The sequence below is a fragment of the Photobacterium sp. GB-50 genome (assembly GCF_003026755.1).
Lineage (GTDB): Bacteria > Pseudomonadota > Gammaproteobacteria > Enterobacterales > Vibrionaceae > Photobacterium.
This window is the reverse complement of the sequence record NZ_PYNX01000006.1, coordinates 57,672-115,342: the sequence shown is the minus strand read 5'-3', so window position 1 is coordinate 115,342 and position 57,671 is coordinate 57,672. Positions and strand designations below refer to the sequence as shown.

The 57,671-nt window shown below is 38.0% G+C and carries 43 protein-coding genes and 1 pseudogene (1 of these 44 only partly in view); 29 read left to right on the top strand and 15 right to left on the bottom strand.

Features of this window, described 5'->3' with window-relative positions:
- Positions 1–604: 604 nt before the first annotated feature.
- From C9J41_RS10455 to C9J41_RS10445, 3 genes are all read right to left on the bottom strand, one after another.
- Positions 605–961, bottom strand: a complete 357-nt coding sequence (locus C9J41_RS10455) for a hypothetical protein (RefSeq protein WP_107261386.1) — start codon at positions 959–961, stop codon at positions 605–607.
- A gap of 115 nt (positions 962–1,076) precedes the next feature.
- Positions 1,077–1,835: a hypothetical protein gene (locus C9J41_RS10450; protein WP_107206943.1), complete on the bottom strand. Its 759-nt coding sequence runs from the start codon at positions 1,833–1,835 to the stop codon at positions 1,077–1,079.
- Between the two features lie 465 nt (positions 1,836–2,300).
- Positions 2,301–2,828 carry an NADPH-dependent FMN reductase gene (locus C9J41_RS10445; RefSeq protein WP_107206944.1) on the bottom strand — a complete coding sequence of 176 codons (528 nt, stop codon included), beginning with the start codon at positions 2,826–2,828 and terminating at the stop codon, positions 2,301–2,303.
- Between the two features lie 115 nt (positions 2,829–2,943).
- Here C9J41_RS10445 and C9J41_RS10440 point away from each other — a divergent pair, with 115 nt between their 5' ends.
- Both C9J41_RS10440 and speG read left to right on the top strand, forming a co-directional pair.
- Positions 2,944–3,846: a LysR family transcriptional regulator gene (locus C9J41_RS10440; protein WP_107206945.1), complete on the top strand. Its 903-nt coding sequence runs from the start codon at positions 2,944–2,946 to the stop codon at positions 3,844–3,846.
- A gap of 139 nt (positions 3,847–3,985) precedes the next feature.
- Entirely contained in the window at positions 3,986–4,510 is a 525-nt protein-coding gene (gene speG, locus C9J41_RS10435; RefSeq protein WP_107206946.1) for a spermidine N1-acetyltransferase, read from the top strand.
- A 58-nt stretch (positions 4,511–4,568) separates the two neighbouring features.
- Here speG and C9J41_RS10430 read toward each other — a convergent pair whose 3' ends face one another.
- Together C9J41_RS10430 and C9J41_RS10425 are read right to left on the bottom strand one after the other, a co-directional pair.
- Positions 4,569–6,899, bottom strand: a complete 2,331-nt coding sequence (locus tag C9J41_RS10430; protein ID WP_107261388.1) for a phosphocholine-specific phospholipase C — start codon at positions 6,897–6,899, stop codon at positions 4,569–4,571.
- Between the two features lie 171 nt (positions 6,900–7,070).
- The gene (locus C9J41_RS10425; RefSeq protein WP_107206948.1) at positions 7,071–7,715 is read right to left on the bottom strand and encodes a glutathione S-transferase; all 645 of its coding nucleotides are present in this window, start codon (positions 7,713–7,715) and stop codon (positions 7,071–7,073) included.
- 203 nt (positions 7,716–7,918) lie between these two features.
- On the opposite strand from C9J41_RS10425, the gene C9J41_RS10420 reads away from it, so the two are divergent.
- Complete coding sequence (locus tag C9J41_RS10420) at positions 7,919–9,337, top strand: coniferyl aldehyde dehydrogenase (protein WP_107294535.1); 1,419 nt, start codon at positions 7,919–7,921, stop codon at positions 9,335–9,337.
- The gene (locus C9J41_RS10415; protein ID WP_107294534.1) at positions 9,330–9,758 is read left to right on the top strand and encodes an RDD family protein; all 429 of its coding nucleotides are present in this window, start codon (positions 9,330–9,332) and stop codon (positions 9,756–9,758) included. The genes C9J41_RS10420 and C9J41_RS10415 overlap by 8 nt, the downstream gene beginning before the upstream one ends.
- A gap of 97 nt (positions 9,759–9,855) precedes the next feature.
- On the opposite strand, the gene C9J41_RS10410 is transcribed toward C9J41_RS10415, so the two are convergent.
- Positions 9,856–10,428 carry an alkylphosphonate utilization protein gene (locus C9J41_RS10410; RefSeq protein ID WP_107206951.1) on the bottom strand — a complete coding sequence of 191 codons (573 nt, stop codon included), beginning with the start codon at positions 10,426–10,428 and terminating at the stop codon, positions 9,856–9,858.
- A gap of 377 nt (positions 10,429–10,805) precedes the next feature.
- Between C9J41_RS10410 and C9J41_RS10405 the strand changes: the two genes are divergently transcribed.
- Together C9J41_RS10405 and C9J41_RS10400 are read left to right on the top strand one after the other, a co-directional pair.
- The gene (locus tag C9J41_RS10405) at positions 10,806–11,813 is read left to right on the top strand and encodes a trypsin-like serine protease (RefSeq protein ID WP_107206952.1); all 1,008 of its coding nucleotides are present in this window, start codon (positions 10,806–10,808) and stop codon (positions 11,811–11,813) included.
- A gap of 162 nt (positions 11,814–11,975) precedes the next feature.
- Positions 11,976–13,217, top strand: coding sequence for a trypsin-like serine protease (locus tag C9J41_RS10400; RefSeq protein ID WP_233219119.1), 1,242 nt, complete (start codon positions 11,976–11,978; stop codon positions 13,215–13,217).
- 482 nt (positions 13,218–13,699) lie between these two features.
- On the opposite strand, the gene C9J41_RS10395 is transcribed toward C9J41_RS10400, so the two are convergent.
- A complete protein-coding gene (locus C9J41_RS10395) occupies positions 13,700–14,692 on the bottom strand; it encodes a lipoate protein ligase C-terminal domain-containing protein (protein WP_107206954.1) in 993 nt (330 codons plus the stop codon).
- Positions 14,693–15,032: 340 nt separating this feature from the next.
- Between C9J41_RS10395 and C9J41_RS10390 the strand changes: the two genes are divergently transcribed.
- The 3 genes from C9J41_RS10390 to C9J41_RS10380 all read left to right on the top strand — a co-directional run bounded on the left by C9J41_RS10390 (position 15,033) and on the right by C9J41_RS10380 (position 19,188).
- A complete protein-coding gene (locus C9J41_RS10390) occupies positions 15,033–17,012 on the top strand; it encodes a methyl-accepting chemotaxis protein (RefSeq protein ID WP_107206955.1) in 1,980 nt (659 codons plus the stop codon).
- 2 nt (positions 17,013–17,014) lie between these two features.
- Positions 17,015–18,361 carry an ABC transporter substrate-binding protein gene (locus tag C9J41_RS10385; RefSeq protein WP_107206956.1) on the top strand — a complete coding sequence of 449 codons (1,347 nt, stop codon included), beginning with the start codon at positions 17,015–17,017 and terminating at the stop codon, positions 18,359–18,361.
- Positions 18,362–18,522: 161 nt separating this feature from the next.
- Positions 18,523–19,188 (top strand): response regulator transcription factor, encoded by a 666-nt coding sequence (locus C9J41_RS10380; RefSeq protein ID WP_107206957.1) that lies wholly within the window; start codon positions 18,523–18,525, stop codon positions 19,186–19,188.
- A 75-nt stretch (positions 19,189–19,263) separates the two neighbouring features.
- Here C9J41_RS10380 and C9J41_RS10375 read toward each other — a convergent pair whose 3' ends face one another.
- Complete coding sequence (locus C9J41_RS10375) at positions 19,264–19,899, bottom strand: hypothetical protein (protein ID WP_233218493.1); 636 nt, start codon at positions 19,897–19,899, stop codon at positions 19,264–19,266.
- A 199-nt stretch (positions 19,900–20,098) separates the two neighbouring features.
- Here C9J41_RS10375 and C9J41_RS10370 point away from each other — a divergent pair, with 199 nt between their 5' ends.
- The 3 genes from C9J41_RS10370 to C9J41_RS10360 all read left to right on the top strand — a co-directional run bounded on the left by C9J41_RS10370 (position 20,099) and on the right by C9J41_RS10360 (position 25,111).
- Positions 20,099–21,502 carry a sensor histidine kinase gene (locus C9J41_RS10370; protein WP_107294533.1) on the top strand — a complete coding sequence of 468 codons (1,404 nt, stop codon included), beginning with the start codon at positions 20,099–20,101 and terminating at the stop codon, positions 21,500–21,502.
- Between the two features lie 473 nt (positions 21,503–21,975).
- Positions 21,976–24,159, top strand: a complete 2,184-nt coding sequence (gene katG, locus C9J41_RS10365; RefSeq protein ID WP_107294532.1) for a catalase/peroxidase HPI — start codon at positions 21,976–21,978, stop codon at positions 24,157–24,159.
- 148 nt (positions 24,160–24,307) lie between these two features.
- Positions 24,308–25,111, top strand: coding sequence for a RecX family transcriptional regulator (locus C9J41_RS10360; protein ID WP_107261403.1), 804 nt, complete (start codon positions 24,308–24,310; stop codon positions 25,109–25,111).
- 33 nt (positions 25,112–25,144) lie between these two features.
- Here C9J41_RS10360 and C9J41_RS10355 read toward each other — a convergent pair whose 3' ends face one another.
- From C9J41_RS10355 to C9J41_RS10340, 4 genes are read right to left on the bottom strand one after another with little or no spacing between them, the layout of a single operon-like run.
- Positions 25,145–27,175, bottom strand: coding sequence for an acetoacetate--CoA ligase (locus C9J41_RS10355; RefSeq protein WP_107206961.1), 2,031 nt, complete (start codon positions 27,173–27,175; stop codon positions 25,145–25,147).
- A 47-nt stretch (positions 27,176–27,222) separates the two neighbouring features.
- Positions 27,223–27,852, bottom strand: a complete 630-nt coding sequence (gene maiA / locus C9J41_RS10350) for a maleylacetoacetate isomerase (RefSeq protein ID WP_107247934.1) — start codon at positions 27,850–27,852, stop codon at positions 27,223–27,225.
- A 35-nt stretch (positions 27,853–27,887) separates the two neighbouring features.
- On the bottom strand, positions 27,888–28,874 hold the full coding sequence (locus tag C9J41_RS10345) for a fumarylacetoacetate hydrolase family protein (protein WP_107206963.1): 987 nt from the start codon (positions 28,872–28,874) through the stop codon (positions 27,888–27,890).
- Positions 28,875–28,897: 23 nt separating this feature from the next.
- The gene (locus tag C9J41_RS10340; protein ID WP_107206964.1) at positions 28,898–30,034 is read right to left on the bottom strand and encodes a homogentisate 1,2-dioxygenase; all 1,137 of its coding nucleotides are present in this window, start codon (positions 30,032–30,034) and stop codon (positions 28,898–28,900) included.
- Positions 30,035–30,305: 271 nt separating this feature from the next.
- On the opposite strand from C9J41_RS10340, the gene phhA reads away from it, so the two are divergent.
- The 10 genes from phhA (at position 30,306) to C9J41_RS10285 (ending at position 45,253) form a co-directional block, all read left to right on the top strand.
- Positions 30,306–31,106 carry a phenylalanine 4-monooxygenase gene (gene phhA / locus C9J41_RS10335; protein WP_107206965.1) on the top strand — a complete coding sequence of 267 codons (801 nt, stop codon included), beginning with the start codon at positions 30,306–30,308 and terminating at the stop codon, positions 31,104–31,106.
- Between the two features lie 13 nt (positions 31,107–31,119).
- A complete protein-coding gene (locus C9J41_RS10330; protein ID WP_107206966.1) occupies positions 31,120–31,461 on the top strand; it encodes a 4a-hydroxytetrahydrobiopterin dehydratase in 342 nt (113 codons plus the stop codon).
- Positions 31,462–31,741: 280 nt separating this feature from the next.
- Complete coding sequence (locus tag C9J41_RS10325) at positions 31,742–33,079, top strand: paraquat-inducible protein A (protein WP_107206967.1); 1,338 nt, start codon at positions 31,742–31,744, stop codon at positions 33,077–33,079.
- Positions 33,080–33,109: 30 nt separating this feature from the next.
- On the top strand, positions 33,110–34,753 hold the full coding sequence (pqiB, locus tag C9J41_RS10320; RefSeq protein WP_107247937.1) for an intermembrane transport protein PqiB: 1,644 nt from the start codon (positions 33,110–33,112) through the stop codon (positions 34,751–34,753).
- Complete coding sequence (locus tag C9J41_RS10315) at positions 34,753–35,325, top strand: membrane integrity-associated transporter subunit PqiC (protein ID WP_107206969.1); 573 nt, start codon at positions 34,753–34,755, stop codon at positions 35,323–35,325. Before pqiB ends, C9J41_RS10315 begins: the two co-directional genes overlap by 1 nt.
- Positions 35,326–35,462: 137 nt before the next feature.
- Entirely contained in the window at positions 35,463–35,867 is a 405-nt protein-coding gene (locus C9J41_RS10310) for a GFA family protein (protein WP_107294531.1), read from the top strand.
- 42 nt (positions 35,868–35,909) lie between these two features.
- Complete coding sequence (locus C9J41_RS10305) at positions 35,910–36,227, top strand: MerR family transcriptional regulator (protein ID WP_107294530.1); 318 nt, start codon at positions 35,910–35,912, stop codon at positions 36,225–36,227.
- A gap of 705 nt (positions 36,228–36,932) precedes the next feature.
- On the top strand, positions 36,933–43,970 hold the full coding sequence (locus C9J41_RS10300) for a glycosyl hydrolase family 18 protein (RefSeq protein ID WP_158259677.1): 7,038 nt from the start codon (positions 36,933–36,935) through the stop codon (positions 43,968–43,970).
- Between the two features lie 304 nt (positions 43,971–44,274).
- Positions 44,275–44,625: a MerR family transcriptional regulator gene (locus C9J41_RS10290; protein WP_107262223.1), complete on the top strand. Its 351-nt coding sequence runs from the start codon at positions 44,275–44,277 to the stop codon at positions 44,623–44,625.
- A gap of 52 nt (positions 44,626–44,677) precedes the next feature.
- Positions 44,678–45,253, top strand: a complete 576-nt coding sequence (locus tag C9J41_RS10285; RefSeq protein WP_107294528.1) for an NAD(P)H-dependent oxidoreductase — start codon at positions 44,678–44,680, stop codon at positions 45,251–45,253.
- Positions 45,254–45,412: 159 nt separating this feature from the next.
- Here the strand turns inward: C9J41_RS10285 and C9J41_RS10280 are convergent, their stop codons facing one another.
- Positions 45,413–46,156, bottom strand: coding sequence for a sporulation protein (locus C9J41_RS10280; RefSeq protein WP_107294527.1), 744 nt, complete (start codon positions 46,154–46,156; stop codon positions 45,413–45,415).
- A gap of 262 nt (positions 46,157–46,418) precedes the next feature.
- On the opposite strand from C9J41_RS10280, the gene C9J41_RS10275 reads away from it, so the two are divergent.
- Positions 46,419–47,408 (top strand): glutathione S-transferase family protein, encoded by a 990-nt coding sequence (locus C9J41_RS10275; protein ID WP_107294526.1) that lies wholly within the window; start codon positions 46,419–46,421, stop codon positions 47,406–47,408.
- 68 nt (positions 47,409–47,476) lie between these two features.
- Here the strand turns inward: C9J41_RS10275 and C9J41_RS10270 are convergent, their stop codons facing one another.
- The gene (locus C9J41_RS10270) at positions 47,477–48,127 is read right to left on the bottom strand and encodes an HAD family phosphatase (RefSeq protein WP_107294525.1); all 651 of its coding nucleotides are present in this window, start codon (positions 48,125–48,127) and stop codon (positions 47,477–47,479) included.
- Positions 48,128–48,337: 210 nt separating this feature from the next.
- Between C9J41_RS10270 and cqsA the strand changes: the two are divergent.
- Positions 48,338–49,508 (top strand): annotated as a pseudogene (gene cqsA / locus C9J41_RS10265) (alpha-hydroxyketone-type quorum-sensing autoinducer synthase).
- 62 nt (positions 49,509–49,570) lie between these two features.
- On the opposite strand, the gene C9J41_RS10260 reads toward cqsA, so the two are convergent.
- A complete protein-coding gene (locus C9J41_RS10260) occupies positions 49,571–51,598 on the bottom strand; it encodes a hybrid sensor histidine kinase/response regulator (RefSeq protein WP_107208500.1) in 2,028 nt (675 codons plus the stop codon).
- Positions 51,599–51,963: 365 nt separating this feature from the next.
- Here C9J41_RS10260 and betI point away from each other — a divergent pair, with 365 nt between their 5' ends.
- From betI to choW, 5 genes are all read left to right on the top strand, one after another.
- Positions 51,964–52,560 (top strand): transcriptional regulator BetI, encoded by a 597-nt coding sequence (gene betI, locus C9J41_RS10255; protein WP_107208501.1) that lies wholly within the window; start codon positions 51,964–51,966, stop codon positions 52,558–52,560.
- 16 nt (positions 52,561–52,576) lie between these two features.
- Positions 52,577–54,037 (top strand): betaine-aldehyde dehydrogenase, encoded by a 1,461-nt coding sequence (gene betB / locus C9J41_RS10250; RefSeq protein ID WP_107247145.1) that lies wholly within the window; start codon positions 52,577–52,579, stop codon positions 54,035–54,037.
- A gap of 18 nt (positions 54,038–54,055) precedes the next feature.
- On the top strand, positions 54,056–55,756 hold the full coding sequence (betA, locus tag C9J41_RS10245) for a choline dehydrogenase (protein ID WP_107294524.1): 1,701 nt from the start codon (positions 54,056–54,058) through the stop codon (positions 55,754–55,756).
- Positions 55,757–55,810: 54 nt separating this feature from the next.
- Positions 55,811–56,746 (top strand): choline ABC transporter substrate-binding protein, encoded by a 936-nt coding sequence (locus C9J41_RS10240; protein ID WP_107261588.1) that lies wholly within the window; start codon positions 55,811–55,813, stop codon positions 56,744–56,746.
- A gap of 131 nt (positions 56,747–56,877) precedes the next feature.
- On the top strand, positions 56,878–57,671 hold the 5' portion of the coding sequence (choW, locus tag C9J41_RS10235) for a choline ABC transporter permease subunit (RefSeq protein ID WP_006645056.1). Its footprint extends 49 nt past the window's final position; only the first 794 of its 843 coding nucleotides appear in the window; the start codon lies at positions 56,878–56,880; its stop codon lies off the right edge, out of view.

The window sequence follows — 57,671 nt, the reverse complement described above, 5'->3', positions numbered from 1 at the left end:
AAGTTAGATGAGTGTAAATAACTAATTTGTTCTGCTTTTTTACCTCAAAACGCCAATATTTGCATTGTAATAAAGCTGTTTCCCTTTTCCTTGATTAATATTACTTGATAAGTATCAGACAGGGCATTTTTATGCGTTGTTTTTGATATGTCGTTTAATACTGAACTATTAACACTAAAGTTGACGTTGTTATCGGCAGTGCGCTGAACGATTCCATTATACTCAAAGACGAGTAAGTGGTGAAATCTACCACCTTTTTTGTGGTTATTGCGTTATATGCATTGTGTTCTATTTTTATATTTCGTTCGGTAATGGCACCTTTAATCTTAGATGTCTTTGATAAGGAAATTTAGAACTTTCACATCATGAAACTCAAGGATGATTATCTTGAAAAGATTTAGGGCAGGGTAATAAACCGCTCTGCCAATATTGTATGCCATTATTTTTATTACCTCTGTTCGTTATCGGAAAGAAGTAGTTTAAAAACATGTGAATAAATATAATATTGCCAGCATGTTTGACGTTAACTTTACAGACCTCATTCTGTTCTATGTGGAAGATATATATGATAATTAACTGCCATCATTAATGTGAAAACTTATGGTTACTTTGATAAAAATAGCTTGTAACAAATACGAGAAAGAATAAAGCCTGTGATTAATCCTCCGGTATTTGCAGCTAAATCTAGCCATTCGCCATAGCGATTAACATAAGGCTGGATTAATTCAATTACTCCGCTCCATGTAATACACCCGACAAATAACCAAAACCAATATTTCGGCATTTTTAGGCCAATAGCAAAAATTAATGCGCTATAAGCGATAAAGTGATGTGTTTTATCTGTTCCTGGTACTTGGGGTAAGCTGGGTTGAGGTAATAGTGATAAAACTGTAATGAACATTAGCGTTAGTAAAGTAATAACTTTCCAGTGTATTTCTATAAAACGTAACAATGTAGGCATAAGAAAGGATTGCTTTTATATAAGAGTAATAGGATTTTTCGATCATACGTGTGATTAAGTAATGTTCAAGATACTTATCATTGATAAGTAGCAGGAATAATCCTGCTACTTGAAGCTATTCTAAATTATCGAAATCGGTCTTATCTATTAGAAAAGGGGCATTGAGTAAATAAGATTGGCTGATAAAATGCTCAGCAAGCGTTCTGACCGTCTGTAAGTATAACTCAAAATCCTCTTGGTGTAGTTGACTTATATGTTGCGTTAAAATAAGTCGACATAGTTCTCCAGTAATCGAGTGTGAAATTTGTTCGACAAGTTTATATGTCGCTTGCTTTGATAGTTGAAAGCCTTTATCAATATCTTGATTCACAATAACTCGACTAAATACAAGGTCGAGACTTTTTGTTATATCCTCTTGTGTTGTAAATGCGTTAATGAGTGATGTGATTTGTTGAATAGATAAAGCAGACATGACCATTTCACATTCAGTATTAAATGTATTTTTAACCAAATCAGTTGTTTCTTTCTGAGTGATGTGGGTCAGTGTTCCACGCCTGTTCGCCGCTTTAATAGCAAAGTCTTGTTGTGATTGACGAATAACCTCAGTCAATTCCTGACTTATTTGATCAAAATTCTGAAAGTTGGCACTAAATCCATAATGGCATTGTTTGCTGATGGTATTAAGAGACGCTCCTTGAAATGATTGCAGAAGTAGATAGAGCGTGTAAGTGATCTTATTTTGAAAGATACACGCATTTTTTTTTGCACTATGGCTATTAGATGACGGATTTAATGCCATAGTGGTTAGGATTTGCTGCACAGCACTTTGAACTTCGAGTTCTAGGCTGGCAGTTTCGCATAACCTTGTGCTCATAAGCGTACTCCTTTAACGCTACTGCTCTTTAAGCATGATACAAGATTATACGAATTTCACGTTTTAAACGTTTAAATGTGAACAATATTATCGAAAAAGCATGTTTTTATAAAGAAAATAGCAAGTTACGACATACTAGTAAGGATCTATTTTTTATGATGTATTGTTCGGTAGATATATTTTACGTGTAATCTGCCTACTTTTTAACCGTTTATCTAAACTATAACAGGATTTAGGAGGAGGGCTGTTCAGTTTTGTGAGTAAAGCGTCAAGTGTGATGGTGAAAACTGAATAATGGCAGTGAAAAGAAGATTGCTATATTTAATATTTAGATACAGCAACCTTATAATTTATCATGAAGCTAATTAGAGAGAGTATTCGTGAGTTGTGCGACTGTTGCCACTCTCGTATGTAAAGTGATTTGATTATGAAAAACCATCAACTTAATTTTATTTTTGTAGGCTGTTAACGTTCTAACTTATTAATTAGCTCTGTTAATTGCTGGTTTAAATCATCGTTAATTAATGTGTTTTTTTCTAAATCAAAGTTTTCATAGAAACTAGGTATAGATAATGATCCTACCACCTTGGCGTCAAAATAAGGTGCAGACGTAACAGCACTATTTAATACACTCGCAGCGCCACCAGGACCCGGAGAAGTAGCTAGCATGATCACTGGTTTATTTTGGAATACCTTTTGATCTATACGTGAGGTCCAATCGAAAACATTCTTATAAGCCGATGTATATGAACCGTTATATTCTGCAAATGAAATTAAAATAGCATCCGCTTGGCCAATCTTATCGAAAAAGATTTGTGCTTGTTCTGGAATGCCTGAGTTATTTTCACGATCGATACTGTAAATCGCCATTTCAAAATCATTAAGGTCTAAAATTTCAACGTCATCAGCATTAGCTTGTGATGCCGCATATGTCACTAATGCATGGTTGATAGAGTGTTGGCTGTTAGATGCCGCAAAAGCAAGTAGTTTCATTTTTAAATCCTCATCGATAAGTCTTTTAACAACATACCGTTGTTAACCTTTGTACAGAGTGTATATTAGAGTTCAAATGTAATTAATAGGCTAAAAGTGATTAGATAGATTCCATATGGCTAATAATCGATTGTTTGATGGTATCACTGTGTTTGTTCAAGTAGTGAAGTGCGGCGGTTTTGGTGCCGCTGCCGAAGCTACTGGACACTCTAATTCTTATGTAAGTAAAGAAATCGCCAAACTTGAAAGTCGCTTAGGGGTTCGACTCCTTAATCGCACCACAAGGAGCATTGCTTTAACTCCTGAAGGGAAGACTTATTATCAAGAGTGTGTACAACTGATTAGTGATGCAGAGCAAGCCGTTGCGGAAATAACACAAAGTACCGTTGAGCCAAAAGGAACGTTAAAAGTTAGTTGCCCTGTCTGGTTTGGTAAACAGTATTTAGCCGATGTTTTCACAACATATTTATCTCGATACCCTGAAGTTACGCTCGATCTAGATATGAGTGATAAGCCTATTGATGTGATTGCCGACGGTTATGATTTAGTTATCCGCGCTACTGCTAAATTAGATGACTCGAGTTTGATTTGTAAGCGTATTTATAGCAGCAGAATTTGCACAGTGGCATCAAAACAATACTTAAAAGTCTATGGTTACCCACAACATCCTTCGGAATTATCCGCTCATAGCTGCTTTTGTTATACTAATTTGAAAAAATTCAATGTCTGGGAATACCGAGATAAAGCAGGAAACAAAACACTAGTCGAAGTACAACAACGCGTATTGAGTAATAGTACGGAAATGTCACTAGCACTGGTTGATAATGGATTGGGTATTATCCGTGTACCTGAATTTTATATAGAGGCACAACTACAATCAGGTGAATTAACGCTATTATTTGATGATTACATTTTCCCTGAAATTGATGTTTATGCGCTCTATCCAACACGTAAACATGTCGCATCGAAAGTAAGCTGCTTCCTAGATTTAATAACAGAAATAGTGACACCGTTTTAGCTTACTAAGCATTGGCATGCTTCGTCGAATATCTTGTTACAAGTTTTCTTTTTTTTTTGTGATGTAAAGTGGTATTTTTTCTGTATTAGTAGTAAGTCTTCTGTATTTACTGCTTCATTACTATCAAGGGTATAGATAAATGAGCAATGCTATTCGTCTGCGTGCACTAGAGAAAACTGATCTTCGCTTTATTCATCAATTAAATAACAACCGCACGATTATGGCGTACTGGTTTGAAGAGCCTTATGAATCGTTTGCAGAGCTTGAAGAGCTATATCGTAAACACATTCATGATAGTACTGAGCGTCGCTTTATTGTTGAAAATGAAGATGAAGAGTCAATTGGTCTTGTTGAACTGGTTGAAATTAACAATATCCACCGTACAGCGGAATTTCAGATTATTATTGCGCCTGAATTTCAGGGTAATGGTTATGCGCGTACTTTAATTAATCGTGCGCTAAACTATGCGTTTACGATTCTTAATCTACATAAAGTATATTTGCATGTATCGGTTGCGAATGAAAAAGCGATCCACTTGTATGAAGAATGTGGTTTTGTAGAGGAAGGCCATCTAGTGAAAGAAATTTTCATTAATGGTAAGTACTGTGATATTAAGCGAATGTATATCTTACAGGATGAATATTTCTTAAGCCGTAATCAGTAATTAGAAAAACCAGACAAGGTAATGAAGACAATAACTTGTCTGGTTTCTATTTCAAATATTAACTCCGTAAGCTATTTAGCTCACTATCGCAAGAAAAGTTACCCATCTCAGGATCTGTAACAGCTTGAAAGTTGTGTTTGTGATTCATCTCAATACGTCCTGCTGCTTGTAATGAGAAATATTTACAATTATCTGCTGTTATTGATAAATCATACCAACAGTGTTTACAGGTTTTATAAGCGATATGTTCTACTTTCCCCGCCTTTATCTTAACTTCCACAGGATCTTTGCCGTAAATATTATCTGTTATTGTAATGATTTGAGTTTGTTTAGAGCGATTTTCAATTTTAAACGATAGGTGAGGGGTAGCATGACCTGCTCTTGACTCTCTGTGAACGATTGAAACAATTGGCATCTCTCTATGCTCAGATGTAAAACCTTTTACTCGACGAATGAAGCCATTGGGACCAAAGGTCATTAAATCAAAGTCTCTATGATCACCAATTGTCCATTTATCTGAAACTGCAGGTTCAAGCTTATTGGCTCCTTTTGACGCTACACTGTATTGACGTGGCATGGTCATATCATATGGGCTATTTTCTGGAGCGAGAAATTTGTCTTGCTGGGGCTCATTATGGGCAAGGTAGTTATAGGTTTGATATACGATGCCTTGTTTGCCTTGGTTAGCGAACTCAAACATTACGGCATCAGATTTAAATTTAATATCTACTTTAGGCGCATATGGAAGCTGGCAAGATGGGCGAGAACCATTTTGTGTAACCACGGGTAAACCAATTAAACTCATTTGTGGTTTGGTTCTTTTTCCTGACTCATCGTATCCATATTCATGTTCATGACCAGGTTTAGGCAGATGTTTCTGATGCTCTTTTTCTGCTGCCGCTTTTAACTGAAGGGCTTCAAATTCTGATTTACCCTGTGGAAAATCAATTGTGTGACTCCGCTTTTCAAAATCAAAACAAGAGGTGAGGTCGCCACAAATTTCACGACGCCAGGTCGAGATATTTGGCTCTTCAACGCCTGTTACTTTTTCTAAGAAGCGCAACACAGAAGTATGATCAAACACCTGTGAGTTAATATTCCCGCCAATACTCCATGGCGATATTACGTAACAAGGCACTCGTGGTCCTAATCCATGTGAAGCGTTATTTACAAAATTATCGACATTTTCCTCCGTTTTTGAATAATCGGTATCATAATAATATTCATTATGGGTATTGATATTTGACTTACCGTACACCTTGTTATCAGGTGTTTTGTGAGGAACCGACGGTGGTGGCATATGGTCAAATAAGCCATCATTCTCATCGAAATTAACAATGAATACGGTTTTAGCCCAAACGCTAGGATCTGAAGTGAGTATATCCAAGACTTCAGATGTATAGGCTGCGCCTAATGTTGGCGTCGAGCAACCCGGATGCTCGGAGAATTCATCCTCAGTTACAATCCAAGTAACTTTAGGTAAGCCTTCATCACTGTTATAAAGTGCTTTGAATGTTTCGATAGAAGCTTGAGTTTCTGTTCCTATACCATTTAAGTAGAAAGGCGCTGATGGATTATTATAATGCGCATCTCTAAAGGTTTTAAAACCAGCAAGGGGGTTGTCTGTGTAGTTATTGTTAATATTCTGCACTAAACGCCACGATATACCCGCTTGTTGAAGCCTCTCAGGATAGGTTGTCCATTTATAACCGTTTTCGATTTCATCTGGGCTATCAAAGTTTTCATGATTATTATTAATAACAGGCCCATTTTTCTTTGCGTGAGGATCATTTGTACCAGACCAGTGGACGACACGGTTAGGATTAGTACCTGTTTGTGTTGAGCAATAATAAGCTTCACATAAGGTAAACGCATTCGCGAGAGCAAACTGAAAAGGGACTTCTTTTTCTGTAAAATAACCCATTGTTCTATCGGTTTTATTCGGTAGCCATTGGTCCATTTTACCGTGTGCATTTGCATATTGTGCATTATTAAAAAGATGGGGAGTACCTGCAAAAAATTCGTAGCCAATATTTTTGCTGGTATTAAAATACCAAGGTAATAATGTCTTTTTAAATGTACTTTCTTCGTCTGGATTAGAGTTATGCTGATTCCAAACAAAATCCCCATTAGGTTGCCTTAACGGGAAGCGGTCTGCAAAGCCTCGAACACCTGTCATTGTGCCAAAGTAATGATCAAAGGAGCGGTTTTCTTGCATTAAAATAACGACATGCTCAACATCTTTGATACTACCGTGCTTGCGGTTCGCAGGGATTGAAAGTGCCTTTTCAATACTTGCAAACACATTTGGGGTTGTACTTATTGCTGCAGCCCCTGCGCCAACAACGGCAGACTTTTTTATAAATGAGCGACGACTATCGTTTACCATAATAATTCCTTATTAAAACTCAGGTTATTGATTAACCTTAAGCTAATTTGAATAAGGAATATTTCATAACTATTAAGCTATTATTGTTAGTATGGTTATTAACACAGCGCTGACATTCGCTTCGTAAAATTCACCACTAATTCACTAATTTGTCATGGTGAAGTCATTGTATTAATTGGTAACTGTGCTTCTACTATTATCCCATAATGGATACTTTTTCATTGCTTGTGAAAAGATAGGCTCTTGATAAAGACTGCTTAACCATTGCTTTATATTTGGATAATCGGCTTGTCTAAACCATTGACGTTCAACATGCGAAAATTGTCGTATAAAAGGCAATATGGCGTAATCAGCTAAGCTCAATGTATCTGTCATTAAATACTTGTGATTAGACAGACGGCTTTCGAGATCAGATAGAAATGATTCACAAAGTTTACGATAGATTGTTACTTCTGGATTATAATGGCGAGCATCGGATTTATAGTGATCTAAAGCTAATATGTACTTATGATCATTTCTTGCTATAAGGCTAAGCATCTCAGCAAAGAAGTGGGGGGCATGAGTTAACAGTAAATTATGAGGATCATTTTTGTTCAAAGACCAGATCATGATTTCTAAACTTTCATCAATATAGTCACCATTTTCTAATACTAGTAAAGGTACCGTTCCTTTCTGTGTTATGTCTAACATTTCGGCAGGCTTTCGCCTTAAATCAATATCACGTTGCTCAAATTCAAGTTCAGCAAGTGCCAGACTCAACCTTGCTCTAATGGCGTAAGGACATTGTCGTAGTGTATATAAAATAGGTACTGACATATCTAAAACCTTCAACTTATCCCCTTTGTAATTGAGGGTAGTCTAAAATAGAGCATGGTGCGTATATCTATGTAACGTATTGTATTGATTCATTACCATAAGCTAACGAATTAGAGTATAAAGATCTGTGTTTACGATATGCTTACAATACATATAACATTTTAGCCTTGTTTTAATTTGATTCTGTGATGAGAGTAATACGGATGAATGAGCAGTTAGATCAATATATAACACAACAAAAACAGGCATTTTTACAATGTCCAATGCCTGATTTACAAGAAAGATTAACCGATTTAGATAAGATCTCATTATTAATTACGCAGAATCAACATGCTATTTGTCATGCGATTGCACAGGACTTTGGTCAGCGTTCGGCTTCAGAAACAGCATTGCTTGAAATATTTACCAGCATTGAATGTATTAAATATACACAAAAAAATCTGTCTCGTTGGATGAGAGTACAAAAACGTCATACCTCGATATGGTTTCAACCTGCTAAAAATAGAGTGATACCTCAACCTGTTGGCGTTGTTGGTATTATAGTGCCATGGAACTATCCCTTATTTTTAGCTATTGCGCCTTTGGTTGCCGCGATTGCTGCGGGTAATTCAGTGATGGTGAAGATGTCTGAAAACTCCCCAGAGCTCTGTCGATTGCTACAACAGTTATTTACAGATACATTTTCGTTAGAAAAGGTTCGCTTTATTGCAGAAGAAGGCAACACAGGTAAAGCATTTTCAGCATTACCGTTTGATCATATAGTCTTTACGGGCTCAAGTGCAACGGGCAAAGCTGTAATGGCAAATGCGGCGAAAAACCTTGTACCAGTGACCTTGGAGCTTGGAGGGAAATCGCCAGCCATTATTGCTGATGATTATGATCTCAATAAGGCATTAGAGCGAATTTTAGGCGGAAAAACGTATAATAGTGGTCAAACATGTGTAGCGCCAGATTACCTGTATGTTCCTGAGGCTTTGTTACCAGAAGTTGTAACAAAAGCAAAAAAGATTATAGCTAAGCGCTTTGTCGATATTAACCACCAAGATTACACATCAATTATTGATAGTCAGTCCTTTGAACGATTAGTGACGACTTTAGAAGATGCAAAAGCGAAAGGGGCCGATATTTATAACTTGATCCCCAATTCATCTCCTGATATGAACTCGCGTAAATTCCCACTCCACCTTGTTATTGGAGTGGATGAGAGTATGCAAGTCATGCAGCGTGAGATTTTTGGTCCTATTTTACCCATCCTTGGCTATCAGTCGATAGAGCAGGTTATATCATCAATAAATAAAGGTGATAGGCCACTGGCTCTATATCTCTTTTCTAACAATAAAGATATACAACAAAAGGTTATTCAGCAGACGCGTTCAGGTGGCGTCACAATTAATGATGTAATGTTACATGTGGCGCAAGATGATTTACCCTTTGGTGGTTCCGGCCATAGTGGGATAGGTCATTATCATGGAAAAGAAGGCTTTGAACGTTTATCGAAGATGCGCCCTGTAATGTATCAAGCGTCTTTTTCAGCATTGAAGCTATTATATTCACCGTATTCATCATTAGGTAAACGCATGATTAACTTTATTGTTAATCGAAAGTTTGGAAAGTATGACTGATTGCATTACTAATAACGTAATTTATGTGGGCTTTTGGCAACGTGTAGTCGCGACGATTGTTGATACATTGGTTGTTTCATTAGTCACGGTACCATTATTGTACAGTTTATACGGTGATTTCTTCTCGACTGGGTCGAGCGCTACTTTTGATCCTGCGAGCTTACTCGTTAATTATGGTCTGCCATTTATTGGCGTGATGCTTTTTTGGTTATACAAATCAGCGACACCAGGGAAAATGGCAATAAAATCGATCATTGTTGATGCGACAACAGGGGATAAACCGACGGTTAAGCAATTTATTATTCGTTATTTATCAGCAATCCCTTTAGGAATAGGCTTACTTGCCGTTGGCTGGGATAAACGAAAACAAGGATGGCATGATAAATTAGCCAATACGGTTGTTATCAAGAAATCTAAATAAAAGATCTTTGTTGGATATAAATAACGAGATAATAAAAAGCCCTTAACGATGAGAATGCTAAGGGCTTTCTTTTATCTATGTTCAGCGAAACTAAAAATTATTTCTTAGTGTATGCCGCAATGATAACCATTTGAACGCCGTCTGCACGACCTTGGATATGAAGAGGGTTATCAGTTAGGCTGATGTTACGTACCGGAGTACCACGCTTAATTACCATGCTAGAACCTTTAACTGGAAGGTCTTTGATGATTGTTACGTTGTCACCAGCTTGTAGCTTGGCGCCGTTTGCATCAAGTGTTGGAACAGAAGCTTGTTCTTCTTCAACAAGGCCTTTATCTGCCCATTCTTTAACATCATCTTCTAGGTACATCATGTCAACTAGGTCCATTGCCCAGTCAGTTTTTGAAGATAGACGCTTAAGTTGACGGTAAGCCATTACTTGTACAGCTGGAACTTGACTCCACATAGAGTCGTTTAGGCAACGCCAGTGGTTTTCATCTGTTGTCTCTGGAGCTTCAAGCTGACCACGGCAAGTATCACAAAGGTATACACTACAGCCTGCGCTCTTATCTTCAGACGCTGGAACTGCGTATACAGCTAGGTTATTTTCAGAAGAACATAGTTCACATTTTGATTCGCTACGATCTTTTAAAGCTTGTTCGATAGTCATGGGAATTGTCCATAGAGTGATTGTGGGCACATTATGCACATCAAATAATCATAAGGGAAGAAAACAAGCGTGAGATCACGAAATATATAGTACATCAGACTGTTTAGTGTCCAAAGGAAGAAAAATATCATAGGAAATTATCCAAGAGACAACTAAAAAGTAATCAGATTTTAACCTTTTTAACCAAAGCCAAAGTTATGTTTACGATGTCGTATTTATTTAATGGGCATGATTGCTAAAATTGCTGCTTTAAGTAATAGATATTATTATTTCAGGTTATGAATGGTGTCACTTTTTTACTTCTTACTTCTGCTCGTTTGGTCATAATTTGTTACTTTATAAGCCTAATTAAAAGGAAAATAATTAAGAAGGCTTGTATGAATAAAATGACAACGTTTGGGCTAGCTATTGCGGGAATACTGTCTTTTCCTCTCACTGCAACAGCATCAGAAAGTGATATTAGTGCATATATTATTGGTGGTAATCAGGTTCAAACAAATCCTGAAGAGTTATCAACTGTGTATATTCAAGCTGGGACTTGGGAATGTACTGGAAGTTTAATTGCTAAACGTTGGGTATTAACCGCAGCACACTGTATAAGAACGGGCCCGCAAAATGCCTCATTGCAAACGATACCTACAGAAAATATTAAAATTTATGCAGGTGTAACAGGGCGTTCTGATTTTGAGCCGGACAATACTTATCAGGCTGTTGAAGTTATTGTGCATCCAGATTATTTACCTGAACCTTTAAAAAATGAGGATGGTAGCCTTGATAGTAAAAATAACACTAAATTTGCTTACGATATTGCTTTAATAGCTGTATCTAGAAACATAGACACGGCGAAGATTGTTTCTTTACCTACAGAGCAAGAAGCCTTTGAAATTGAAACTGCGTTAAGTGAAGAAGATGGTAAGTTACTGGCTCAAGGGTGGGGGCGTACAGCAACGAATAATGAAGGTGGATCTGATGTTTTGATGGAAGTAAATCTCAGTTATTTACCAATGAGCCAATGTTATTTGCAATCACCGGGAGAAAATTGGTTCTCTAGCCCTGCAGATACATTAAAGATGTGCACATTTGAGAAGGATGATCTTATGGGGGTATGTTTTGGAGATAGTGGGGGGCCTCTTTATTATCAAAGTACTGCAGGAGAAACTGTTCAATTAGGAATTACCAGTTTTGGTCTACCGCCATGTGGAACTGATTCACCTGATGTCTATACCCGTGTAGGTGCTTACGATGACTGGATTAATAACGTAATTGCAGAGAAAACACCAATACTTAAAGATAATAGCGATAACGGTGGTGGTGGCGGTTCTGTTGGTGCAGGTTTAATGATGTCATTACTGGCAATGGGCTGGTTACGAAGAAAGCGTAGCTAATAACTATTGAAACGAGTTGCTGTGGACTTGATTTAATATTTTCTATGTTTGTTAGAACAAGTTACATAGAAAAAAGAAGCCTGTCGCAACTCGTTTATCTTTCTAAGCAAGCAATGAAGAGTATTCGGTATCATTAAATTAGCTGTATTTTAAAAGGATTTAATGATGGTGAACAAATTAGCTCATTCTTTGAGTGTCTGCATTGCTTTAGGGGTAAGTAGTTCTGTCTACGCTCAAACAGAACAGCAAAAACTCGTTCCTTATATTATTGGTGGTGATGAAGTCGCGGTTGCAACTGAAGATAATTTCATGGCGTCGCTGCGTATGAATAAAGCAAATGAATCACATTTTTGTGGTGCCACCGTTTTAAATGATCGCTGGTTAGTCACTGCAGCTCACTGCGTTGTTGGTGGCGGAGGAGCTGGAGCATCAGGCTTGGCAGTGGTAGCACCATCCGATATAACCGTTACCACAGGCCTTGTTGATAATGCATCAGCAAATATTAAAGATATTTATTCAGCGACTCATGTTGTTGTTCATCCTGATTATAACCCTCTTATTTTACTTCAAGTTTCAACAGATAACGGCGTTGATCTTGAAACCGAGATTATTAATACTGCATTAGATAATGATGTCGCGCTTATACGTGTAAACCGTGATTTTGATGGTGTTGGTAAAGTTACGCTAGCGTCAACCAGCTTAGCCGTGGAGCTTGATGATAAATTAAAGGCAGAGTGGAACGAGAAAAATCTTCCTGAAAATGTCAAAGTCCAAGGCTGGGGGGTAACAGAAGCAATATCAACGTCAGAAGATGAAGAGACGGCGGAAGAAAATAGCTTAGCTTATGAAGGTGATACTTCAGATACCTTGCTAGAAACAATGTTAGCAAGTTTCCCAATTGATAAATGTTATGAACGTTTTGAGTCTCAAGATCCTGCCGGTATTTTTATTGATAGCCCATCAAATACAACTAAACTTTGTACATTGCCAGCGCGTAAACTTGAAGGCCCTGATTTGCTCGGTCCTGATGCTTGTTTTGGCGATAGTGGCGGACCACTATTAACCCAAGATAATAATAGCAACTGGGTACAAATTGGTATTGTGAGCGGCGGTTCAGCAGGTGAGCCTCAATGTGGATCACTTACACGACCAACGTTTTATACCCGTGTGGGAACTTATTATGACTGGATCAATGAGTCTGTTGCTGTTGTACCAGAACAAGCAATCACATTGCCTGAATTTTTAGCCAAAGAAAAGGCAGACGCAGAAATGAACTGTAATGACAGTATTTCTGCTAATAACTGTAATATCACTGAAGATGATGGTGGAAGTGGCGGCCATATCGGTGCTTTATCACTTACGTTACTTGGAATGATGACTTACTTAAGGCGTAAAAAGAGCTAAATGACTCACTATTAATTTACACAAACCATCAGTACAAGCTGGTGGTTTTTTATGAATGATATTGATGAAATTACTTAGCATAAATTTATCAAAAGTTGTGTTGAATTATGAGTAATTAAAACGATTTATTCACAGTATTTTTATGTCATAAATAAAGTGAAATTAATAACTATTTAGAGTTAATAATTTCATTTTTTTTATTTAACCTTATGATTCTTATTGTTTAATTTTTATTTGTATAAGTCATTCTTGTTATAAAAATACCCATGGAATACGTATCATAAGGAGAAACAAATAGTCCCTATTATCCACAGAAGCTGTGTATAAGTCTGTGGGAAAAGCAGATAGGCTAGATTTGGTGCCGCCTCTGCTAAAGTCAAGAAGTTGTTAATGATAAAAATAGTGTAATTGATGTCCAATTGATTTAGTTCAATATATAGACATAAAACTAAATTTTTCCTTAAAAGTTAGCATCTTTACTCTTATGCAATTTCTTGTTGTAGCCATTCAGAAAGTGCCATCAACTCATCATAATCTTCTGAATGCGTGAGCAATAAGCCACAGACAATGGATATAACAGATTTGGCATTAAATGGATAACCAATTGCCGCTTGACTTAGGTCATTCATCATATTGTGGTATTGGGTAGGCGCATCATAGTAGACTTTGGTGATCACTCCAGCATCAACATTCAATTTCAGTTCTACGTGTCCCCATGAAAATTCAGTTTCTAATGATTCAATAAAACTAGGTGATTGACCGTAATTCCAATCCCAACTTTTCAGACGATAAAAATTTGTACTAAATTCGAACCAATCGGGATGCTGGTTATTTACAATAACCGTATTTTCGACATCAAGCTTTAGTGTTTTTTGAATACTGTCACTAATGTAATGACATAATTCATTATGTTCTAATGGACGAATATGTTGGTTAATAGAGGTATAAGATCGTTCAAGGTTTTGATGATTGAGAATAGAATAACGACTGTTCATGTACTTTGATATATCAGCAAGAGAGGTATTTACTCTTAAAGTAGTATGAAAAAATAAATATTCTTCAGAGACTGATAGCGCAGTATTAGAAATTTTTCTATTTTCAACTAAGCATTCAAGATTGTCAGAGACTGCGATATCTATTTTCAATGGCTCAAATGTACCTATTAATATTTTTTCAATTAAGCATTGTGTTAAATAATGAGTAGGGCCGATTAACGCAATATTTGTGTGTGTTAGATCTTGATAGATAGCACCGCCAATTGTATGACGCCTGACAATGTTAATATTTTCACGACGAAGTAGCTTCGGCTTACATACACGCCAAGGATTTTGGTCTTTTCCTATATTAACAGAGCGCTGATTTTGCCATAAAAAAGCAATAATATTGTTGCCATTCGCTTGTTTCAGTAATGTTTCTTCAATCGCTTGATTGAAGCTTGGATCGGTTGATTCTGAATAATAGATAGACAGTTTCATGAAATTATCTCTTATCATCAATCTTTGAATTATAAAAATACATTGTTGCATATACGCCAAGTTTAATTAAGTGAGATAACTAAAAATTAAAAGTATTTATATGAGGTACATCGCATTAGTTATTTTTAAATTTAAAAATACTGTCATTTAATACCAAATTGGAATTTAAACGGGATTTTATTAAAAATAATAAATACCTTTATCACTATTTAAATAATAAAGTGTGATCTTGATATTGATTCTGTTGTTAACTTTTTATTTAGAACCGCGAAATAAGTATATTCATACTTATCTTATTTAATCAGCTGCGGCGTGATTTAATCATAAATAGAAGCATGTTATGTCATTATCAATAGTACAGCGCACCATTGTCGGCTTTATAATAATGTTTATTCTTATTGCCGTAGTTGGAAGTATTAGTTATATCAATACCAGTCGAATCCATGATCGCCTTACTGATGTCACTGAGGTGTCGACACCTATGGTTACATCGGCAAGTCAATTACTCGCGAGCTTACGTGAAAATCAGCTATCAGTTGTTGATTACCGTACGACTCAATCATCGAACTTATTAAATGAGCGAAAAGAGGCGGTATTACAGGCTCAACGTGAATTTAACACTGCAAAACAACAAGCATTGCAATATGCTGTTGATGAGGAAGCGAGACTAAAGCTATCAACGGCACTTGCTGCAGCTGATAAATTTTTTGAATTATCACAAAAAACAATTAATGCGCATAATCAATGGATTGCTGTTAATGACCGATTGACAGAGCTTAATTTGTCGTTTCTTCGATTAGAAGATACTTATCAATGGTCTGCGAATTTATTACTTCAACGTGCGAGTGTAAAACGTTCTTTAAGCAATCGAGCTGAACTTATTACCAGTGGTATTAGTCGTGACTTAAAAAATGTCCGTCGTGCTAATAAAAATACTAACTTTGAAAAACTAAGCCAAGTCCTTGCTAAAGATATTGAATTAGCAAAACAAGGTTTAGAGCGCATTAATGTACCTGAAGATGTGAAAGCGCGTTATGCGCGTAATTTACAACGCGTCCATGATTTAGCATTGGGTAAAACAGGATTACTGGCGGTTATGGCTGAAAATAACCAGCTAGAAAGTCAACTGTCAGCTTTGAATCAACAGTCTAATCAGCAAGTTGTTATTACTCAAACAGCACTTAATGATTATATGCAGTATGCGAGTAGCAATGCATATAATAGTCGAAATGCTGCTGATGCTGCAGCCAACCAAGCGACGTACAGTATTATTATTGCCTGTTTGGTTTCAGGTGTTATTGCTTTAATTATTGCCTTTACTACGGCAAAAAGTATCCACACGCCATTAGCACGTATTAATGCGGTATTACGTAAGATGACAGCGGGTGATATGACTCAACGTACTAATTACCAATCTCAGTGTGAATTTGGTGCGCTGTCTCGCTCAATCGACCAACTGTCTGAAAGTATGGCTGATATTCTCACCAAAATTAACGATGGCTCTTTACAACTAGTAACAGAGGCAAATAAAACCGCTGCTACAAGTGAACAGGCGATGAGCCGTGTTGAAGATCAAAAACAACGTACAGATCAAGTAGCCGCTGCTATTTCTGAATTAGAAGTCAGTGCAAAAGAAATTTCACGTTCATCTGATCTTACTGTGAATGAAGTCAATGAAGTAAATCAGGCCGCGCAACAAGGGCGAGACTTAGTATTTAATAGTCGAAACATCACAGAGCAACTATCGATTGATATTACTGAAGCGGTTGATATCACACGCAAATTAGAAAGCTTTACGGTGAATATAGGTAGTATCTTAGATGTTATCCGCGGCATTGCTGAGCAAACGAATTTATTGGCACTTAACGCGGCGATTGAGGCAGCACGTGCGGGTGAGCAAGGGCGTGGTTTTGCTGTCGTTGCTGATGAAGTCCGTGCTTTAGCAAATCGAACTCAACAATCAACAGAAGAAATAAATGAGATGATCGATAACCTTCAGCACAGCGCTGAAATGGTAACTAAGGTCATGGCGAGAAGTCATAAACAAACGGAGCAATGTGTTGAACAAACACGTTTGACAGATGAAACACTACAAACGATAGCTGATCGTATGCGCGTTATTCTTGAAATGGCAGAGCAAGTTGCTCATGCAACCGAAGAGCAAATTTCAGTGAGTCAAGATGTTGCTGAGCATATTAATGGGATTGCGAGTGTTGCTTACAACGCAGAGTCAGAAGCGCGTGAGTCTGCAAACAGTAGTGAGTCGCTATCTAAACTAGCTGCAGAACAACGTCAATTGATTGAACGATTTAAGGTATAAATATGAAACAGAGAATGGCTTCCCCTTTTTATACAAAGGTTCAATCAACCTTATGTCGCAGTTTTGTTATTAGTGGTATCGCGTTAGCTGGTCTTTCACCACTATCGGTAACTGCACAACAGTATGATTCCTCATTAAAAGGTACTGTATTGGTTGATTCTTGGCGACAAGATGATGCGATTTGGAAAGATAAAATAATTCCAGCATTTAATAAGCATTACCCGAATATTAAAATCACCTATCGCTCACCAGAAGGGTTGACCTCATTTCTTGATGATTTGAATACCAATCTTGCCAATGGTAATGCTGGCGACTTGATTGCCTGTCGTCCATTTGATGGTTCGTTAAAGCTGTTTACGCAGGGGCACCTTAGCGATATTACAGAAATGGCTGGGATGGAGAACTTCCCGAGCTTTGCATTAAGCCCTTGGCAAACTGATTCAGGTGCACAGACCTTCTGTTTGCCTATGGCCTCTGTAATCCATGGTTTTTTCTACAATAAAGATGCATTTAAAAAACTCGATTTAAGTGTACCTAAAACAACGGCTGAGTTTAATCATGTGTTGAATATGATTAAAAACAGTGGTCAGTATGTGCCTTTAGCAATAGGCACGAATGATAAATGGGAAGCCAGTACGATGGGCTTTCAAAATATAGGCCCTAATTACTGGAAGGGCGAAGATGGACGATTAGGGTTGATTAATGGCACTGAGCGTTTTGATTCACCCAAATACCGACAAGTATTTCAGGAATTAGCGAATTGGAATAAGTTTTTAGGCAATGGTTATCAGACACGTAAATATGCCGATTCCATTGAATTGTTCAAAACAGGGAAGGCGGCTATTTATCCTGCTGGCTCTTGGGATATCAGCACCTTTACAGGCCAGCTAGATTTTGGCGTATTTCCACCTCCAGTAGAAAATCGCGGTGATGAATGTTATTTCAGCGATCATACTGATATTGGTATAGGGTTAAATACTAAAGCACAGAATAATCCAGCGGCAAAAGCGTTACTAGAATGGATGACAACGGCGGAGTATGCTGAGTTATTGACTAACTCTATTCCTGGTTTCTTCTCATTATCTAACCATTTCTTTGAAGTTGAAAACCCGATAGCGAAAGAAATGATGGGATGGCGTAATGAGTGTGATTCTACTATTCGAAGTGCTGCGCAGATTTTATCTCGAGGTAAACAGAGTTTTGAGGCTCAAATCGACCAAACCAGTGTTGCTGTGTTAAATGGTACAATGACACCAGAACAAGCTACACAGTTAGTTCAGGCGGGGTTAGATTCATGGTATGTGCCACAAAGAGAAGCAAAAGTTGCAAGCTTAATTTGCCAAGAATAATCAGATAAGCGTATTAAAAGCGATGCTCTAGAGATAGAGCATCGTTTTTTTGTTTGTAGCGGTAAGTTCTTAATTTTTCTTAATAGGATAGATGTTATAGCTATTGTTATCTGTTTAGCAGGTGATTAATATGCACATTCATTGTGTTTAGGTGTTGTATTGTGTCTAAGATATTAGTGGTTGATGATGACGTACAATTATGTGTGTTATTAACTGAAGTTCTCGAAGATGAAGGTCATGAAGTTAGTTGCGTTCATTGTGGTGAATCTGCGTTAACATACCTTCAATCAACAGGTGTAGATCTGATATTGCTGGATGTAATGTTACCTACTCTTGACGGTATGCAGGTTGCTCGCCGTATTTGTCAGCGTTTTGCAACGCCAATCCTTATGCTTACAGCACTAGGAGATGAAGCAACGATGCTTGATGGTTTGCAAGCTGGCGCTGATCAGTTCTTGGTTAAACCATTTAAAGTTGATGAATTGCTAGTACGTATATCGGCAATCTTACGAAGAGTGGGACTAGAGCGCCAGCGTCATTGTTTGCCCTCAACATCGGTGGAATTAGAAAGTCAGCTTTCTCGCTTACCGTTAACTGGTACAGAGCTCGATTTACTTAAATACTTAATTAAGAATAACGATATTGTCGTCTCAAAAGCCACATTACAAAAAGATGTTTTGAAGAAAGAGCTTAGCCCGTTTGATCGTAACCTTGATATGCATATCAGTAATATACGTCGTAAAATGGTGTTAGCAGGAATGTCTAAACAGCACATTAAAACAGTGCGTGGGAGAGGGTATAGTTACTCTTCATGTGTTTCGGAGTAATGCGTTTTCTTCAAATATAAAAAATAAGACGATACTCGATCGTCTTATTTTTCGGCTTAGATAATAGAGCCATCATTAATTCTTTAATACACGATTATCGCTAAAAGTGAGTAATTCAAGATTAAAAGGGGTCGCTTGCAGCTTAGGGTACTGCTGAGAAAATAATGTTTCATCACGTTGTTGATCATAACTATGCTGTAAATAGCCATAGCCACTTGGATACTCAAGATTCCAAAGTTCACTTTTCGCTATACGGCTAACGGCAAGAAACTGTCCAATATAGCTGGCTTGGTTGGCAGTAATTGAAAATGTAACATCCATTTTACCTATGTTTTTGGATATCAGCGTTTTATTACCATCTGACCCTTCAAGTTGAATACTGAAAATTTCGTATTGTCCTACAGGTAACTCAATATTAAACAAATGACCGCTAATTGTTGAATCCTCAAAATGTCCATCTTCATTGTTATTGGTGATCGTAATAATATTACCCTCTCCAATACTCAATTTATTGCTACTTAGAGGGCGAATGTTAATCGTTGTGAGCAGGTTTTTACCTGTTTTCGGCCATTCGGTATTAGCACCCAGAGTACCAACAAGATAACCTGTGGCTTGATTATTCTCATAAACAGAATCAGGAACAGAGACTTGTAAACCTGATGAGCAGCCGACTAATAATAATGTCAGTAAACAAATAATGGTCTTCATCATAGAACTTCCTTTTGCTGTGATGAATAGAGTTAAGAAGCATAATGTTAAATGAGTAAAATGCTAAGAAATAAACGCCATAACTATTGTCATGTAAAAATACAGTATCGTCTATCTGTGACGTGTTTTTTGTGACTAGGATAGGCTGAATTGCTAGTTACTATAGATAAAAAGAGAAGCAAGTGTTTAGGAGTATAAACAAGTGAATGTTTCTAAAGTGATACAAGGAAAGCATCGACTTCCTTTGCATAAGCAAAGCTTAGTTTTCCGACTTTTTTCTTATTTTACCGTAGGCTTACTGGTCATATTAGGGCTTCAGAATTTAGCAGAGGTCGCTTTAGTCAAAACATTGTTACATGTCCCGCAACAGGTTCAGCAAGACATTTTGAAGATGGCAGCAGAAGTTGAACCTTTAGCTGAAAACGGTGATCCGCAGCGACTTGCTGAGTGGGAGAGTAAACAAAAATATTATGCTTTTGTACTTTACAGTGATAACAAAGAGATAAGTACCCGAATAATGCATCCTCATTTTAAGTTTAAACTTAAATATGCTCGACCATTGAATTCAATTTTAGATTCTCGTGTTAATCAACCCATTTTTACGATACCTCTAAAAAATGGTAATAAATTGGTGGTTCAGTTACCTCATGAATTACACCCGGCCAAAAATTTTTCTTTGTATTTTGGTTTAATACAGGTAGTGATTGCTATTCTGATCACCTTAATGTTTTCGTTAATTATCGCACGCTATTTGCAGCGACCATTAGACACTTTAAGACAAGCGAGTCGTACCTTAGCGAATGGTGACTTCTCAGTGCGTGTCGCTCATGTTATGGGAGATAAAGTAAAAGAGTTTAATGAATTAGCGACTGATTTCGACAATATGGCCAATCAAATACAATTATTAACAGAGAAACAACGGCGTTTAATTCGTGATGTTTCTCATGAACTTCGAACCCCTTTGGCTAGGCATAGTTTATCATTACATTTAATTCGAAAGCGTACTTCATCTGAGCATTTGCATTTAGTGGATCGGTTAGAGCAAGAATCAGAGGAGATGAATGAACTTGTCACAGAGATCCTTGAATTCAGTCAATTTGAAAATGCGAAAGCGAATATCAAGCTTATTCCTGTCGACGTTCAAACGTTCTGTGAGTCAACGGTTGATCAATGCCTGCAGCTTAAAGCGCATGGTCAATCGATAATTAAAGATATTGATAGAACACTACCAATGGTTCAGACCGATGCGCGATTACTAGTACGATCAATTAAAAATTTAATAGGTAACGCGATTAAATATGCTGGAAGTGAAGCAAATATTACAATTCATACCAGTATAAGAACGAAGTCGGATAAGTCTTATGTTGTGGTATCGGTTTCAGATGATGGTGATGGGATACCTGAACAACATTTAAAACATATTTTTGATCCGTTCACGCGCATAGAAGGTGCACGAGACAAACAATCTGGAGGTTATGGTTTAGGGCTCGCCATTGTAAAAGAAGCGATGCAAGTCACTGGAGGACAAGTAGAAGCGGGTCGTTCAGATGATGGAGGTTTAAAAATATCGTTATTGTTACCAGCTATAGAAACAATAAAAAAGTAGTCTCAAGATAAAAATAAAAAAGTGATATCCTTTCAGGCTATCACTTTTTTTTATTATGACTTACAAGATTAAAAGTCCCATACAAAAGCCTAATTCTTTCTAGGAATAACATTATTGTGTTTCTCATCTCTTGATAATTACCGCCTATTGAATCAATAGATTTATAGTAATAGCCACCATCATTCAATTGATTTAAATTTACGCCATCGAACGAGATTGTGTTTCGTAAATAATTTTTTTTTGATTTAAATCAAATCTAAAATTTTGTTTTGGTGCAGTTTAATATTCTCGTTAAAGATGAAGAATTCCTGTTAATTTTTTGAGTGTTAAATGCTTAAAAAGAATTATATCCAATTTTAAATTTCAAATTTAACGAACCTATTTAATTGTCATTTAATGCTTAAAAGCTATATTGGATAGAGCTGAAAAATTAATGACAATAATACTAATTAAAATAATGAGGTAAACACCCAATGTCTAAATGTCCATTCCACAACACGCACGCGGTTAATCCGTCAATTAACCCTGGCAATGGTACTTCTCCAAGTGATTGGTGGCCTAACCAACTTAAATTAGACATTCTTCACCAGCATGATCGTAAATCAAACCCAATGGGTGAAGATTTCGATTACGCTGCGGAATTTAAAAAGCTAGATCTTGAAGCTGTAAAGCAAGACTTACGTGAGCTAATGACTGATTCTCAAGAGTGGTGGCCTGCAGATTTCGGACACTACGGTCCTTTCTTTATTCGTATGGCTTGGCACAGTGCTGGTACTTACCGTACAGCTGATGGTCGTGGCGGTGCGAGTACAGGTAACCAACGTTTTGCGCCATTAAACAGCTGGCCTGATAACGTAAACCTTGATAAAGCCCGTCGTCTAATTTGGCCTATCAAGCAAAAATATGGCAACAAGATCTCTTGGGCTGACCTTATTATTCTAACAGGTAACGTTGCACTAGAATCAATGGGCTTTAAAACATTTGGTTTTGCTGGTGGTCGTGAAGACATTTGGGCACCAGAGCTAGACGTTTACTGGGGTAAAGAAAAAACATGGCTTGCTGATGACACACGTTACGAAAAAGACAGCGAGCAACGTGATCTTGAAAACCCACTAGCAGCAGTACAAATGGGTCTTATCTATGTTAACCCAGAAGGTCCAGACGGTAACCCAGATCCACTACTAGCAGCACACGACATTCGTGAAACATTTGCGCGTATGGCAATGAACGATGAAGAAACAGTAGCGCTTATCGCTGGTGGTCACACATTCGGTAAAACACACGGTGCAGCAGATGCAGCACACGTAGGTGTAGAACCTGAAGGTGCTTCAATTGAAGAGCAAGGTTTCGGTTGGACATCAAGCTATGGTAGCGGTAAAGCTGGCGATACAATTTCAAGTGGTCTTGAGGTAACGTGGACAACAACACCTACGGAATGGGGTAATGGTTTCTTCCATAGCTTATTTAGCCATGAATGGGAATTAGAAAAGAGTCCTGCAGGTGCTTATCAGTGGATTGCTAAAGATGGCAAGCTAGAGTACCCAGATGCATTTGGTGATGGTATGCACCGAGGTACTATGCTAACAACTGACTTGTCTCTACGTTTTGACCCAGCATACGAGAAAATCTCTCGTCGCTTCTACGAACACCCAGAAGAGTTCGCTGATGCATTTGCACGTGCATGGTTTAAATTAACTCACCGTGATATGGGTCCTGTATCACGTTACTTAGGGCCTGAAGTACCAGCTAAAGTGTTCACATGGCAAGATCCAATCCCAGCGGTTGATCACGAGCTAGTAAACGATGCTGATATTGCTACATTAAAACAAGAAATTGCTGCATCTGGTCTATCAATCAGCGAGCTAGTATCAACAGCTTGGGCATCTGCTTCTACATTCCGTGGTTCAGACAAACGTGGTGGTGCAAACGGTGCACGTATTCGTCTAGCACCGCAGAAAGATTGGGAAGTAAACCAACCGGAGCAACTTGCGAAAGTGCTAAACGTACTTGAAGGTATTCAAGCGAACTTCGATAAAACAGTATCTCTTGCTGACTTAATCGTACTTGCTGGTGGTGTGGGTGTGGAAATGGCTGCGAAAAATGCAGGTCGTGACATCACAGTACCATTTACTGCAGGTCGTATGGATGCATCACAAGAAGAGACAGATGTTGAATCATTTGCTGTTCTTGAGCCAATCGCTGATGGTTTCCGTAACTTTGAAAAAGCGAAATACACAGTAGCAGCAGAAGAGCTATTACTAGACCGTGCACAACTATTAACATTAACAGCACCTGAAATGTCAGTGCTTGTAGCAGGTATGCGTGTACTTGGTGCGAACTACGACAACAGCGAGTACGGAGTGTTCACTGAGCGTAAAGAAGCATTAACTAATGACTTCTTCGTTAACCTACTAGACATGGCAACACAGTGGAAACCAACATCGGTAGACCAAGATGTGTTCGTAGGTACAGATCGTAAGACTGGCGAGCAGAAGTGGATGGCATCACGTGTTGACCTAGTATTTGGTTCTAACTCACAACTACGTGCACTTGCAGAAGTTTACGCATGTGCTGACTCAGAAGAGAAGTTCGTCAACGACTTCGTCAATGCTTGGGTTAAAGTAATGAACGCTGACCGTTTTGATCTACACTGTTAATCAAAACGCAAAGTTTCAATACTAGCCAATAGTATGAAATAGAAACTTAGCAATAAAAAACAAAGAGGCGCTCAATGAGTGCCTCTTTTTCGTTTAAGCATTATATACTGTTATTATTACGATAACTTCTAGCCACTCCCGATACCGTATGAAAAAACCTTATCCTGCTTCTACTATCCAAAACGTCATTAATAGCGCGATTTATCATTTAAACCTACGTGATCATTCCGAATATGAACTGCGCAAAAAACTTGAAGCAAAAACAGAGAATAAAGCGTGGGTTGAAACTGTACTTGAACAAATGAAAAGCTATGGTTACCTAAAAAGCGACCATGCATTTTCATTACATTTCTGCGAATTAGCCTTTAATAGCCAATATGGGCGCAAATACATCCAGCAAAAGCTTAAAACCAAAGGCATCGATGAACTCACCATAGAGCAAGTCATCACGGAAACAATGCAGCGAATGGCGATTTGTGAGCAATCGATGATCAATACTCGATTGGCACGTTTTAAAGACTTCTCAACCACATCGGCAGAGAAAGTCGTCAATGACTTATTAAAACGTGGTTTTAGTATGGAGGACATTTCTCGTGGTATTTCAGAACATAGCGCATCAGATACCTTATTGACCAAAGCACAAATCAAAGGCAAGAACGCCAATCTTGAAGCTGAAATGATCAAACTTGCCAAAAAGCTAAAAGGGCGCTCATTAATCGCGCAAGAGCTAAAAATGAAGCATGTTGATATCTCAGAGCTCGATAATGTACTAGATGAACTAACTGAATCAGGTGAAATAGATTTCTACTACAACTGCCAATTAGCTCTAGCCAAGAAACGTTACGATCTCACCGACTTTAAAGAAAAGAGCAAAGCTTATGGTTATCTATCAAGCAAAGGCTTTTCTAGTGATGAAATTAAAGAAGCAATCAATGCTGTGTTAGAAGAATAGAAGATAAACTTACCTATTCCCTTGTACGTATTATCACGCTAAGTCTGATCTATTTTTATACTGCTCTAAACTTTCTGGGTTGGCGATAGCACTTGTGTTTACAACATTTCGTTGGTGGATGGCATCTCTCACCGCTTTTTCTGCTATTTTCCCTGATTTAGTTCTGGGTATTGCAGAAACTTGTAATATTTTTGCGGGAACATGATGGGGAGAGCACTGATTGCGAAGTTGCGTGTTGATACGATTGATTAAGATATTATCGAGCGTTACATCTGGTTGTAGCTGAACAAAGAGAACAATTCGAACATCGTTTTGATACTGCTGTCCAACAACAACAGAATCGACGACTTCATGAAACGGATTGACTTGACGATAAATTTCAGCAGTGCCAATGCGAATACCACCGGGATTTAAGATTGAATCAGAGCGCCCATAAAAGGTGAGCCCACCGTGATGAGACACACTGACATAATCGCCATGATGCCAAGTGTTGGGGTAGGTATTCCAATAAGCATGGAAATATTTTTCCCCCTTTGGATCTTGACTAAATGCGATGGGTTGATTGGGAAAACTGTTGCAACAGACAAGTTCACCGCATGTATCAAAGATAGCTTCTCCTGCTTGATTAAATACATTAACGTCCATTGCTAAGGCTTTGACTTGGCACTCCCCACGCCACACAGCACCGATTGGATTGCCAATGGCAAAGCAACCACAAATATCGGTTCCGCCTGCAATTGATGAGAGCTGAATATCTTGTTTGATGTGCTTATAGACATAATCAAACTGCTCAGGTGCGAGTACTGAACCTGTAGAGCAAATGATAGCAAGTTGTGACAATGTCACGTACTTGTTCGGTATGATCTGCATTTTTTCTATGGTCTCTAAGTATTTGGCGGAAGTGCCAAATAAGCGAAGGTTCTCTTTGTCTGCCATTTTCCACAATTGATAAGGATCTGGGGATAAAGGCGATCCATCATATAATACGAGTGTTGCGCCTGATGCCAAGCCACTGACTAACCAGTTCCACATCATCCAACCGCAAGTCGTAAAATAAAAAATGGGATCGGAAGGTTTAATATTGCAGTGTAATTGGTGCTCTTTCAGGTGATTTAATAGGGTTCCACCGACAGAGTGAATAATACACTTGGGTTTCCCCGTGGTACCTGATGAATACAATATATACAGCGGATGATCAAAGGGCGTAGGAGTAAACGCTAAATCAGGGTAATGAATAACATCTTCCATTTCTTGCCATGTACTCACGGTGATATGAGAAGGTAAGGAAGGACTTTGTAACAGTAGTTTATCGATAGGATTTTGGTTTATATAAGGATAAACAATTAATTTTTTGACACTAGGAAGGGAAGATAAAGCCTCTGCCAATGTGGTTAAACTGGTTATTGTTTTGTTGTTATAAATATAGCCATCGGTAGTAAAAATAACTTTAGGTCGGGTCTGACTAAAGCGTTCGACAACACTTTCAGTCCCGAAATCAGGAGACGTGGATGTCCATACTGCACCTAAAGAGGTGGTCGCTAGCATAGCAATAACTGTTTGCGGAATATTAGGCATGTAAGCGGCAACCACATCGCCTTTTTGTACCCCTTGTTGTTGTAAATACTGTGCGACTATTGCTACTTGCTGGTGGAGTTGTTGCCAAGATAGTCGCTGCTGGGCATGTTGCTTATCTGTATCTTTAAAACTGTGTTCGTTATAAAAAACAATTGCATCTTGTTGGCTTAGCTTCGTGCTGTAAGCAAGTAAATTTTCGGCGAAATTGAGCGTGGCATCAGGAAACCAGCGTTGATCTTTATTGGGAATAGGGCTGTGTGTTGGACAATAGACAATGTTTTCACCTTGGTTGCCAATTACATTGCAAAATTGCCATAGCTGTTGCCAGAATTGATCACTATGTTTTATAGACCAGCGATGCAATTGGGTATAATCATGAAATAGACGTTTGTGTTGTTCACTGATCTGCACCATAAATTGATACAGCAAACTATTTTGAATGCGTTTTCGACTTGGCTTCCAGAGACATTGCTTATAATCATCAGTCATTAGTATGTTCTCCGTCCTTCTTAAAATGCGCTATTTTTGTTGAAGAATTAAAGATGAGGTGCTGCTTTGATGAAAGGCTCAAGCTGGTTACAGTGTTTTTCTATAGCGTTAATGGTTGGAAAATTTGATAAATCAATATTAAAACGTCGGGCGTTATACACTTGAGGGATCAAAAATATATCGGCTAAGGTTGGGGCAAGTCCAAAACAGAACTTTTCAGGGTTATTGTTACTGGCAAGCTGCTGTTCTAATGCTGTAAAACCTTGATCTATCCAGTGGTGATACCATTGTTGTTTTTGTTCTACTGTAACGGTTAATTTGCGTTCTAAATAGTTGAGTACACGTAAGTTATTTAACGGATGGATATCACAAGCGATGGATAACGCAAAGGCTCGGCATTGCGCACTTTCTATGGTGTTACAAGGCAGTAAACTTGGTGTTGGATAACATTGCTCAAGATATTCGATAATAGCGAGAGATTGATATATGTAACATTGGTTATGCTCAAGTGTAGGTAATAAACCCGTCGCATTCATGTTTTTGTAGTGGCGACTGTTTTGCTGATTATCAAGCAGCGAGATCGGCACACAGGTATAATCTAGCTGCTTAATGTTTAAGGCAATTCTTACTCGATATGAGGCTGATGAGCGAAAGTAATCATATAGGGTAAATGCCATATTCAGCTCTCTTTGAGTAATTAAGGTACTTGAAGTTAATGCTTAATAAAGGGAATAACGGCTTGTTCAATAGCCCCAAAAATAGAATGTTTATCAGCATCAAACATTTCTATTTTTACGCTATCACCGTATTGCATGAAGGGAGTTTGAGGCTCGCCTTGTTCTATCATTTCCAGCATTCGTTGTTCAGCAATACAACAAGAGCCAGATAACCTATCTACGTTAGAAACTGTTCCTGAACCTATGATAGTGCCAGCGGTTAATGGACGACTTTTGGCAGCATGATGAATTAATTGGGCAAAGTTAAATGTCATATCAACACCTGCGTTGGGGTTACCAAAGAGCTGCTGATTTAAGTGAACATAAAGTCGATTATTGACCTTGTTCTCTTTCCATGACTCGCCTAACTCATCAGGTGTCACCGCGACAGGAGAAAAAGCCGATGAAGGTTTAGATTGAAAAAAACCAAAGCCTTTAGCCAGTTCTGTTGGGATTAAATTTCTTAGCGACACATCGTTAACAAGCATTAACAGTTTAATGTGTTTCTCAGCATTTTTTACGCTTGTCGCCATAGGGACATCATCTGTAATAACGGCTATTTCAGCTTCAAAATCAACGCCCCAATTAAGATCTTCAACTTCGATGGGCTGTGTAGGGTTTAAAAACTGATCTGACATACCTTGATATATTAAAGGGTCTTGCCAAAAGCTTTTTGGCATCTCTGCACCTCTTGCTTTGCGCACCAACTCAACATGATTAACGTAGGCACTACCATCTGCCCATTGAAAAGCGCGAGGAAGGGGAGATGCACAATGCATTGGCTGAAAAACAAAACGATGCTCAAGCATTTTTCTATTTAGTGCGTGATAAAGATCATTAAGAATGGGTTCAACATCAGCCCAATGGTCCAGTGCATATTGCATGGTAGGGGCAATATGTTGAGCTGATACCGCCCATTTAAGATCGCGAGAAACGACAATGAGCTTTCCATCTCTACTTTGTTGTAATGAAGCAAGTTTCATTGTTGTTATCCTTACTTTTATTGTTATTCAGGATGTTGATGACGTTGCCATGACGCCACATAATTATGTAATTCAACCTCACTAACATTGGGTGCAATATCGAGAGGGTTTCGAGTATCTATCATTACTGCTACTTCATCGATAAATGTTTTAGGTGCTTGTTGGCTTTTTATTAAAGCGTTAGGGTGTGGACCATGTGGAAATCCGCAAGGATGAAACGTGATCATGCCGGGTTTAATATTGTCTCGACTGAAAAAATCGCCATGGTGATAAAAAATCACTTCATCATAATCATTATTACTGTGAAAAAAGGGCACTTTTAAAGCGTTAGGATCGCTTTCAACAGGACGAGGTACAAAGGTACACACAATAAAATTATCACTGACAAAGGTAGAGTGTGCTGATGGTGGAAGGTGATACCGATGGCTCATGAGTGGGCGAATGTCACGCCAATTAAGTTTTAGTACCGTTAGATTTCCTTTCCAGCCGATGCTATCTAAGGGATTAAACGGGTAGCAAATTGTATTAATTTGGTTACGCGCTTTTAACAATACCTGCCAATTATCTTCTGTTTGTTGTACTTTAAATGCAGCATTGATTTTAGGGTATTCAAGTATTGCGGGATCAAAGAGGGCATGTTCACCGACAATCCCATGATCAACACTTTTAAAACTGTTATTGGTTGCTTCAATCATCAACAAAGTAACCGTGTTGGGCGTTTCAATTCGCCATGTTGTAGAGCGAGGAAGCACAAGGTAATCCCCTTCATTAAAAGGCAGATGACCATAATCGCAATACAAATCTCCACTACCTTGATGAACAAACAATAATTCGTCACCATCACCATTTCGCACCAGATGATCCATACTTTTATTGGTTTGCCAAACACGCAGTTTAATATCGCTATTGGATAGCAGTAGTGGTGCATCCCAAGGTGTATCCCCGATTTGGGGCAAAGCTAAGGCATCAAATGCTCTTGGTTTATGCTCACCACACCATGAGACCCAACTTGTTGGCGGATGTTTATGGTACATGTGCGTTGCTGGGCCAAAAAAACCTTCTCGACCGCATTCGCGTTCGAAACTGTCATTGGGTAAGTCACAATGTGCTTGTTTGCTTGATAGCCCTTCAATAATTGGAAACTGAAACCATTTATGCATTCCTTGCCTCATTATTTACTCTTGCTATCACTTAACTGTGGTTGAAAGTGCAGAAATCGCAATATTATTGATTAGATGCAGAATGAAAGATGTTCATTCTTGTTTACATTTTTTGCATCATTAATCAGATTAAGTGTTAGTCAAATTAGGCATTAAAGCCTGTTTTTTAGTGATAAAAATGGCTGATAATAAGGATCACTTCTAATATTTATAGAGTTAATAATAAAAATAATAGTGTCGGTTGGTGGTTAGTCTATAAACGGAGGCTATTATGCAAAAGAAACAGAGTAGTAATCCGACAAAGCATTGTTATGTCTCAAAGCCTGTAGATCGTAATGGGGTTATTACTTGGAATGAAGAAGAAAATGCTATTTGGCATCATCTTATAACTCGCCAACTTCATTGTGTGCAAGGCAAGGCATGCGATGAGTATATAGCGGGTTTAGCTGAATTAGATTTACCTCACGATCATATCCCTCAACTAAAAGAAATAAATCGAGTATTACTCGATACCACAGGTTGGCAATGCGTTGCTGTACCTGCCTTAATAAGTTTTGATCATTTCTTTTCTTTACTCGCACGCAAGCAATTTCCTGTTGCCACCTTTATTCGTACTAAGGCTGATATAGATTATTTGCAAGAGCCTGATTTTTTTCATGAAGTATTTGGACATTGCGCAATGCTAACCAACCCATATTTTGCACAATTTACGCATTTTTATGGAAAACTCGGTGTAAAAGCGACGCATGAGGAAAGAGTTTATTTAGCTAGACTATACTGGTTTACGGTTGAATTTGGTTTACTAAATCAAAATGGTAAATACCAAGTTTATGGTGGTGGTATTTTATCATCGCCACAAGAAACACATTACGCGACGGTCAGTACCATACCGCAACGTGTTGCTTTTGATCCTATAGAGGTAATGAGAACGCCATATAGAATTGACATACTACAGCCTAAATATTTTGTATTGCAAAGTATGGAGCAACTTTACCAAGTGACTAACCAAGATATTTTCGGGTTGGTAGCAGAAGCACAGCGAAAAGGATTACGCGCTGCCACCTTTAGCTAAAAGGAAACGATTAATGACGAGTTTAGATAAATTGAAATGTGAAGCATGCCATTCAGGCTCACCAAAATTAAGTGATGATATTTTAGCTGAATACATGGCGACATTACCAGAATGGCAAATTATTAATCCTAACGGTGTAAATCGTATAACTCGTACATTTAAATTCAGTAATTACAAACAAGCGTGGGAATTTAGCAATAAAGTGTCGCAATTAGCAGAAGAAGAATTTCATCATCCGACGCTTGTTTTAGAGTGGGGAAAAGTAACAGTAACATGGTGGACTCACGACATTAAGGGGATTCATTTAAATGATGTTATCTGTGCAAAGAACACTGAAAAATTGTATTTGAGTTAAATCCGCATAAATCGTGCGTATATCATTTATTTTCTTGTTATAATACGATGTTTTAAATCGGATTTTGCATTAAAAATAAGGCTTTATTTATTTTTCTAACTTAAAGTTTCTTGCTCTAAATGCAATGAAGGAAGACAATACGCGCCTGTTTATATTTAGTATGTTTAGGTTTTGTCTAAGCAACACTACTTTTACTGTGTCTCGCTGTTTTAACATTTATTAAATGTATTCAACAGTCTGGTACGATTGCAGTAAGAATAGCGATAGAAAGAAATTAACAATGACAACACAAACGCCACAGCAACAAACTCCATCAGAATTGATGATCGCTTGCGAAGAATGCGGATTGGTAGTCGATATCCCAGATATCAAAGATGGACAAAAGGCGGACTGTCCTCGCTGTGGACATACCTTAGCGAAAAGAATCATCATGCCATTTCATCGCCCTTTAGCGTACGGTCTTGCATGTTTGATTATGTTGGTACTCAGCCTTTCTTTCCCTTTTCTTTCATTTAGCGTGAATGGAATGGGGCAACAAATCATGCTGCTGAATGCCGCAGAAACATTACAGCATTTTGAGAATAGCTTCCTTGCATTACTGTTGATGTTAACCGTATTGGTTTTTCCTGCGGTCTACATCATATTAGTCATGTATCTCTATTACCGTGCAGCGCATGTTAAACGAATTGGGTATGTACGCGGTAACCCTGAAACTATAAAGCTGTTGTGCCGAATATTATTTAAAATTCAGCCTTGGCTAATGGTAGATGTATTTCTCATTGGCGTATTAGTCAGTTTGGTTAAAATTTCAGCGTTAGCGCATATTGGAATGGGATACTCATTCTGGGCATTCTGTATTTACAGCGTTTTGGTTGTAAAATGTGTTTCATTAGTTGATCGAACATGGTTGTGGGATCAGTTTTTTGTCATGAAACACATAGAGGGGGTACATGATGGCGACACACATTTATCAAATAATCATGTGGGATGCCATGTTTGTAATCAAATAAATCCTCTGCCTAATAGCCATCATGCCAAATGTATTCGTTGTGAAAGCAAGCTTCATGGTTTCAATCCATCACATTCATTACAGTATTCATGGGCTTATTTAATCGCTTCGATTATTTTTTATATTCCGGCAAATTTGTATCCTATGATGTATACCGTAAGCCTAGGACAAACCGAAGGTTCCACTATCATGGGTGGTGTGGTGATGTTATGGAAAATGGGGTCTTGGCCAATCGCGGTGGTGATTTTTATTGCCAGTATCTTCATTCCTATGGCAAAAATGTTTGCCTTAGCGTGGCTTTATTACTGTGCAGGTAAAAAGCCGAATGACTCAACACGAGAGTCTGTAAAACGTTTAAAAATCTATCGTATGACAGAATTTATCGGTCGATGGTCTATGGTTGATATTTTTGTTGTCGCGATATTAGTTGCACTTGTGCAGTTGAAAAACTTGATGGCTATTTCACCAGGACCTGCTGCAATCTGCTTTGCAACAGTAGTGGTATTTACCATGTTATCGGCAATGAGTTTCGATCCTCGGGTGTTTTGGGGTGAAAAAAATAAAATTAATTATGGTTCAGAGTTAAACACTACTGAATCTAATCAGTAGTCACTAGCCAGTATTAACGAGAAACAGAAAATGAGTGATAACCAGCCAAATGAGGCTAAAGTACAAAACCTGAAGCAAGTATCTGCAATTTGGATCATTCCTGTTGTGGCTTTGGCTATTGGTATTTGGATGTTTGTTCAATATCTTAATAGTAAAGGGCCTGAAATAACGATTCGCCTTCCTAATGCCTCTGGTATTGAAGTGGGTAAAACCGCGATTAAATCTCTAAATGTGAAAGTCGGTGTTGTCACCAAAGTTCAGCTAAGTAAAGACTATAGCTATATAACAGTGACCGCACAGATGGATAATGATACAGAGCGTATGTTGAAAAACGATACTAAGTTCTGGGTTGTTAAGCCACGAATTGGCAAAGAAGGAGTGTCTGGTTTAGATACGCTTCTTTCTGGTGCGTATATTGAAATGCAACCAGGCCAAGGTAAAGATGATAAATATCATTTTAAAGCGCTAGAAGTCCCCCCTGTTGCACCTGCGGATGCGAAAGGATTACGTGTTGTACTGACAAGTCATGAAGCCGGTAAATTGAGTGTTGGTGACCCAGTATTATATGATGGCTTTACTGTTGGTCGCGTTGAGAAAACGAGCTTTGATATCAATAGTAAACTAGCTAATTACCAATTGTTTATCTTTGAACCTTATAATCGACTAGTACGCACAACCAGTAAGTTCATTATGCAATCTGGTATGAATGTACAAATGAGTGCTGAAGGTTTTAACGTCAAGATTGGATCATTGGAATCGTTAATTACTGGTGGTGTCACATTCCAAACACCATCTGATGATCAAGGTATGGCTCAGAATAAACAATTAAAACATTACCGTTTATTCGATAGTGAGCAAGATTATCACGAGAAAATGTACGATAAGTACTTAAACTTTGTCATGTTATTTAAAGAATCCATTCGTGGTTTGAAAGCGGGAGCACCGATTGAATACCGTGGTATTCAAATTGGTACGGTACAGAAAGTGCCATTGCGTTTACCAAACAGTGAAGAAGGTTTTACAAGCGAACAAATCCCTGTACTGGTACGTATCGATTTAGGTCGAGTATATAACCATTCAGATGAGGGTACATTGGATAATCTGCGTGTAAATCTTGAAAAAGAGTTTAAGAACGGACTTCGTGCAACATTGAAAACCGGTAATTTATTAACAGGTGCGCTATATATTGGCACTGATGTGTACAAAGGCGAGAAACCTGAAAAACTGGCTAAATATGATGGTTACGAAGTCTTTCCAACTAAAGCGGGCGATCTTGCTGAAGTGCAGAAGCAGTTAACTAATTTACTCAATAAATTTAATAAACTTCCTGTAGAAGATACATTGAATTCAATGACTGCGACTTTAAAGGCATCTGAGAAAACAATGAATTCAGCAGCGCGTGTTACACAAGATCTTGATCGTATTCTTAAGCAAAAAGATACTCAGACATTACCGTCTGATATTAAAGCGAGTTTGAAAGAGATCCAAAACACCTTAAATGGCTTTAGCCCAAATGCAGCAGCGTACCAAAATTTACAAGGTGCACTTGTACAATTTGAGCAAGTGATGACGGAACTACAACCCGTACTTCGTCAATTAAATGAGAAGCCAAATTCATTAGTGTTTGGTGATGAGAAAGCGAAAGATCCTATTCCAGTTGGAGGCCGTAAATAATGAAAAAGTGGTTATTAATTGCAGCGGTAGCGCTTGCTGGAACAGGATGTAGCTCAACAGAACCGGCATTAAAAACATATATGTTACCGATGCCAACCAGTGCGAATACGGCACATAACATTAGTAATAAATCATTGTTAATTGTGCGCCCTGTTGAAGTTGCGGCACATCTTGCTGGTACTGGTTTAGTGTATCAAACCAGCCCCACTGAAATTGTTGAAGCGCAGCAAAACCTTTGGGGTGAATCACTGAGTACGCAGTTAACGCGTCGAATCACATTTGATTTACGCCAAAAACAAACTAAGTTTTGGGCAACACAGCTAACACCAACATTGTCTACTGCAGGTATACCACGCTTACAAGTGCGTATTAACCAGTTTAATGGTGTTTATAGCGGTGTTGCTGAAGTGGCAGGTGAATGGTTATTGATTAATGGTAATGGCGATTTACAAACCGTACATCCATTTTCATTCCGTGTACCTTTAGCAAAAGATGGTTATTCAGCGCAAGTGGAAGCACTGTCTAAAGGTGTGGATGAGTTAACGACTCAGTTAGCACGCTCTATCAAGTAGTTTTTGAACAGTAGAGTAAATATTAAGCCGACGTTAAATACGTCGGCTTTTTTATTTTTAAGAATATGAGATTCATTATTGTAATTGGCTTATTTAAATACTAGGGTTTTGTCTTTGATTTTAGAGAGAAAGATGAAATGAAAAAACTAAATGGTTCCTGTTTATGTGGCAAGGTGCAGATAGAAGTGCCTGATGATTTTGAGTATATGGGGAATTGTCATTGTTCTGAATGTCGTAAATTTACGGGGTCAGATTACTCATCGGTGGGAGGATTAAGCTCAGAGAAATTTCGCTTTAAGGCAGGTGAAGATGCTGTGTCGATATTTCAAAAAAGTGAAGAAACGGAACTCGCTTTTTGTCGAATCTGTGGTTCAAGTTTGTTTTCAAAGAAACTAAAAACAAACAAGCATAATATTCGTTTAGGGATTTTAGATGATATTCCAACGCATAAGCCGAGTTTTCATATTTTCACGTCATCTAAAGCACCATGGAATGACATAACCGATAACTTAATACAGTTTGAGAAAGGCCCTGTTAAATAGCGTATAGATAAACAAGGAAGACAATTAACAAGGAGATAACTGATGTATATCGGTGAAGTGTCTAAATTAACAGGAGCGTCGGCCAAAGCAATACGCTTATATGAGTCGTTAGGCTTGTTGGGAACAGTAGTAAGAAAGGGGAGTTATCGTATTTATGATGATAACCATGTTAGAACCGTTACTTTGATTAAAGGTGCAAAATCTATCGGGGTTAGTCTTGCTGAATTTAAGAGGTTGTTAGGAGATAAAAACGCGCTAAGTTGTGATGTTGTAAGCACATTTCTTGATCAGAAAAGTAGAGCAATAGAAGAGCAAATTAACCAATTTCACCGGCAGCAAACGATGATCCAAATATACTAAGACAATATTAAAAAGTGTTTAGAATCGAATTGGTTTTTCCCTACAGGGCAAGGTGTAAACTGAGCTTAAAAAGGGAAAGATATTTATGTGTATTAAGCTTTAATAGTAAATAGAAAATTATATTTTAGGGGGAGTAAACGAAGATTTTTGTGTTAGACATGTAACTAATCCTAAATGAACATAAATACATAGTTATACGTGATCGAAACAATGAAGTAGTGTATTAGCATTCTAACACCATGAACTTATTATTTTAGACGATGTAATTATTTTCTATATTTTATTTTTTATACCAAGAAATATAATCAAAAATTCAGCCAAAAATAAGTTTAGTAGTCAATAAATACTGGTCTTATTTTAGAGGTTTACCAATATGGTTGTCAGACTTATTAGATATTAATCCGTCATTATATTGATGTAGTTGTAATTGGCTAAAATAGTGATATCACTACTTTCATAGAGCTGTTAAAAACAAAAGATCTTAGTAAAAATGTTGCGAATATGTGTTTATATTTCCGTGATTTTCACATTTTATCTTATAGTGTGAGTATACTGTCAATAAGAATATTATTTCTTTATTCTGAAATATGACGTGAGTGGCTCATGAAACAGTATATTTCTCTTAATATATTTATCTTGGTGTTTTTTATAACTGCTTGTAATAATGACAATAGCGTTACAGATACAGTAACTGATAACAATAGCGTGTCAGTTATAGACACAGGAATTGATGACAATAGCGCCTCAGTTATTGATACAGGAACAGATGCAACTCAATCAGGTAAAGCAACCGTCTCTGGTACTGCGGCTGTTGGTGCTGGTTTAAAAGGACATTCTTTGGATTTGTTTGAACTCGATCCAACTAATAGCTCTCAACCGAAATTATTAGAAACAATTACGCTAGATGAGTCGAGTAAGTTTGAAGTTTCAATCCTAATGTCGACGGATACGAGTTCAAGAGTGTTCCTTGCACAAGTTAAAGATTTAGAATCACCTGATACTGTTGTTATAGAGTCAATTATATTTGGGCAAGACTTTGATAAATCTGTAAAGATAACGCCTTTCACCAATCTCATCGCAAAAAGCCTGCTTAAAAGTGAAACATCATTAGATTTAGCTTCTATGAGGCGAGAGTACGATCAAGTTGCCAGTAGTGTTGTAGCCATACTTAATCCTGTTGCAGAGGCGTTAGGCTCTTCGCTTGATATTGACTCTCTGTTGTTTGGTGATTTCTTTGTAGAATCAAGTGGTCATGATGAACTAATTGAAGCAGTCACGTTTGATTGTAATGATTCAAATTGTGCTGTTGATTTTGCAAGTGATAAAGTCAAAGAGAAAGTGATCGAGCTAGGGGTTGAAACTGAATTTACTATTAATGAGACATTAATAGATAAACTAATACAGGCGGGCTCTGCTCTTGATGAATTGAAAACTAGCCCAACCGCCGATTTTGACTTTACAGCAAGTATTAAAGAAGCAGGCCCTGTAGTGGTGCTCTTTTCATATGATGCTTCTTGGGGCCAACCAGGTGATTCATGGGCTGGATACAGCGGTAAGATCAAATTGATAAACCTTACCGACACCCCTTTAGATGTGGCAAATAAATCCATATCGATGATTTCAGAAAAGCTGAGCATGAGCGGTGCTTGGGGCGCCGAGCTTCAAGAGAAAATAATAGATAATAATAAAACCAAATACACGTTTACGATCCCTCATTACGCCCAGCCTTTGCAAAAAGATGAACACCGAGTCATTGGTTTTAATGGTAAAGGCATTGCATCGGAGGTAAATGACTTAACCCGCTGCCGCTATGAAAATGATAGCTGCATCATCAAATACGATGACACATTATCAACTTACGTTGGTGGCAGTTCTTTTGTGATTAGTGTCGATAGTGAGGAAGTTGTTGAAGATGGTGATATCACCGATGACGTTAACGAGAGTGGGGCAAATCTTGGCCGAGAACCAATTGTCGATGACCAAAATACAGTTATTGACATTACCTTAGAAAAATCTGGCTCACCTTGGTCAACGGGGTTTAATGGTGTGATCAAATTCATATCGCCAGTGGCGACCTCTTCTTGGACTTTGTCGTTTTTAAAGCCTGCTGATGTGAATGATATTAGCATGTGGTCACACGGAGGTGGATTACAAACGGTGGGTGGACAATCGTTTATCAATGTTAGCAACAAAAGCTGGAATGGCGTTTTGACTCCTAATATTGAAAATTCAATTGGTGCCAGTGTTCAAGGTAAGGGCACTTATGGCGTAATATCGAGTGATAGCTGTACTTTAACTCTTGATAGCACTAATTATCCTTGTCAGTTGATCGCTAACGAAAATGCAGCCAGTGTAGAAGATCTTTCTAATATTAATAGTGTTGGTATAACCCCAGCAGTTATCATTGATGATAATGAGACTGTCGATTCAGGTAACGAGTCTATTGTGGTCGACAATACACCCACAGATATTCCTGCTGCGTTGGTGAAAGGCAGTGGTGTGACTCAAAGTAAAACCCCAAAGAATATAACGTTTACTTCACCGAGTGATTTTAAAGGTAAAGTCGTTGCAGGTTATTTATCTGATTGGAGTGTATATGGTCGTGGTTTTGACGTTGAACGCTTACTAAAAGATGATACCTTTCCCTATAACAAACTGGTTTTTGCATTTTTAGCTATTTGTAGTGATCAAGGTTCGCTTTCTGGAAAAATTCGAGCGCAGTGTGCCGCGGAAGGTAAAAAAGATTTTGAGGTGGTCTTTTTAGATCCATGGGCAGACTTTGGTTTAAGCGTCAGTTCTCGCCAAAAGGGTAACCCTTATGTTGATGGTTTTAGTAAGGGGATTATTGAACAGCTCGATTACATTAAAAAACGAGTCCCTAACATTAGCATCTCAGCCAGTATTGGTGGCTGGACTATGTCAGAGCCATTCCATCGCATGGCAGCCAATCCGGTACATATTGCAACCTTCGTTAATTCATTAAAAGAATTACAAGATAAATATGGCTTTACTGGTTTTGATATCGACTGGGAATTTCCTGGTCATGGTGGTGCTTCGGGTAAATTCACATCAAATGATGGTCAATATTTTAAGGACTTGGTCTGTGCTGTGAAGGCAGGCCTTGGTGATGACATTGAAGTATCTAGTGCGGTAGGGGCAACGAAAACATATATTGATCATATCGGCGCATATTATAAAACCATCTATGACCAAGGCTGTCTTGATTACATTTATATGATGAATTACGACTACTTCGGCGCATGGGATGATAAAATTGGTCATCAAACGAGTGTGATGCCGTCCTCTTCACTAACAGGGGGAATACCTAATGACGATGATACACGGTGGAGTGTCAATGCCGCTATCAAGTTATTTGAGCAAGCCGGTTTTAAGCGTGATCGTTTATTGATGGGGATTGCCAATTACGGTCGAGGTTTTAAATCTCTTGATTTAACCATCAATCAGCAAGGTGCGCTTGGCGGGACGAAAACCTCTACATCACCATCGTCAGGTACGTTTGAAAGTGGAGTAGTGGAAGGCTACGATCTTTGGCGCAATGTAGCTGGTGAAGATCTACAGGGGCGTGGCGATTTTGCACTTTATAGCGATTTTGAAGCTCACGCTGATGTATATTACAATAAAATCACTGGTGATTACATTTCGATAGACACGCCACGCACCGCCTATATTAAAGCGAAGTTGGCTGATGTTTTGGGGTTAGCGGGCGCTTTCGTTTGGACTATTGAGCAAGATGATGGTCGCATTGTTACCGCAATGCAAGATGGATTTGGTCTTAATGGTGATGTGCCATCTGAGCGTGCGATAACCTACTCCGCCTGCGGTATTCCATTTAAAGATGACGAAGAGAATTTGTGTGCAGAGCTTTATAGTGGACTCAATAATTTCTCATCTGGTAGTGGTTCAGGTAGTAGCATTGCTACTATCCTCAACGCAGCCGTTAACCTTCCTTCGCCAGGACAAACTGTTCGTGTAATGGATGGTATAATCGTAGACATTGGAACTGGAACAGATACAACTCCAGCACCAGATCTAGATCAAAATGTGGTTCCTGATTCTCACATTATTTATCGTTCAGAGCTCAATCAACATCAAACGAATGCAGAAAGTGCATACAAAGAAAGTATTAATGCTGCTAAAAGCCTACTCAGAACACGGGATAATACTATTGTTGAGGCAGTCTCCCCACTAAATACAACTAACCCTGATAACGTCAAGCGTGTTGAAAGCATGTTTAATCAAAGTAATTGGGATGAATTGTTTTCTCACGCTGCGCCTGAATACTCTTATACTAACTTCTTAAAGGCTGTCGCTAAGTTCCCTGCATTGTGTGATACCTACACCGATGGACGTGATAGCGACGCTATTTGTCGTAAGTCACTCGCAACTATGTTTGCTCATTTTGTGCAGGAAACCGGTAAAAACTCTGAATATGATGGTGATACATGGAAACAAGGCTTGCACTACGTTCGAGAGATGGGATGGACTGAAACCTCACGAGATGGATACAACGGCAATTGTGATGTTTCTAGCGATTTTGCCAGTCGAGTGTGGCCGTGTGGTAAGTTTGAAAACGGTGACTACAAGTCCTATTTTGGTCGTGGGGCTAAACAATTAAGTTACAACTATAACTACGGACCTTTCTCTAACGCGATGTACGGTGATGTGTCTATATTGCTTAATAATCCAGAGATGGTTGCTGATACATGGCTTAATATCGCTTCCGCTATCTTTTTTTATGTGTATCCACAGCCACCTAAACCATCAATGTTGAGTGTCATTGATGGCTCTTGGACACCTAATCAAGCTGATATCGATGCAGGTTTAAATAACGGTTTCGGTATGACCATTCACATAATAAATGGTGGGCTTGAATGCGGCTCTGGTAACGAAGATGCGAGAGCTCAAAATCGTATAAATTATTATAACGAATTTGCTAATTACTTATCAGTGACAACTCCAGCCGATGAGGTGCTTAGTTGTAAAAATATGGCTCAATTCTCTGATGTTACCGGTGGTTCCGGCTCTGTTCCTATTTATTGGGAGCAAGATTGGTCAAGCCCATATAAATGTAAATTAGTTAACTATCAAACAGCTTACACAACGTTTGATATAGGTGGGTACGAAAAGTGTGTTAAGGACAAATATCCTGATGTAGTTATTTTGGAGGATGGCGATAGCCCTATTGTTAATGATGACTCAAAAGATACAGAGACTGTAGGTGATGGTGATGCCGTTGGTGATTCAGATGGTACAGACACTGCAGATGTAGGTGATGGCGTTGATGATTCAGATGGTACAGACACTGCAGGTGTAGGTGATGGCGTTGATGATTCAGATGGTACAGACACTGCAGGTGTAGGTGATGGCGTTGATGATTCAGATAGTATAGACAATGGAGACGTAAGTGATGATAATGATTTGAACACTCCTACAAATGCACTGTGTCAATCTTTCAATATTTACCCGAACTGGCCTGCAAATGATCATGCTGATGGTGGAGATATCGTAGTTTATGATGATATTGCTTACAAAGCATCATGGTGGACAAACACAATACCAGGTAGTGATGAATCATGGACATTACATTTACGATGTGACGGCGTAGAGCCCTCGTCACAAACTTCTCTAAAAATGCCAAACCCCAAAGATCCTATTGATCTTAACATGCGACATTGGCCAAATTATCTTTCTATATCGGCACCAAATTTAAATCTTTCAGAAAATATACCAAGTACTGTTAGATTCGAATTACCAGTTTTAAACCAACTTACAGATAGTAATCACTTAACCGATCATTTTAAATCTTTGGCTGAACAATTATTACTTAATGAAGAAAGCAATATTACTATTTTGCTTTCCAGTGATATGTTTGATATGAATTATCAGGACGAACTTTCAACATTAGATAATATTCCTGTAAATTTAGCTCTGACTAACGCTATTGCAGTAAATAATATTCCTTTAGATAGCTCATTACTAAATTCATTATCAGATGATGTCAAAGGTTTACTTAAAGCACATAATTTACTAATTAGTCAATTACTTCCTGATGCAAATATTGGGTGGCAGGTGATAATTGGTGATTTTGCCTATGATCAACACTCTGGTGGTTATCGTTCAGTTTGGAACATGGCTTCATTACCGGTAGTTAATTTGCTTACAGATTACGAACTTTATAGTGGTGAGTACTCTGCTCATTTTGTTGCATTTAGTAAATCATCAATGACTCCAGCATTAGATAACGACCAGTGGGATAATGCTCTTCGATTTATTAAACAAGTCACAGATACTCTGAATGTCCCTGCTATGCTAGCTTCGATACCAAGTAACCAAGCTGGTAATTACTTTTTAGGTTTGACTTCAGCAGATAGAAAGCTTCGACACGCAGCATACCATAATATATTTTCGATTCAGTTTGATACTGTAGATATGGCTTTGCAGAATAAAATAGAATCTTACTTACAAAATAAATTGCCTCTCTACAATTCGGGAGGTGGTATGTCAATTTCGGATAGCACATTAACAAATATTACTTCGTTAAATGACGAATTAATAAGCGTTACAACGAAAATGAACAATCAAGTTCTTCTTTACGAGACGCCGAATAACGGTTGGGAGCCTTCAAATGTATACAAATGGGATGACTTTTTAACTGCTCTTCATACAATGCATAACATTGGTGTCTCTGGTACTAAATTTTGGCTTACTGATATTGATGCAATAGATGAGAAAAATATTCAATATGCCAAAGTCGCAATTGCTGCATTTTTAGCACAATCTATGCAAGAAACCATACAATATGATGCTTGTGATGAAAATAATTGGGCTCAAATAAAATACGGTGCTCCTGTTGATTATCCCATGAGTGCATCATGTGGTCAGTTAGGACAAAAATATGCTGACTACGGTGTTGATAAAAATACGAATCTTGATCATCCTTATTCTTGTCCACGAACACCTAAAATAGAAGTTACAGCAACGACTCACGCTAAGTGGTATGGCGCACCTAGTCCTATATTTGCCGCACCTGATTCTGTTCTCGAGGCTGCAGGCTTATTAGTAAATGGCTCTGTTGGTCGATGGGATTTGTCAAATTCTTGGTGTGACTCACCACCAGTTGAAATCGATCATACCAAACAAGCATGGGAGCGTGATTCATGCAATGTATATGTAGGCCAGAAAGATGGTAAATTCGTATGGGATGGCAGTTCTGAGACATCTGTTGAGGGGTGCGCTTGGTGGGGAAGAGGCGTCATCCAAACAACAGGTCGCAGAAATTTTGGTACCTTGAATCACTTTTTAGGTAGAAGCCATGTTGACCCAAGTACATTTGGCACTACTATCGAAGGCGATACTGTCGTTATGGCGCCTCCAGGTGATCCAATATATGCAAAATTAGACCTTTGCTCTAACCCTCAATTAATATGTACAACTGAAGAATATCCTGAATTGAAATGGATAGCGGGTTTATTTTTCTGGATGACATCCGTTCAAGCCTATAGCAATCCAGGCGGTCCATATGAAAGTTGGAATTATTACGATGAGTTGAAAAAATATGTCGATGATGGCCTTGTTGGAAATAACTTCATTGATGCTGTATCTGGCATTGTAAATAGGGGATGTCCCGCCGATCATTGTGAAACGGGTGAAGTGCATGAAATACAAGGTCGTCGTGATAACTTTATTAAAGTACTCAAAGCACTTGGTCTTGATCCAAAATAATAACGTATCAAGATGATATTTTATTGAAATTTATATTTAGCAGACTAATGTGATACTTCATCTATAACTTTCAATACTAAGTTGTTTGTTTAGGTGGAAAAATAACTATACAAATTTCATTAATTTAGCTATCAACTTTGTTTAGGCTCTTTAGCCGAGAGCCTAGCTATTCATTTTTTCATTTTTATGCCATCTAAAGCACCATGGAATAACATAACCGATAACTTAATGCTGTTTGATAAAGGCCCTGTTAAATAGGGTATATATAGATAGACAAGGAAGACAATTAATAAGGAGATCAGTGATGTATATCGGTGAAGTGTCTAAATTAACAGGAGCATCTGCCAAAGCTATACGCTTATATGAATTGTTAGGCTTGTTGGGAACAGTAGTAAGAAAAGGGAGCTATCGTATTTATGATGATAACCATGTTAGAACCGTTATTTTGATTAAAGATGCACAATCTATCGGGGTTAGTCTTGCTGAATTTAAGCGGCTGCTAGGAGATAAAACAGTACTAAGTTGGGATGTTGTAAGCACATTTCTTGATCAGAAAAGTAAAGCAATTGAAGAACAAATTAACCTATTGCACCAGCAGCAATCGATGATCCATACGTATCAAGACAATATTAAAAAGTGTTTAGAAACTAATTGACTCTTCCCTATAGGGCAAGGTGTAAGCTGAGCTCAAAAAGGGAGAGGCATCTATGTGCAAGAAAGTATTAGTTATTAATGGAAACCCAAAGGCTAAGAGTTATTGTCATGAACTAGCGCAGAGCTATATCATAGCTAGCGAGAAGAATGATGTCAGGCTGTTAAATTTAAGTATGATGGATTTTGATATCAATTTAGTGAGTGGTTATGAAGCAGTACAACCGCTAGAGCCAGATCTACAGCATTTCCAATCATCACTTCTATGGGCAGATCACGTGGTATTTATTTTTCCTCTGTGGTGGGGAGGAATGCCTGCAAAATTAAAAGGGTTGATTGATAGAACATTTCTTCCCAATTTTGCGTTTAAATTTGAAGCTAAAAGCTTAACACCACAGCGATTATTAAAAGGGAGAACAGCTGAGCTGATAGTTACGATGGACTCACCTCCATTTTATTATCGTTGGATTTATGGCGATCCTATTTACAAGCAAATGAAGCGTACTATTTTAGGTTTTAGTGGCTTTGAAAAAGTATCTAAAACCTATATTGGCCCAATAATTAATGCGACTGAAGATAAAAAATCGAAATGGAATCAGCGGGTAGCTAAGCTTGCTAAAAAAGTAGCGTAATGCACTAATTTTAATAACTTTTAGTGATAAAGAGTATTAAAAGGGGATCTAACTTTCAATTAAATATTTTAATGAGTTGTTTACGTCAAAGATAACCTTAACTTCGTAAACATCCCCTTTGATAACGAGGCAGTTTGTACTGCCTACATTATACTTAATCTACATTCTTAACAGCGTATCTAATTGATAACTAATGTCGGAGGCTGATGCATTTCGACTAATACTGAAAGAGGTGTATTGATCGCCTCGGGTAGACATAGAACGATCAATTTCAGCAAGACAGTGAATGACAGCGCCATCTAAAATAAAAGATAATTCAATTTCTTTGCTGTTAAAAAATCCGCTATTACGAAATTCGATTTCTTGATAACAGCCCGATTGTGAAGCAAAGTGTCCGCCTTGTAGAAAACCTTTTTCCACATCAGCTTTCATTAAATGAAAGCCTGCATTCTCAATGCTCGCAATGACACTTGCGATAGCTGGGAGAGGTTTTACCTCGATAAAATCACGATCAGAAGGATCAATAGCGAAATCAATATCTAACGTTGTTTCTAACCATACTTTCGATTGGTTATTTTGAGTGTTAAGTTGGGTGATAGGTGTTTCATCATGCAGTTTAAATTCAAAAGGCAGCGATTGCTCCTCACTGGCATGAATCGTAAAAGGTTGATTAATTTTTATCGTTCCTAATACAAAGGTTTGATAGCTGTGCCCATTTTCTAGTTCTACTTTCATTTCAGTACAAAGCTTTAATGAAATAGCATCAATGACTTGTTCTACATCTCCACCTTTAATATGCACATTTCCTACTAATATCTCTCCCTGATAAAGTGAAGGATTATGCAAAATAGTATCTACTTTTGCAGAGCCAATACCTAATGAGGCTTTTAATTTTTTAAACATAATCTGCCTTTGTATGTATTTTTAAATGCGCGATGTGAGCAAATTATCACAACAATACCCAGCGATGTAACTTCAAAATGCGATAAAGACGTAAGTTATTATTTTTACTATTTATTATTGTTATATACCTCAATGTTTTGTAAAGAAATAGAGCAGGGCGCCAATCAGATTGATCAATCACGCTCAGTGAATCGTTAAAGTTTGAAAATAGGCGTTTATGTATTAGGTTGATTAATAAGAATGAACATTGATGAGAGGAAGTATGGGATTATTAGTGGATGGGAAATGGCACACTGATTGGTACGACACTAAATCGACAGGAGGCAAGTTTGAACGTAAAGCTTCAAGCTTTCGTCATTGGGTAACGAAAGATGGTCAAGCGGGGCCTTCTGGGGAAGCGGGTTTTAAAGCTGAACCTCATCGTTATCACTTATACGTTTCCCTTGCTTGCCCTTGGGCGCATCGAGCTATCATTTATCGTAAATTAAAAGGGTTAGAGCCCTTGATTTCAATGTCAGTAGTTAATGCTTTCATGGGCGAGGACGGATGGAATTTCGCATCGGGTGACGGTGTTGTTGCCGATCCCATCATTAATGCAGAGTTTATGCATCAGATTTACACCCATGCGGATCCTCACTATACAGGGCGAGTTACGGTACCTGTGCTATGGGATAAACAAAATCAAACCATAGTAACCAATGAATCAGCAGAAATTATTCGTATGTTTAATAGCGCCTTTGATAACGTTGGCGCAAATAGCCTTGATTTTTACCCAGAGGCACTACAAACAGAAATTGATACTTTAAATGATTTTGTATATGTGAACATAAACAATGGAGTATACCGCGCTGGGTTTGCAACTACTCAAGAAGCTTATGATGAAGCCGTTGTGACACTGTTTAATGCGTTAGATGCGATTGAAGCGCGGTTAACGGAAAATCGATACTTACTTGGTGATAAAATAACAGAAGCAGATTGGCGTTTATTTACCACGTTAGTGCGATTTGATGCAGTATACGTTGGACACTTTAAATGTAATCTTAAACGGTTAGTTGATTACCCAAACATTTGGGGATATTTACGCGATTTATACCAAGCCCCCGGTATTGCTGACACGGTTAATATTGATTATATCAAAGCCCATTACTATGGCAGCCATGAAACCATTAACCCTACGCGTATTATTCCTAAAGGGCCTGTATTAGACTTTTCTGAGCCACATTGTCGTGAAAAATTGGGTGCTGAGTTATAGGTATAGTCAATATAAGAAAAGGGCATCACAGCTGGATGGTGATTGCCCATGTCTATATCAATGATGAGTTACTGCTTAAGTTTTGCAAGTACTTCATTCATTGATGTATATATCCCATGGCCTAATGCTTCAACTTCATCACTGGGCTGCACTAAATCAATTACCTGAAATGTTTCCATGCCAGCTGAAACTGCAGCTTTAACACCATTATTTGAATCTTCAAAAGCAATACACATACTAGGAGTCACGTTTAAACGCTTTGCTGCAAGCAAGTAAATCTCAGGATCAGGTTTGCCATTTGTCACTTCATCACCAGCTGTTACCGCTGAAAAATAGCCACTTAAACCAGCCATGGCTAATTTTTTTAATGCTAATTGCCGATTGGTGGAGGTTGCTACAACCATAGGTATATTCTGTGTTTGTAACCAATTAAGTAGGTCAATAACACCATCTTTTACAGGAATAGCTTCATTTTCAACAATGTTTAAGTAAGCCTGTTTCCATTGCTTGCGAAATACAGGGTAGTCCATGGTTTCGCCATAACTGACTCGTAATAGATCTTCAACGCCAGCCTCATTGCGTCCAATGATATTTAAGTAGGTCTGTTCAAGGTAGGGAAGGTTAAAGTCCTGACAGGTTTGTTTAAATATATCCATACAGACACGCTCTGTATCGAGTAATAAACCATCCATGTCGAAAATAGCAGCGTTGTATGTCATATTATTAACTAATTTATAAATAAAGAAGTGATATTTTACAGATAAAATGCAGTTATTTAAATATGAGTATTTGTAAATTTAAACAAATTAGTTAGTGAGATTAATGTTAATTTTTTATGAAAAAAATGATTAATAATATTATTATTTAGAATGAGGGAAGTATTATTGTTAATATTGTTACTCCTATTAACAAAAGTAAGAGTAATAAAAATGAAAAATATTAACGTAAAATCACTTCCAAACTTTATAAAAAAAAATTGATGCCCATCTAGAGGCAGATATTTACTCCCGAAAAAATAAAAAGCACTTAGTATTAGGTAAAATTCCCTCCGATACTTCAATTACATTACAAAGTAATGATTATCTCGCCATCACAGGGCATGAATATATTCGTCAGAAGCACTTAAAAGCCATCACAGATCATAAACATGAAGTAGTGATGTCTGCGGTCTTCCAGCATCAAGCTGAAAGTGGCGATACATTTGAAGAACAATTAGCTGCGTTAACAGGTTTTGAAAAATGTGTGCTGTCCCAGTCGGGCTGGGCGGCAAATGTCGGATTAATTCAAACTCTGATCCCTAAAGGTACACCGATCTATATCGATTTCTTTGCTCATATGTCGTTATGGGATGGAGCAAAACGTGCAGAGGGAAATATTCAAACATTTCTGCATAACAATATGCGTCATCTTGAAAAGCAAATTAAACGTGAAGGTCCTGGGTTAATCATGGTTGATTCGGTGTACAGTACAATCGGTACAGTTGCACCATTGCATGATTTAGTTGAAATAGCTAATCGTTATGGTTGCGCCTTATTGGTAGATGAATCTCACTCGCTGGGCACACACGGTAAAAATGGTTCAGGATTAGTCGCTGAATTAGGCTTAACCGATCAAGTTGATTTCTTAACGGCGAGTTTAGCAAAAGCCTTCGCTTACCGAGCAGGAGCGATTTTATGCAGTAAAGATGTAGCGAAATCGTTCCCATTTACGGCATATCCTGCCATTTTCAGTTCAGCACTGTTAAATCATGAGCTAGAAATCTTAAAAGCGACATTGGATGTCATTAAAGATGCAGACGATAAGCGTAGCCAGCTGTTTATTCAGTCTGAGAAATTACGTAGTGGTTTAGTTAATCTTGGTTATAAGATTAAGAGCCAGTCACAAATTATTGCACTTGAAAGTGGTAATGATGAAGATACAGAAGTGATCCGTGATTACTTAGAATCTCGAGATGTATTTGGTTCTGTATTCTGTTCACCAGCGACCCCTAAAAATAAAAATGTGATCCGCTTTTCTTTAAATAGTGATGTGAGTGACGAACAAATATCGACGTTACTTACTGTGTGTCGAGAGATGCGAGAGGAGCTATCGTTAAAGTAATAGAATAAATTCTTACCCATTATTGCTTTACGTTTACGTAAACGATAGTGGGTAAGTGTATTCTAGTTAATAAAGCGCTCAATACTGGAAAATATTTGCTCTTTAGTTGCAGGTTTGAAAATAAATCCATTCATACCGACTTTGCTAAGCTCTTGCTGTTGTTTTTCATCAAGTGAGGCTGAGAAACAAATAATGGGGGTATTTTTATGTGATTCATATCTTTTATTTGAACGAATTTGTTTTGTTGCTTCTAAGCCTCCCATTAAAGGCATTTCTAAATCTATCATAATAAGATCTACTTGACTGAGCTCAAGACTTTTTAGTGCATTAATACCATTCTCGGCATGAATAACATGAAAGCCACTGCGTTGCAGGAGTATTCCTGTATACATGCGTAATGACATATTATCGTCTACAAGTAGAATACTTTTTGTCTCTGTTGTAGATCGCGGTGTACTTTTTGGATTATTAAAGTGAATAAAAAAGAATCGACAGATATGATCAGTGAAATCATTCTCAATTTTACTAGCATTGATTAGTTTGTAGTTAATTTTTTCATTTAATATTAAATTTATTGCTTTAGGTTCACGGTATAAATACAAGACTTTCGTTGTTAATAATGCGAGTTTATCTTGTAACTTAGAGAAGTAATAATCATGTTCAGTGTAACTATCCAGATTAACAATAATCATATCTACTTGATCAAGAGACATGTCAATTAATTTAAATGGGCTAGTCGTGTTAAAATTGTAGCCATGAGAAAAGGAGTTTTTCTGAAGTTCAAAAACATCACTGTTGTTATCACCTATGTATAATAGGCGCTTTTTAGACATTAACTCATACTTTAGCTTATTGACTGATTTTGAATCGATTTTAGGTAAAAGTATAGTGAACTCAGTCCATTCACCTAACTTGGATTGACAGCTGATTACTCCACCAAATGCTGTGATCACTTTTTTACAAAAAGGCAAACCTAAACCTGAGCTATTTTTTTTACCATGTGTAAAGAAATCATCAAAAATAGCATCAAGATTATTCTTTGGAATACCAATACCTGTGTCTCTTATTTTTATAATATTATTGTTTTTATTAATATCGATATTAATATCAATACTGAAATTATTCTTTTCTTTGTAATAAAATGCGTTTTTCATAAGATTGAAAATGACATAACGAAATAAAATATCACTACCAAAATAATTTGTGTCTTTATTGAAATTAACTGAAACTAAACTTCTATCTTGTGAAGATTGATAGCCATAGCTTTCTACAGAGCTTTTAATAATATTAACAATAGAATATTCTTGAAATGTGTTTTTTGAAATAGCGTGTTCATTAATAGAGCTTAATAGTAAGTTAATTGTTTCATTACTATTATTAATAACAGTCATATTACTTCTAATGATAGATTTTAGCTCATTAGCATTATCTTTTTGGTTATCATTTTTTTGGCGAAGAATATCAAGCATGAGTTCCATGGAAGAGTAAAGAGAACTAAAAGGGTTTCTCATCTCATGGGCAATACCGGCACTAAAGCTACGAGCAAAAAGTAATTGATCTTCGTAATGAATGTGATTTCTATAATGTGAAGCAATACCTGTCACATATGAAAAACTAATAACTGCAATATAGCCCCAATGAAAATTATCACTGTTTATCGGATGGAAGCCATAAGAAAATAATGCGCCTAATGATATACCAATAATGGAGATTACGCTGATAATATAAGCATCGTAAATCAATAATATTGATAAAAATAGTGCAGCCATGAAAGACATGACCCAAGGGATAGACCAATCATTCATAATCAGCATAAAGCTGAAAAAGAAAGGTAGTCCTATGGTGATTGTAGCAATGAAATGAATCGCCTTATAACGTAAAAACCAATAAGGAAGATGATCTTTTAAAATGAATGGGATAAACAAACTGCCACAAAATAACCTGAGTAAAAAGTTCTCATAGGGTTGAGGAAAAAGATAATGCCAAACAAAGAAGTATAGTGGAAAACCAATGCTACCAAGATAGCCTATAATGATTAAATTAGGCTCAAAGTAACGGTAAACATTATTAATTCTATTTTTTATACTCATTGTCTATGAACTTCTAGTTATTAGCTTGAATACTATAAACCAAAATAACTAAATAAAAAAAACAAATTGAGTTTATGCTATAGAGCTCACCTTACTAAAATTTCATTTCTCTCGTTACATATCATTTCTTAACGTTTAATAATTGCTCGTAATATGTCTCGGTTATTCGACTAGTATGTATCACTTTTTAATTCATACACTCACTGTTAATATTTTGTTACATTCGATATTGTGTTGATAATCTAGCGATTTTCTTTGTTTTGATGGTTTTTTAAACTGTGATTTTGGTTTTATTTTGATTTAATGTAAAAAATATGTCACATTTATACTTAATTGATCGTTCAATAAAAATAAATGGGAGCATTATGCCAAAGGTTGGAATGCCTGATATTCGTAAACCACAGCTTGTAAATGCCACGATGGCAGTGATTGAACGAGTTGGCTTACATGCAGCAAGTATCTCTTTGATCAGTAAAGAGGCAGGGGTGTCAACGGGTATTATCAATCACTATTTTGGTGGTAAGCATGGTTTATTAGAAGAGACCATGCGTGAAATTTTACGTCGTTTGTCAATGAGTGTTACAACATCATTAAGCCAAATCCCCCGCAATGATCATCAAGCTCGAATTAATGCCATTATCATGAGCAATTTTGATGGTTATCAAGCTGAAAATAAAGTAGCGAAAACATGGTTAGCATTTTGGTCTTACGCTATGCATGACGCACAGTTGGGTCGCCTACAGCAAGTTAATGAAAAACGTTTGCTATCACATTTAAAGATTGAACTTAAAGGGTTATTACCATCTTCTCAAGCTGAATTAGTTGCCCATGGTATCGCTTCATTAATTGATGGTATTTGGTTGCGCGGGACATTAAACCCTAGAGGTATTGATGCGAGTAATGCACGCATGATCATTAATGATTATTTAGAAAAGCAATTGTCTTTTTATTCAAAATTATAAATTCTAAGAGTTTCAAATGGATATGAAATCACTATATATCGATGGTAACTATGTTGCTGCATCTTCTGATATTCAATTTACAACGTTTAATCCAGCTAATGGTCAACCGATAGCAACCATTGGACAAGCTTCTCAAGCGGATCTTGAGTTAGCCATTAGTGCTGCTAAAAAAGGCTTTGCTACATGGTCGGCTATGACGCCAACTGAACGTAGCCGTATTTTATTACGTGCTGTTGCGTTACTGCGAGAACGCAATGATGAATTAGCGGTATTGGAAGTCACAGATACTGGTAAACCGTTACAAGAAGCGATAGCGGTTGATATAGAAACGGGTGCGGATGTTATTGAGTACTTTGCCGGGTTAGCACCTGGGCTTCAAGGTGAGCAGCAACCTTTAAGTGAAAATCAGTTCTTTTATACTCGTCGAGAACCATTGGGCATTTGTGCAGGTATTGGTGCGTGGAATTATCCGATCCAAATTGCGATGTGGAAATCAGCGCCTGCGCTTGCAGCCGGTAATGCCATGATTTTCAAGCCATCAGAAGAAACACCGCTTTCGGTTCTAAAACTTGCTGAGATTTTTACTGAAGCAGGTCTACCTGATGGCGTATTTAACGTTGTACAAGGTGATTACCGAGTAGGGCAGATGCTAACGGCACACCCTGAGATCGCTAAAGTGTCATTTACAGGTGAAACCGGCACAGGTAAAGCGGTAATGGCTGATAGTGCTCAAACCTTAAAGTCGGTCACGATGGAATTAGGTGGCAAATCGCCAATGATCATTTTTGATGACGCTAATGTCGATCATGCTGTTTCTGCGGCAATGGTGGCTAACTTCTATACCCAAGGTGAAGTATGTACACATGGCACACGTGTTTATGTTCATGAGGCTATTTATGACACCTTTATAGAGCAACTTAAGCGTCGAACTGAGTTATTAATCGTTGGTGATCCGATGAATATGGAGACTCAAATTGGCGCACTGATTTCAACATCACACCTATCAAAAGTGTTATCAGCCATTGATGCCGCTAAACAAAGTGGTGCCACCTTGCTGACTGGCGGATACCAATGTACTGATAATGGTTTAGCACAAGGTAATTTCGTTCAACCTACCGTTTTTATTGATTGCGATGAATCGATGTCTCATGTTCAAAATGAAATTTTTGGGCCTGTGATGTCGGTAATTAAGTTTAGCGATGAAACCGATGTTATCGCTCGCGCCAATAATACTCACTATGGTTTAGCTGCGGGTGTGTTTACCCAAAACTTAGCGAAAGCCCACCGTGTTATCCATCAATTACAAGCAGGGATCTGTTGGGTTAATACATGGGGGGATTCTCCTGCGCAAATGCCTGTGGGTGGTTATAAGCAATCAGGGATTGGACGCGAAAACGGAATAGAAACCTTACAACATTATACCCAAACCAAAAGTGTACTTATTGAATTGGGCGATTACCAAAGTCCTTATGCTTAACGGATGGAGTCGATTTTGATGGATCAAAATAAGCAGCAAAATAACCCCCAACACTATGACTACATTATTGTTGGCGCGGGTTCGGCAGGGTGTGTATTAGCTGACCGTTTAAGTGAAAGCGGTGAATATGATGTGTTATTGCTAGAAGCTGGCGGTAGTGATCGCAGTATTTTTATTCAAATGCCAACGGCATTGTCTTACCCAATGAACAGTGACAAATATGCATGGCAGTTTGAAACTCAAGCAGAACAAGGCTTAGACGGGCGTAAATTACATTGTCCACGAGGCAAAGTATTAGGCGGTAGTTCATCTATCAACGGCATGGTGTATGTACGTGGGCACGCATGTGATTATGACGAATGGGAACAAGAAGGCGCAACAGGCTGGAATTACCAAGCTTGTTTACCGTATTTTCGTCGTGCTGAAACATGGATAAAAGGTGGTAACGCTTACCGCGGTAGCAAAGGTCCAGTTGGGACTTGTAATGGTAATGACATGGCACTCAATCCACTTTACCAAGCCTTTATTGATGCAGGTAAAGAAGCCGGTTATCCCGAAACGGATGATTACAATGGTTACCAACAAGAAGGGTTTGGTGCCATGCATATGACAGTTGATAAAGGTGTGCGTGCATCGACATCTAACGCTTATTTACGTCGAGCATTAAAACGCTCAAACCTGACGTTGAAAAAAGGCATTGTGGCACGCAAAGTTTTACTCGATGGCAAAAAAGCGGTAGGCGTTGAATTTGAACAGTCAGGTAAGCTATCTCAAGTATTTGCAACAAAAGAAGTGATATCTAGTGCTGGATCCATTGGTTCAGTCCAGTTATTACAATTGTCTGGCATTGGACCTGCTGCAGTATTAGAGAACGCGAAGATTAACCTTGTGCACGATCTTCCAGGGGTGGGGGCTAATTTACAAGATCACTTAGAAGTTTACTTCCAATACCACTGTAATGAAGCCATTACCTTAAACAGTAAATTAGATTTAGTCAGCAAAGGTAAAATTGGCGCGCAATGGCTACTAACTCGTACAGGTTTAGGTGCGACTAACCACTTTGAATCTTGTGCCTTTATTCGCTCACGTAAAGGGTTAAAGTGGCCAAATATTCAATATCACTTCCTACCTGCAGCGATGCGTTACGATGGCCGTGCTGCATTTGATGGTCATGGCTTCCAAGTGCATGTGGGGCCTAATAAGCCACAAAGCAGAGGGTCGGTAGAAGTTATTTCTAATGATCCACACGCGAAACCTAAAATTGAATTTAATTACATCTCTACCGAGCAAGATAAGCAGGATTGGCGCGATTGTATTCGTTTAACCCGTGAAATTATGGCGCAATCAGCATTGGATCAATACCGTGGTGATGAAATTCAACCGGGAGCAGATGTCACATCTGATCAGGCTATTGATCAGTGGGTAAAAGAAAATGTAGAGAGCGCTTATCATCCATCTTGTACCTGTAAAATGGGCGATGATAACGATGTGATGGCGGTTTTAGATTCACAGTGTCGTGTTCGCGGTATTGAAAACTTACGTGTTGTTGATTCTTCCATATTCCCGACGATTCCGAACGGTAACCTTAATGCGCCAACAATCATGGTTGCTGAGCGAGCCGCTGATTTTATTTTACAGAGAACCCCGCTTCCTGCAGGCAATGTACCTGTATGGATTGCCCCTGATTGGGAAACGACCCAACGAAACAATTCACAATAAGTACGTGGGAGATACGTACTTAATAATGATAAATAAAAAGACAAAGGAATAATTATGTCTGTTACTAAAAAAACACTTCTTGCCTTAGCGTTAAGCTCAGTCGCTTTTAATAGCTATGCTAACCAATGTGATACGGTACGTTTTGCTGATGTAGGCTGGACGGATATTACGGCAACCACAGCGGTAACTTCTGAGCTTTTAAAAGGAATGGGTTACAACACTAAAACTGATTTATTGTCAGTGCCCGTGACGTACTCATCAATGGCGAATGGTGATATTGATGTCTTTTTAGGTAATTGGATGCCGACCATGGAAGGCGATATTGCGAAATATCGTGAAGCCAAAACGGTTGAAACAGTAAAAGCGAATTTAGAAGGTGCAAAATATACGTTAGCTGTACCTAAATATGTTTATGACGCAGGTGTTAAGAGCTTTGCAGATTTGGCAAAACATGCGGATAAATTTAAAGGCCGTATTTACGGTATTGAACCTGGTAATGATGGTAACCGTTTGATTCAATCAATGATTGATACGAATGCGTTTGGTTTAAAAGACTTTAGTTTAGTGGAATCAAGTGAAGCTGGGATGGTTTCGCAAGTTTCTCGCTCTGTACGCCGTGATCAGTGGATTGTTTATTTAGGTTGGGCACCACACCCAATGAATAGCAACGTTGAAATGGAATACCTTGCTGGTGGTGATGACTTTTTTGGACCTAACTATGGTGGTGCCAATGTCTACACCAATGTTCGCAGTAACTATTTAACCGAGTGTCCAAACGTTGGACAACTTCTGAAAAATCTATCATTTAGCTTAGAAATGGAAAATAGCTTAATGGAAGCGATCCTTAATCAAAAGGTTCAACCTGAAAAAGCAGCACGTCAATGGCTGAGTGAAAATCCACAGCAAGTGGAAGCATGGCTAAAAGACGTCAAAACTCGCGAAGGTAAAGTGGCCACCACTGCGGTGTCGGATTACTTAAAGCAATCTTAATCCTTTCTTAAAATACTGCGTTAATAATCGCTTCTTATTTATTAGCGCAGATACTTCTTTGCTATTAGTTATTGTAAAACTTCATAAAAATAAGGTGGTAAGCATCGTCTTATCAAATAAAAGGCAAAAGTGTGAATTTCATTACGGATAATAAAATCCCTTTGGGTCAATGGATGGAAGCAGGTGTTGATTGGTTAACTATCAATGCAGCAGGGTTATTTGACGCCATTTCATTTTTCTTAGAAACCGTAATTCTATTTTTAGTTGATGTATTTAAGTGGATGCCGCCAGCACTGCCTATTTTAATCACCGCGGCGTTAGCATGGTATTTACACCGTAAAATTTCATTAGTGGTTTTCGTTGTTGCAGCATTATTAGTTATTTTAAATTTAGGCTACTGGCAGGAAATGCTAGAAACCTTTGTGTTGGTCTTTGCTGCCACAAGTATTTCAGTGCTTATTGGTGTCCCAATCGGGATCATGTCTGCGCATCGTCCGTGGTTGTATACATTGATGCGTCCTATTTTAGATTTAATGCAAACGGTGCCGACGTTTGTCTATTTAATTCCAACGCTGGTTTTGTTTGGACTAGGTATTGTGCCCGGGCTTATCTCTACCATTATTTTTGCTATTGCAGCGCCAATACGACTCACGTATTTAGGTATCACGAAAGTGCCTGAAGATTTAATTGAAGCAGGTAAAGCGTTTGGTGCAAGTCGGATGAAGTTACTGTTAAAAGTCGAGTTACCGGCGGCGATGCCAAGTATTATGGCGGGTATCACCCAATGTATTATGTTGTCTTTATCCATGGTGGTTATCGCCGCGTTAGTCGGCGCGGATGGATTAGGAAAGCCTGTTGTACGTGCGCTAAATACCGTGAATATTTCACAAGGATTCGAAGCGGGACTTGCGATTGTATTGGTCGC

What these genes read in the sequence shown, in the direction of transcription:
- C9J41_RS10455 (WP_107261386.1), bottom strand. Translation starts at nt 961, where the DNA reads ATGCCTACATTGTTACGTTTTATAGAAATACACTGGAAAGTTATTACT.
- C9J41_RS10450 (WP_107206943.1), bottom strand. Translation starts at nt 1,835, where the DNA reads ATGAGCACAAGGTTATGCGAAACTGCCAGCCTAGAACTCGAAGTTCAA.
- C9J41_RS10445 (WP_107206944.1), bottom strand. Translation starts at nt 2,828, where the DNA reads ATGAAACTACTTGCTTTTGCGGCATCTAACAGCCAACACTCTATCAAC.
- C9J41_RS10440 (WP_107206945.1), top strand. Translation starts at nt 2,944, where the DNA reads ATGGCTAATAATCGATTGTTTGATGGTATCACTGTGTTTGTTCAAGTA.
- speG (WP_107206946.1), top strand. Translation starts at nt 3,986, where the DNA reads ATGAGCAATGCTATTCGTCTGCGTGCACTAGAGAAAACTGATCTTCGC.
- C9J41_RS10430 (WP_107261388.1), bottom strand. Translation starts at nt 6,899, where the DNA reads ATGGTAAACGATAGTCGTCGCTCATTTATAAAAAAGTCTGCCGTTGTT.
- C9J41_RS10425 (WP_107206948.1), bottom strand. Translation starts at nt 7,715, where the DNA reads ATGTCAGTACCTATTTTATATACACTACGACAATGTCCTTACGCCATT.
- C9J41_RS10420 (WP_107294535.1), top strand. Translation starts at nt 7,919, where the DNA reads ATGAATGAGCAGTTAGATCAATATATAACACAACAAAAACAGGCATTT.
- C9J41_RS10415 (WP_107294534.1), top strand. Translation starts at nt 9,330, where the DNA reads ATGACTGATTGCATTACTAATAACGTAATTTATGTGGGCTTTTGGCAA.
- C9J41_RS10410 (WP_107206951.1), bottom strand. Translation starts at nt 10,428, where the DNA reads ATGACTATCGAACAAGCTTTAAAAGATCGTAGCGAATCAAAATGTGAA.
- C9J41_RS10405 (WP_107206952.1), top strand. Translation starts at nt 10,806, where the DNA reads ATGAATAAAATGACAACGTTTGGGCTAGCTATTGCGGGAATACTGTCT.
- C9J41_RS10400 (WP_233219119.1), top strand. Translation starts at nt 11,976, where the DNA reads ATGATGGTGAACAAATTAGCTCATTCTTTGAGTGTCTGCATTGCTTTA.
- C9J41_RS10395 (WP_107206954.1), bottom strand. Translation starts at nt 14,692, where the DNA reads ATGAAACTGTCTATCTATTATTCAGAATCAACCGATCCAAGCTTCAAT.
- C9J41_RS10390 (WP_107206955.1), top strand. Translation starts at nt 15,033, where the DNA reads ATGTCATTATCAATAGTACAGCGCACCATTGTCGGCTTTATAATAATG.
- C9J41_RS10385 (WP_107206956.1), top strand. Translation starts at nt 17,015, where the DNA reads ATGAAACAGAGAATGGCTTCCCCTTTTTATACAAAGGTTCAATCAACC.
- C9J41_RS10375 (WP_233218493.1), bottom strand. Translation starts at nt 19,899, where the DNA reads ATGATGAAGACCATTATTTGTTTACTGACATTATTATTAGTCGGCTGC.
- katG (WP_107294532.1), top strand. Translation starts at nt 21,976, where the DNA reads ATGTCTAAATGTCCATTCCACAACACGCACGCGGTTAATCCGTCAATT.
- C9J41_RS10360 (WP_107261403.1), top strand. Translation starts at nt 24,308, where the DNA reads ATGAAAAAACCTTATCCTGCTTCTACTATCCAAAACGTCATTAATAGC.
- C9J41_RS10355 (WP_107206961.1), bottom strand. Translation starts at nt 27,175, where the DNA reads ATGACTGATGATTATAAGCAATGTCTCTGGAAGCCAAGTCGAAAACGC.
- maiA (WP_107247934.1), bottom strand. Translation starts at nt 27,852, where the DNA reads ATGGCATTTACCCTATATGATTACTTTCGCTCATCAGCCTCATATCGA.
- C9J41_RS10345 (WP_107206963.1), bottom strand. Translation starts at nt 28,874, where the DNA reads ATGAAACTTGCTTCATTACAACAAAGTAGAGATGGAAAGCTCATTGTC.
- C9J41_RS10340 (WP_107206964.1), bottom strand. Translation starts at nt 30,034, where the DNA reads ATGCATAAATGGTTTCAGTTTCCAATTATTGAAGGGCTATCAAGCAAA.
- phhA (WP_107206965.1), top strand. Translation starts at nt 30,306, where the DNA reads ATGCAAAAGAAACAGAGTAGTAATCCGACAAAGCATTGTTATGTCTCA.
- C9J41_RS10330 (WP_107206966.1), top strand. Translation starts at nt 31,120, where the DNA reads ATGACGAGTTTAGATAAATTGAAATGTGAAGCATGCCATTCAGGCTCA.
- C9J41_RS10325 (WP_107206967.1), top strand. Translation starts at nt 31,742, where the DNA reads ATGACAACACAAACGCCACAGCAACAAACTCCATCAGAATTGATGATC.
- pqiB (WP_107247937.1), top strand. Translation starts at nt 33,110, where the DNA reads ATGAGTGATAACCAGCCAAATGAGGCTAAAGTACAAAACCTGAAGCAA.
- C9J41_RS10315 (WP_107206969.1), top strand. Translation starts at nt 34,753, where the DNA reads ATGAAAAAGTGGTTATTAATTGCAGCGGTAGCGCTTGCTGGAACAGGA.
- C9J41_RS10310 (WP_107294531.1), top strand. Translation starts at nt 35,463, where the DNA reads ATGAAAAAACTAAATGGTTCCTGTTTATGTGGCAAGGTGCAGATAGAA.
- C9J41_RS10305 (WP_107294530.1), top strand. Translation starts at nt 35,910, where the DNA reads ATGTATATCGGTGAAGTGTCTAAATTAACAGGAGCGTCGGCCAAAGCA.
- C9J41_RS10290 (WP_107262223.1), top strand. Translation starts at nt 44,275, where the DNA reads ATGTATATCGGTGAAGTGTCTAAATTAACAGGAGCATCTGCCAAAGCT.
- C9J41_RS10285 (WP_107294528.1), top strand. Translation starts at nt 44,678, where the DNA reads ATGTGCAAGAAAGTATTAGTTATTAATGGAAACCCAAAGGCTAAGAGT.
- C9J41_RS10280 (WP_107294527.1), bottom strand. Translation starts at nt 46,156, where the DNA reads ATGTTTAAAAAATTAAAAGCCTCATTAGGTATTGGCTCTGCAAAAGTA.
- C9J41_RS10275 (WP_107294526.1), top strand. Translation starts at nt 46,419, where the DNA reads ATGGGATTATTAGTGGATGGGAAATGGCACACTGATTGGTACGACACT.
- C9J41_RS10270 (WP_107294525.1), bottom strand. Translation starts at nt 48,127, where the DNA reads ATGACATACAACGCTGCTATTTTCGACATGGATGGTTTATTACTCGAT.
- C9J41_RS10260 (WP_107208500.1), bottom strand. Translation starts at nt 51,598, where the DNA reads ATGAGTATAAAAAATAGAATTAATAATGTTTACCGTTACTTTGAGCCT.
- betI (WP_107208501.1), top strand. Translation starts at nt 51,964, where the DNA reads ATGCCAAAGGTTGGAATGCCTGATATTCGTAAACCACAGCTTGTAAAT.
- betB (WP_107247145.1), top strand. Translation starts at nt 52,577, where the DNA reads ATGGATATGAAATCACTATATATCGATGGTAACTATGTTGCTGCATCT.
- betA (WP_107294524.1), top strand. Translation starts at nt 54,056, where the DNA reads ATGGATCAAAATAAGCAGCAAAATAACCCCCAACACTATGACTACATT.
- C9J41_RS10240 (WP_107261588.1), top strand. Translation starts at nt 55,811, where the DNA reads ATGTCTGTTACTAAAAAAACACTTCTTGCCTTAGCGTTAAGCTCAGTC.